Raw genomic sequence first — 57671 nt, forward strand, 5'->3', positions numbered from 1 at the left:
GATCAACCACTTGCAACCGATTCCTCGTGTTGCGTCTAAGACGTTTCGTCCTAGGTGAGCCGCCCATTCTATATCGTTTTTTGTGGCCGTCAACACCTTCATTTCACTTTTTCGAAGATGCCGCGACTCGTCAAAAACTGCGTGGACGACTCCGGGCCGCGCATCATACGAGCTACAGAAAAAAGCACAAGCACTAATTTGAAAATCGGCGCGCCATCGTCATTCGCCGGCCGATTTTCAAGCTACGATGAGCCGCACGCGGGCGAAGTTGCGCTTGCCGACCTGCAGCACGCCTTCGAACCCCGCGCTGAAAACGCGCTGCGCATCCTCGACAACTTCGGTATCGATGCGGACGGCCCGCTCCTTCAACTTGCGGCTTGCCTCTGAATTGCTGGCAGTGATGCCCGCGGCGGTAAGCAAGGCGGCGAGCCGGATGCCTTCGGCGGGAACGGCGATGTCGCTCAACGGAAGCAAGGACGTATCTCCTTCACCGCGCACCACGGCATGCCAGCCGGCAATGGCCTGGTCGGCGGCGGCCGCATCGTGGAAGCGCGTGACCAGTTCGCGCGCCAGGCGCAGCTTGGTATCGCGAGGATTGAGCGAACCGTCCGCGATCGCGCGTTTCATCTGCGCCAGTTCGTCCATGGATACGTCAAAGCTCAGCAGCTCGAACCAGCGCCACATCAGTTCGTCGCCGATCTTCATGGTCTTGGTGACCATATCGATCGCCGGCTCGTTGATGCCAATGTAATTGCCGAGCGACTTGGACATCTTGTTGACGCCGTCCAGCCCCTCCAGCAGCGGCATAGTCAGCACGATCTGCGGCGGCTGGCCGTGATGCTCCTGCAGCGCACGCCCCATCAGCAGATTGAATTTCTGATCCGTACCACCGAGTTCGACGTCGCACTTCAATGCCACCGAGTCGTAACCCTGTACCAGCGGATAGAGGAACTCGTGAATAGCTATCGGCTGCTGCGCCGCATAGCGCTTGGCGAAGTCGTCGCGCTCCAGCATGCGCGCCACCGTGTGCTGCGCCGCAAGCTTGATCAGATCGGCCGCCGACATCTGACCGAACCACTCAGAATTGAAGCGCAGTTCGGTGCGCTCCTTGTCCAATACCTTGTAGACCTGGCTGGCATAGGTCTCGGCATTGGCCAGCACATCCTCGCGGGTGAGCGGCTTGCGGGTAACGTTCTTGCCGGTGGGATCACCGATCATGCCGGTGAAGTCGCCGATCAGGAAAATCACCTGATGCCCCAGATCCTGAAACTGGCGCATCTTGTTGAGCAATACAGTGTGACCCAAGTGCAGATCGGGCGCGGTCGGGTCGAAGCCCGCCTTGATACGCAGCGGCCGGCCGCTTTTCAGGCGCTCGATCAGCTCCTCGCGCTTGATGATTTCGTCGGCGCCTCGGGTGATCGTGGCCAACGCCTGCTCAAGCTCGTTCATTCGTGTTTCCCTCAGATCGCAAGTGGAGGACTGACGGTCGACGTAAACCGACTGCGCCAAAACGTTAATTGTGCGTTAATCGAAAATATCGCGCAAACCCTTGATGCAAAAGGACGTTGACGCTGTTTAGACGCGGCCGCTATGGTACGACCTGTTTGTGAACGTATTTGCGGGGCGTGTCGAAATGGCGGAAGAGAAGCAGGGAGCGCGCAAAGCGCGCAAACAGGCCATTTGCCGCAAAGCGCAGCAGCAACACTCGCATTTTTACGAGCGTTTCGCCCACTGGTCGTTTCACCAGTCGGATATCGTTGAACCTATCCACTGGCATCGCGAGCGCTGGGTGCTTGCCGGTATGGCGATGCTGATTACGCTGCTGTCCGGTTTCATCATGCCGGCATGGGCGAGCGCGATGCGACCCGCGGCGGTGCCCGAAGCGCATACGGTTCTGAAGCTGGCTTTGCCCAAAGTCGCCGAGGTCAGCGCACCGGCGCCTGCCGTGGACGACTGGCAGGTTGTGCGCGTGCAGCCGGGGCAGACCCTTTCGGACATCTTTACCGGCCGCGGCCTGAGCATGACCGATCTACAGAAGGTCGTGGATGCGTCCGGCCCGGCCAAGACGGCACTGCACCACATCCATCCGGGCGAAGAATTCGATTTTCTATTGGGTAGCAATCACGTCCTCAAAGGCCTGCGCTTCGATCAGGACGACGCCAACCGCGCCACGATCCGTCTCGACGGCGACCAGCCGACGGTCAGTATCCAGCCTCGCGACATGGACATGCGCGAACAGGTGGCCCATGGCGTCATTCACAGCAGTCTTTACGCCGCCGGCGATCAGGCCGGCCTCGACGCCGCCATGGTCGGCAAGCTGGCCGACCTGTTCAAGTACGACGTCGATTTCGTACAGGACCTGCGCGAGGGCGACAGCTTCACGGTGATTTACGATGACGTCTATCGCGACGGTGTCCGTTATGGCGAAGGCAATATCGTCGCGGCGGAATTCATCAATCAGGGCCAGCGCTATACCGCCTACCGCTTCAAGAAGGCTGGTGGCGACTATGGCTGGTTCAGCGAAGACGGCCGGCCGATCCAGAAATCGTTTCTGCGTATCCCGGTGGATTTCACCCGCATCTCGTCGACGTTCAGCTCGGCGCGGCTGCATCCCGTGCTCGGCCTGATGCGCGCGCACAAGGGCGTGGATTACGCGGCACCGACCGGTACGCCGATCCACGCCGCCGGCGATGGCGTGATCAAGTTCAAAGGATGGATGAACGGCTACGGCAATTTCGTCATCATCCAGCACAGCGGCACCATCAGCACCGCCTATGGCCACATGTCGCGCTTCGGCAGCGAGCGCCTCGGCCAGCACGTCACCCAGGGGCAGGTCATCGGCTTTGTCGGCATGACCGGTCTGGCTACCGGGCCGCACCTGCATTACGAGTTCCGGGTCAATGGCACGCAACGCAATCCGCAGACCGTGACCTTGCCGAAGCCGGAGCTTTTGCCGGCCGCGCAATTGGCAAAATTCAAATCGCAGGTGGTGCAGCCGCAGTTGGCGCGTCTGACCGAGCTTGACGCACGCATCAAGCTTGCCAAGACCAACGCTCCTGCCAACAACGACAACTGATTGCGGCGGCGGCGTGACTGACGATTCGGCGCTCTATCTCGGGATGATTTCCGGCACCAGCGCGGACAGCATCGATGCGGCGCTGGTCAGCTTTGCAGACGGCGCGCCGCAAGTTAAGGCCACGTACGCTTACCCCTGGCCACCCGTGCTTCGGGAACGAATGCTCGCCCTCATGCAGGACGAGGTCGCGCTCGATCTCGATGCATTTGGACGTCTGGACGTCGAAATCGGGCGCTGCTTTGCCGAAGCCGCACTGCGGCTGTTGGAACAAAGCGGCACGCCGGCAACATCGGTGCGCGCCATCGGCTCTCACGGCCAGACCGTGCGCCATCGGCCGACCGGCGACCATCCATTCACTCTGCAACTGGGCGATGCCAGCGTGATTGCGGAGCGTTGCCGCATCGATGTGGTTGCGGATTTTCGCCGTGCCGATGTTGCGGCCGGCGGGCAGGGCGCACCGCTGTTGCCGGCGCTGCACGCCATGCTGCTGGCGCACGACGGTCACAGCCGCGTGGTACTGAATCTGGGCGGGATTGCCAACATCACCGTACTGAACGCCGACGGCACCGTACTGGGTTTCGATACCGGGCCGGCGAACGGACTGCTCGACGCATGGTGCCTACGTCATCGCGGCGAATCCTTTGACCGCGACGGTGCGTTCGCTGCCAGCGGCACCGTCGATAACTCGCTGCTCGATGCACTACTGGCCGACCCTTATTTCGCGCTGGCGCCGCCCAAGAGCACGGGGCGCGAACATTTCCATCTCGGCTGGCTGGCGGCGCATCCACACCTCGCCAACCTCAGCCCTGCCGACGTGCAGGCCACCTTGCTGGAGCTGACGGCGCGCAGCGTCTCCGAAGCCATCGCGCAGCAAACACCACCGATGGCAGATGTCCTAGTCTGCGGTGGCGGCACGCACAATCAACGGCTGATGCAGAGGCTGGCCGAACGGCTCGCGCCGCGCATGGTCAGCAGCACGGCAACACACGGCATCGACCCGGATTTTCTGGAAGCCACCGCTTTTGCGTGGCTGGCGCGTCAGCGGTTGCTGAGGCGGCCAGGCAATCTGCCGGCCGCCACCGGTGCGCGCGGACCTCGCGTACTCGGCGCGATTTACTCGGCCCCTGCCGCCGATGCGTCGGCATGACGAAACCACGGCCATAGATAGAAGAACAACAGCGTGGCCGGAATGATCGACAGCACGGTGATCACGAAATATTCGCCGTAGCCGGTCGCCGCCGCGATCCCGCCGGCAAAGAAGCCGAGAACCTTGCCCGGCAGATTCACCATCGAACTGAGCAGCGCGTACTGGGTAGCTGTGTGTTCGCGATTGACCAGTGACGAAAGAAACGCCACCGTCGGCGGGCCCAGCATGCCGAGCGTGAGGTTCTCGCCGGAAATCACCATCGTCAGCACGAGCAGGTTGCCCGGGTGCGCGATCAGCGCCAGATAAAGCAGATTGCTGCAGCCACACAGCACAACGGTGACGCCCAGCGATCGCCAAGCGCCCCAGCGCGCTACCGCGGCACCGCCAAGAAAGACGCCGACGATGCCAATCCAGATACCGTAAATCTTGGTGATGCTGCCGATCTCGGTCTTGGAGAATCCCATGTCACGATAGAAAGGGCTCATCACGCCGCCGATCGTGGCCTGCTCGGGAATCTTGAACAGCAGGATAAACAGCAGCGTCACGCCGGCTATATGCCAGCCATAACGACGAAAGAAATCCGCAAAGGGATCGACCACGCTCTCGCGCATCGCAACGCGCCAACCACGTGGAGCGATGAAGTGCACGTCGGGCTCCCGTGCCGCCAGAGTGGCAGCGATCGGCACGCCCATGGCAATAGCCATCACCAGATATACCCAGCTCCACGCTATATGGTCGGCAAGAATCAATGCGAGCGCCCCGGCCAAGATCAACGCAATGCGATAGCCCAGCGAATACGTGGCGACCAGCGCACCCTGTGCATCGACCGGTGCAATCTCGATACGATAGGCGTCGACCGCAATGTCCTGCGTGGCGCCAAAGAACGCCACGATCAACGTCGCCGCGACAAAGGGCACCAACTGCACGGGTGTCAGCACGGCCATCGCCAGCAAACCGGCCACCACGCCGAGCTGCGCAAACAGCAGCCAACCGCGCCGCCGACCGAGGCGCGAAAAACCGGGGATGCGCCAGTGGTCGAGCAGCGGCGCCCAAAGAAATTTCAGCGCATAGGTCATGCCTGCGCTCGCGATCATCGTGATGTCTTTCAGCAAAATGCCGTTTTCTTTCAGCCAGTACGCCAAGGTTCCGGCCACGAGCAGAAATGGCAAGCCCGACGAAAACCCGAACAACAGCATGGTCCATGCCGCCGGCTGCGCAAAGGATTTCCAGAGCGATGGCCTGGCGCTCCTTGCGGCCTGTACCGACCGATTTGGGCCGACCGCCTCAGTCGGCATAGTCGACGATATAAGGCGCGTGATCGGAGAAGCGCTGATCGCGATAGACCGAACAGTCCCTCAGTCGATCCTTTAACGAGGGCGTGATTACTTGATAGTCGATGCGCCAACCCACGTTGTTGGCGCGCGCCTGACCGCGGTTGGACCACCAGGTGTACTCCACCGCATCGGGCTTGAGCGCGCGGAAGCTGTCGACCCAGCCGCGCTGCTGGAAGAGCAGATCCAGCCATGCGCGCTCTTCCGGCAGGCAGCCTGAGTTCTTCTGATTCGAACTCCAGTTTTTGATATCGTTTTTCGTGTGCACGATGTTCCAGTCGCCACAGATCACGTAGTCGCGGCCACTCTTCAGCCAGCCGTCGAGAATCGGCGTAAACCAGTCCATGGCCTTGAACTTGAACTGCTGGCGCTCATCGCCGGACGATCCAGAAGGGAAGTACAACGACACCACCGAGAGGTTGCCGAAGCGCGCCTCGATGTAGCGGCCTTCATTGTCGAATTCGTCCCAGCCGAGCTCGGTGAGCACCTGATCGGGCTCGCGCTTGGCATAGATGGCGACGCCGCTATAGCCCTTTTTGCTCGTCGCATCGCGATAAAAACAGTGGTGTCCATCGGGACGAAACATCGGGTCGCCGAGCTGATCCTCCTGCGCCTTGGTCTCCTGCAGGCAGACCACGTCCGCATCCTGCGTACGCAGCCAGTCGAATACGCCCTTGGTCGCGGCCGAACGGATGCCATTGGCATTGAGGCTGATGATGCGCATGAAGTTTTCCAGCAAGTGATGCGCGATCATAACAACCTCGGCGGGCGTCACGGACTGTGAGCGGCGTTACCATGGTCGACGTCGCGCCGCGTAGCGTCGAGTAACCGCCGACACGGCCGAATCTTTTCTCTTTCACGTCATTGCAAGCGAGGCGACCTGTGCACGATTACCAGCGCGACTTCATCGAACTCACCCTCGGCCGCGACGTGCTGCGCTTCGGCGAGTTCACCCTGAAATCGGGGCGTCTGAGCCCCTACTTTTTCAACATGGGCCGGATCGATTCCGGTGCCGCGCTGGCGCAGCTCGGTCGCGCCTATGCCGCCGCCGTGGTGGATTCCGGCATCCAGGTCGACATGCTGTTCGGCCCTGCATACAAGGGCATCGCGCTGGCGGCGTCCACGGCCATCGCGCTGGCCGACCAGCATCAGCGCGACCTGCCCTGGGCCTACAACCGCAAAGAGGCAAAGGATCACGGTGAAGGCGGCACGCTGGTTGGCGCGCCGCTGAAAGGCCGCGTACTGATTGTCGACGATGTCATGACCGCGGGCACCGCCGTGCGCGAATCGCTGGCCTTGATTCAGGCGCAAGGCGCCACCGCGGCGGGTGTGCTGATCGCACTGGATCGGCAGGAGCGCGGGCAGGGCGAACGTTCCGCCGCGCAGGAAGTGGCGGCGGATTACGGCATACCCGTCATCGCCATCACCAGCCTCGACGACGTGCTGGCCTATGCCGGCGAGCGACCACAGCTCGCCGACGACCACCGTCGCCTGCTGGCCTACCGCGAACGCTACGGCGTTCAGCGCTGAACACCCTGAGGCAACCGACGATTTTGCCGACGTGGAGAGCTGGTATCGCGATAGCGACGGTTATACTGACGCCAACAGGGGAGAGTCCATGCACAAGCGCTTATTGATCTTCACCGCCGTCACGCTGTTTACCAGCACGGCGATCGTCGCTCAGACGCCCTCGACCGGCAGCGGCCTGCGCTACAAGTGGCACGATGCCCAGGGTAAGGTCCACTTCAGCGACAGCCTCAATGCTGAAGCGATGAAATATGGCTACGACGCGGTGAACGATCAGGGCCTGGTGATTCAGCACGTCACCCGCCAGCTCACGCCGGAAGAGCGTGCCGCCGCCAGCCAACTGGCCATCGAGCAGGCGAAAAAGCAGCGTATCGAGCAGGACCGCATTAACGCCGATGCGCAGATGCTGGAGGCGTACCCGGACGAGAACATGTACAAGATCTCGCAACAGCAGGCGCTCGATACGCTGGACCAGCAGATCCACACCACCCAGCTCAACCTGAAGACGCAGGAAAAAGCGCTGACCGATCTGCTCGGCCGCGCGGCGGAAATCGAACGCACGCAGAAGACGGTGCCGAAGTTCATGAATGACAGCATCGCCAGCCAGCGGGCGGTGGTTACCGGTCAGCAGAACACCCTGCAGCGCCAGCAGGCTGCGCGTGCACAGATGCTGCAGAACCAAGCCGCGCAACTGGCTCACTACCGCGAGATCAAGGCGGCGCAGGCAAAGCCGGCGCAGTGAGCTGGTGCCCCGGACAACTCGCCGGATCGATCACCTCATACATAAAAAAGGCCAGCGATGCTGGCCTTTTTTCTTGGTTCGGCGTAGCAAAGGCTCCTCGCTCAGAACGGCATATTCAGCGTGAAGTCGACCGCCAGCAGTTGCTTGCGGAAAACCTGCTGGATGCGCTTTAGCGCCAGCGCATCGTCGGCTTCGAAGCGCAATACCAGCACCGGCGTGGTGTTGGACGCGCGTACCAGCCCCCACCCATCGGGCCAGTCCGCCCGCAGACCGTCGATGGTGATCAGCGTGGCGTCGCCAAAGCTGGCCTGCTGACGAAACTTATCCATGAAGGTGTAGTGCTCGCCCTCGGCCAGCTCGATCTTCAACTCGGGCGTGGAGACGCTCTTGGGCAGCGTGGCGAAAATCTCTTCCGGCGAGCGCCCCTGCATGTCGCCACCAAGAATTTCCATCAGCCGCGCGGCGGCGTATATGCCGTCGTCGAAACCGTACCAGCGCTCTTTGAAGAAAAAGTGGCCGCTCATCTCACCGGCCAGCTCCGCCCCGGTTTCGCGCATCTTCGACTTGATCAGCGAGTGACCGGTGCGCCACATCAGCGGGCTGCCGCCGGCGTCGAGAATCTGACCTTTCAGATGGCCCGTGCATTTGACGTCGTAGATGACGGTGGCGCCGGGCTGACGCGACAGCACATCGCGCGCGAACAGCATCAGCAGGCGGTCGGGAAAGATGATTTCGCCCGAGCGCGTGACTACACCCAGGCGATCGCCATCGCCGTCGAAGGCGATACCCAGATCCGCACCGGTGCTTTTGACCGAGACGATCAGGTCTTCCAGATTGTGCGGATCGGACGGGTCGGGATGATGGTTGGGGAAGGTGCCGTCGACCTCGCAGTACAGCGGAATCACCTCGCAGCCGACGCCCTCCAGCACCTGCGGCGCCAGCGCTCCGGGAATCCCGTTGCCGCAGTCGACTACGATCTTGAGCAGACGCTCGGCCTGCACGTCGCCGACGATTTTCTCGATGTAATCGGAGGCGACGTCGACCTGGCGCAGCGCGCCCTGGCCATCGCTTTTCAGCGCGCCGGTGGCGATGCGCTGGTAAAGATTCTGGATAGCGTCCTCCGCCAGGGTTTCGCCACCGACCACGATCTTGAAACCGTTGTAGTCTGGCGGATTGTGACTACCGGTCACCGCAACGCCGCAGCCGGTGTTGTAGCGGAAGGCCGCGAAATAGACCACCGGCGTCGGCACCGCCCCGAGGTCGATCACATCGATGCCGGCCGCGCGCAGACCGTCGCACAGCGCACCTGCCAGCTCCGGCCCCGACAAGCGACCGTCGCGGCCAACCACGATTTCGCGCAGGCCTTGCTCGCTCATCAGCGTGCCGATCGACTGGCCGAGCGCATGGGCGACTTCCGCGTTCAAGGTTTTTCCCACCACGCCGCGTACGTCGTAAGCGCGAAAAATACTCGGGTCAAGCTTGACCGTCGGCACGCTGGGCAATGCAGGAGAAGAAGCCGCTGCTGCGTCGCTCGGCGGACTGATTCGCCGGATTCTTTCAGGCACAGGGACATCCTCGGGTTCATCAACGATCAATGGTGCCGTTGGCCGCAGGCGCAGGCGCAACAGGAAAAACGCACCGCCGACGCCGAGCAGGGTGAGTAGCGCGGCCAATGGCCAGACGTGCGGAAGAACAATAAAGGCGTCCGGCAACGCCGCGTTGACGCTGAACGCGCTGCCGGGCACCGGCTTGGCCGACACTTCCGCCACTGCCGAAGCCGCACCGTGTGAAGAAAGGCTCATCTCGCCGTGCTCGTCGTCCTGGCGCAGCTCGAGCCTACCGCCGGCCGGCGATACCGAATCGAACAGCTGCTGCAGCGGCGCAAACGGCAGCTCGACCCACACCCAGGCGAGCGGATCCTGCGGCGCTCCCAGCGGCGTGATCAGGGTGAGATGCCGGTCGCCGTTGCCGGCAGCCACGCTTTGCACCGGCACAGTGCCATCGGCGCCTTTCGCGGCCATCAGCTGCGCCGCCTTGGCATAGCCGAAGTCGTGGTAATTCGCGTGCAGCACCTCGCTGAGATCGCCGCGGTAAAGCTCGACCTTCTTCGCCTGTGGCAACTGCAATTTCAGCGCATCCAGAGTCTTTGCCGGATCGGCCACTGCGGTAGCGGGATCGACGGAATGGACGGCCCTTTGCACCTTGCCACGCTGCGCGGCTATCTCGGCGGCCAGCACCCGCAGCGCCCGATCCTGCGCCGCGTGGACATGGTCGATCGAAGTGGATTCGTCGGCAATCAGATAGGTCTGCCACGCGCAAAACAGGCCCAGCAAAAGCAGCAACGTACCGCCGGCCAGCGGCAGCTGGCGCCGCCAGTCGACCGGCGACTGTCGCGCGCGAACCTTTGCCATGCTTAACGCCATAGTCCATCCCCGGGAGTTCTGGATGCGCGGCCTACCGGCACCGCGTCCAGCCCCATCCTAACGGATACCGGTCGAGCCGAAGCCACCGGCGCCGCGCTCGCTGGCGACAAATTCCGTCACGACGTTCAAGCGCGCCTGCGCTACCGGCACCAGCAGCAGCTGCGCGATGCGGTCGCCGACCTCAATGGTGTACGGCTGCGTGCCGCGGTTCCAGCAGGAAATCATCAGCGGGCCCTGATAGTCCGCATCGATCACGCCGACCAGATTGCCCATCACCAGCCCGTGCTTGTGACCCAGTCCCGAGCGCGGAACGATCAGCGCACACCAGCCCGGATCGCCGATATGGATCGCGATGCCGCTGGGCACCAGCACGCTGTCGCCGGGCGCCAGGGTCTGCGGTTGATCAAGCGCCGCGCGCAAATCCATACCGGCACTGCCGATGGTGGCCGTCTCCGGCAAGGGAATACTTTTGCCAAGACGCGCGTCCAGAATCTTCATCGCGACGTCGATCACCGGGCGACTCATCCGGCGCGGCTCGCGCGATAACGCTGCGCCACCTGGGCAATCAGCTGACGGGCCAGTTCCGGCTTGGCGACCCGCGGCAGATCGATCGATCCGTCGGCCCAATACACGCTCAACGCATTGTCGGCCGCCTCGAAACCCAGGCCTTCACCGACCTGATTGGCGGCAATCATGTCCAGCCCCTTGCGGCTGAGCTTCTGCTGCGCGTAGCTCGCCACATCGTGGGTTTCGGCGGCAAAGCCGACCAGAAACGGATGCGTCGGTTGCGCCGACAGGGTCGCAAGAATGTCCGGGTTTTCGCTGAGCTGCAGCGACAGGCCAGTGCCATCGCATTTCTTCAATTTGTGCACGGAAACCTCGTTCGGACGAAAGTCGCCAACGGCTGCTGCACCGATGTAGATATCCGACTGCTCCGCCGCCGAAAGCACTGCGGCATGCATCTGCGTCGCGCTGCGCACGTCGATGCGGCGCGCCACGCCGGCCGGTGTCGCCAGGCTCACCGGACCGGCGACCAGGGTCACCTGCGCACCGGCCAGCGCGGCCGCCTGCGCCACCGCAAAGCCCATGCGGCCGGAGCTACGGTTGCCGATGAAACGCACCGGATCGATATCTTCGTACGTGGGGCCGGCACTGACAACGACATGCAAACCGGCCAGCGAGCCGTCGCCAAACGACGCAGCCAGGGCGTCCCGCAATTCGTGCGCTTCGAGCATCCGCCCGTTGCCGACGTCGCCGCAGGCCTGGTCGCCCGAGGCGGGGCCGAGCACGTGTACGCCGCGCTGGCGCAATGTGTCGACATTCACCTGCACCGAAGCATGCGCCCACATCTGCTGATTCATCGCCGGCGCGACATACAGCGGCGCGGCGCTGGCCAGGCACAGGGTCGTGAGCAAATCGTCGGCCAGACCGTGCGCCAGCCGCGCGAGGATATCGGCGCTGGCCGGTGCAATCAGAATGCGCTCCGCCCAGCGCGCCAGCTCGATATGGCCCATCGCCGCTTCGGCCTGCGCATCCCACAGGCTCACGCGCACGCTTTGACCCGACAGCGCCTGGAAGGTGGTGGCGCTGACGAAATGCGTGGCGCTTTCGGTCATCACGACGCGCACGTCGGCGTCCAGGTCGCGCAGGCGGCGGACCAGTTCGCAGGACTTGTAAGCGGCGATGCCGCCTGACACTCCCAGCAAGATGCGGCGTTGGGCAAGACTCATGTAAGGCGGGCCTGACAATCGGGCAGACGCGTAGCTTACCGGATTCGTTTGTTTCAGCTGCTGTATCCGCCAGTCACCAGCCGGCATTGTCTTCGCATGAGCATACGAGACTGGCCCGAAGGCGAACGTCCCCGCGAAAAACTACTGGCCCGCGGCAGCGCGGCGCTGTCCGATGCCGAGCTGTTGGCCGTGCTTTTGGGCAGCGGCAGCCGCGGCAAGGACGCTATCGCGCTGGGTCGCGAACTGCTCGACAACGCCGGCAGTCTCGGCGCACTGCTGAGCCGCCCCGAGCGGCAGATCCGCGCGGGAGGACTGGGGCCAGTCAAGCGGGCGCGGATCGTCGCGGCTCTCGAACTGGCGCGGCGCAGTCTGGCCGAGGAATTGCTGCAGCGTCGGAGTCTGGGCAATCCGCGCGACAGCGGAGACTACCTGCGGGCCAAGCTGCGCCATCTGCCTTACGAGGTATTCGGCTGCCTATATCTGGACAACCGCCATCGCGTGCTGGCCTTCGAGGAGCTGTTCCGCGGCACAGTCGATAGCGCCAGCGTGCATCCGCGTGAGGTGGTACGCGCCTGCCTGCAGCACAACGCCTGCGCGGTGATTTTTGCGCACAACCACCCGTCGGGCGAGGCTGAGCCCAGCGCGGCCGATCATGCGATTACACACGAATTGCGTGACGCCCTGCGACTGGTGGGCGTGCGCGTGCTCGATCATCTGGTGATCGGCAGCGGTGATCCGATATCCATGGCGGCGCGCGGCCTACTCTAAGAGCCTGCCGACCCGGCTGCTGCGACCGTCTTTCAGCCCACAAAAAAGCGGCGTGGATCAACCACGCCGCGGCGCCGATTTGACTGTGGGAGAGAGCGGCGTCTCCGATGCCATGTCATGGAGGGGAGTCATGCCAGGCACCGTTGCATCTTGGCTATGCTGCATGACAACCGAATGACTTGCGCGTTTCGAAAGGAGTGCCGCATGTCGCCGAAACTTATACACAAAACGGTGAGAACAGTGCTTGCGAGACGGGTCATGCCGCATCATCGAGATAGATAATTTAAATATTTGAATTTATTGTTTTTTTTATCCAAATATGGCGCCAATGGCTGCCGAACTCCCAACATACCCAGCAGGCTCCAGGTTTTCCCCACAGACTTATCCACAGGCCCTATCGCGGCGGCGCATCACGCGGCTTGCTTGGTCCAACCCCAGGCGCCGCCCTGACTCAGCGGTATTTACTGCCTCCGGCGCAAACCGGTCTGTTAAGATCGGCGGTTCCATCCGCATTCGATCTCACCCGTGAAAGCACAGCTGCGCGAACTGGTTCTGCAGGCGATCAAGTCTTTGCAAAACGACACCATCCTGCCCGCGGACTTGGCCTTGCCCGGTTTTGTGATCGAGCGTGCGCGCAGCCGCGAGCACGGCGATTTCGCCTGCAATATCGCCATGCTGCTGGCCAAGCCGGCGCGGGCCAAGCCGCGTGAGCTGGCCGAAAAGCTGGTCGCCGCACTGCCCCCCAGCGCGCTGGTAGAGAAAGTCGAGATCGCCGGTCCCGGCTTCATCAATTTTTACCTGTCGCCCGGCGCTTATCACGCCGAGGTACGGCAGATCTTCGACCGCGGCGATGCCTACGGCCGCAGCGAAAGCGGCGTCGGCAAGACGGTCGGCGTGGAATTCGTGTCGGCCAACCCGACCGGCCCGCTGCACGTGGGTCACGGCCGCAATGCCGTTATCGGCGACTGCCTGAGCCGGCTGTTCGATGCCACCGGCTGGAACGTGAAGCGCGAGTTTTACTACAACGACGCCGGCGTGCAGATCGCCAACCTGGCTATTTCGGTGCAGGCGCGCGCGCGCGGCATCCTGCCGGACGACAGCGGCTGGCCGGAGAACGGCTACCGCGGCGACTACATCGCCGACGTGGCGCGCGCCTATCTGGATCGCGAGTCGGTCGTTGCCGATGGCGAAACCGTGGTGGGCGAGGGCGATGTCGACAATCTCGATGCGATCCGTCGTTTCGCCGTGGCCAGCCTGCGCCGCGAGCAGGATCTCGACCTGAAGGCGTTCGGCGTCGGCTTCGACGTGTATTTCCTGGAGTCGTCGCTCTACAGCGACGGCAAGGTCGAGGAAACCGTGAAGGGGCTGGTCGACCACGGCCACACCTACGAGAGCGAGGGCGCGCTGTGGCTGCGTACGACCGACTACGGTGACGACAAGGACCGCGTGATGCGCAAGTCCGACGGCACCTACACCTATTTCGTGCCGGACGTGGCTTACCACCTGAGCAAATGGCAGCGAGGCTACGAGAACGCCGTCACCGTGCTCGGCTCGGATCATCACGGCACGCTGGCACGGGTGAAAGCCGGCTTGCAGGCACTCGATGTCGGTATCCCCAAGGATTGGCCGCATTACGTGCTGTACCAGATGATCACCGTGATGCGCGGCGGCGAAGAAGTGAAAATTTCCAAACGTGCCGGCAGCTATCTCACCCTGCGCGACTTGATCGACGAAGCCGGGCGGGACGCCACTCGCTATTTTCTGATCGCACGCAAGACCGACTCGCAGCTGATTTTCGATATCGATCTGGCGCGTTCGCAGAGCAACGACAACCCGGTCTATTACATCCAGTACGCGCACGCCCGCGTGTGCAGCGTGCTGCGCCAGGCGCCTGAAAAGGGTTTCACTGTCGATCTGCAGCAGGGCCTCGCCCATCTGAAACGGCTCGACACCGAGCACGAGCAGATCCTGCTGACCGAGCTGTCGAAGTATCCGGAGCTGGTCGAGGCCGCGGCGGCGAATCTGGAACCGCATATTCTCGCCGCGTGGCTGCGCGAGCTGGCCAACGCGTTTCATACTTACTACAACTCGCACCAGTTCCTGGTCGACGACGACGCGCTGCGTAATGCGCGACTTGCGCTGGTGGTAGCCACCCGGCAAGTCCTGAAGAATGGTCTGGGTTTGTTGGGCCTGAGCGCCCCGGAGAGCATGTAATGGCACCACGCAAGGGCAAAGGCCGGCAGGCCGTGCGTAACAACAGCGGCGGTTTTCCCGGCTGGGGTTACGCCGTCATCGGCATTCTGGTCGGCGCGATCATGATGGCGGTGGTCATGCGCGGCTCGCTGTTCGACAGTCTGCATAAACCCGACGGCCCGCAGGCCAACCCGCAGGCCACCGCCGAAAGCGGCAGCGATCCGGGCGTAGCGCAGCCACCGCCGGCCGAATCGGCGCCGAAGAAACCGCAGTTCGATTTCTATTCCGTACTGTCGGAAAAAGAAGTGCGCATTCCCGATGCGGTGATCAGCGCACAGGCGCGCGCCGAACAGCAGAAGCAGGCGGCCGCCCAGCCGGTGGCAGCGCCGCCAACCGCTTCCACGCCGTCGACGCCGACCAACACTGCACCGCCGGCAGTCAAGGAGAGCATTACCGCGGCGCCGGCTGCGGCACCCGCGAGTCCTGCCGCTGGTAGCGGCTATCTGCTGCAGGTCGGCGCGTTCCCGAATCCGTCCGATGCGGAAACGCTGAAGGCGAAACTGGCGATGCAAGGATTCATAGCCTCGGTGCAATCCGTCAACGTGGGTGGGCAGGCCTATCACCGCGTGCGCCTGGGGCCGTTCCGCTCGGCGACCGACCTGGAGTCGACCAAGCAGCGGCTGGCCAGCGCCGGCATCAATGCGATTGCCTTGAAAGAAGGCAAGTAAGGCGCTTCGAACTAGGCGTGGCTTATGCCCAAACGGCATAAGCCACGCCTTTTTTATTTGGACGGCCAAAAGCACACAAAGCACGCAAACGGTTATGCTCGGCGTTCGTACCCGTCACGGATCGCGTCCATGAAACGTCTGCTATTGCTGCTTACCCTGCTGGTCGGTGCCCAGGTCGCTGCCGCCGAACTTCCTTACAACACCTCGGCCGATGCCAACGCGGATATCGCCCATGCGCTGGCGCAAGCCAAAGCCAAGCGCACGCCGGTGCTGTTGATCTTCGGCGCCAACTGGTGTGAAGACTGCCGCTCGCTGAACCGTGCGCTCAATACCGAAAAAAATGCGGCGCTGATCCATCAGCAGTTCCAGGTCGTGAAGATCGACGTGGGCAACTTCGACCACAACCTCGATATCACCAAGCGCTACGACGATCCGACCAAGAACGGCATTCCGGCGGCGGTGATCGTGTCGCCGGACGACAAGATTCTTTACTCGACCAAGGCCGGCGAGCTGTCCAACGCCCGCCGCATGAATGACGATGGCGTCTACGGTTTCTTCAAGCAGGCGATCGCCTCGTCGCAATCCAAGGCGAAATAAAGCCGCCGAAGATCGGCCAACGCAAAAGCCGGGCGGCGCGAACCGCTCAGCTTTTGCGCTTCAGGCGGATCAAGGCTGAAATGTCGTCATCGCCATAACCCTGGCTCATCAGCTCCGCGTAATCGGCAAGCGATTGCTTGATGACCCGCGTGTCGGTACCGGCCTGCTCGGCGATACCGCGCACGATGACCAAGTCCTTGTGCAGCAACGCCAACTTGAAGCCCACGCTGAATTCGTCGCGCAACATGGTCGCGCCGCGCTTTTCCAGAAACCAGTTGCCCGCCGCACCCGCGCCGAGCGTGGGGATCAGGCGCTCCGGATCGAGGCCCAGCGCCTCGCCCAAGGCAAGTCCGGAACACACGGCCTGCGCGATGCCGGCCACCAGTACCTGATTGACCGCCTTGGTCGCCTGACCCGCGCCGACCGCGCCGAGATGGGTCACCTTCAAGGCATAGGCCTCCAGCACGGCGCGCGCGCGCTCCAGCACGTCCGCTTCGCCGCCCACCATCACCGACAGCTTGCCGTTCTTCGCACCTTCCACCCCGCCAGACACCGGCGCATCGAGAAAGTGCGCGCCTACCTCGCCGAGCCGCAGCGCGGCGCGGCGCGCCGTGTCCGGCGCCACGGTGGAATGATCAATGACGATGGCACCGGGCTTCAGGTGCGGCGCCAACGCCTCGACCGTGGAAAGCACGTCGGCATCCGCCGTGACACACAGCGCGATCACGTCACACTGCGCCGCCAGTTCAGCCAGTGTCTCCGGTGCGCTCACGCCGAGTTTTTCCGCCAGTGCCGCTGCCTTCGCTTGCGTGCGATTGGCTACCGCGACCAGCAGGCCGCGTTCGTGAAGGTGGGTCGCCATTGGCGCACCCATTGCGCCCAAACCGATGAAACCTGTCTTGATACTCATATGTATTCCTTGCGGATAGTCGATTCTTGCCGCGGCAACACCGGTACAGCACTGGCGCACTCGCAAGAGTGCACCGAGTCGAGCGCAGCGGCTATTGCATATGCCAGCCGTGGGTCACCACGATGGATTGTCCGGTCAACGCCGCCGACGGAAACGTCGCCAAATAGAGCGCCGTCTGCGCGATGTCTTCAACGGTGGTGAATTCGCCGTCCACCGTATCCTTCAGCATCACGTCCTTGACCACGGCGTCCTCGCTGATGCCCAGCGCACGGGACTGCTCCGGAATCTGCCGCTCCACCAGCGGCGTGCGCACAAAGCCCGGGCAGATGACGTGCGAGCGCACGCCATGCGCGGCACCTTCCTTGGCCAACGTGCGTGCCAGTCCGAGCAGGCCGTGCTTGGCGGTGACGTAAGCCGACTTCAGCTTCGACGCTTCGTGCGAATGGACCGATCCCATGTAGATGACGATCCCGCCATGGCTACGCCCTTCGGCATTTTCCCGATACATGTACTGCAACGCGGCCTTGGTGGTGAGAAAGGCGCCGTCGAGATGAATGGCCAGCATCTTCTTCCAGTCGGCAAACGCGAACTGGTCGATCGGATTGACGATCTGCACGCCTGCGTTGGATATAAGGACGTCGAGACGTCCAAACGCGTTGATCACAGCTTCGGTGCCTGCGTTGACAGCCGCCTCGTCACTAACGTCCATCGCGACACCCATCGCCCGACCGCCGCTGGCATTGATCGCAGCGGCCACCGCGTCCGCTGCGCGCTGATCGATATCGGCGATCGCCACGCTGGCGCCGTGCTGGGCATACAGCTCGGCGATGGCCTTGCCGATACCGCTGGCGGCACCGGTGATCAACGCGACCTTGCCATCCAGACGTGCCATCAGTGATTCCTCGATTGATGTCGTAAAGCCATGATCGGGCGGAAAGGCTTCAGCGCCCTTCTTCGGCCAGATAGGTATACGCCGTAAGACCGCCGTCGAGCGTGGTGTAAAGCTGGTCGGCCAGTGTGCCGGTGACGCCAGCGGCAGCGATGCGATCACGATAGCTCTGCCGCAGCGCGGCCAGGTCGTAGCCGACGTAGTCGAGCATCAGATCAGTCGTATCACCGCTGCGCTTGTGCGCAAACACGTAGCCGTCGCCATCGACGCGCACGTTGACGGCATCGGTGTCGCCGAACAAGTTGTGGATGTCGCCCAACGTTTCCTGATAGGCACCCACCATGAAAATGCCGAGCCGGTAGCTCTCGCCTTCGTTCAGCGCATGCAGCGGCAGACTCACGTCGACGCCCTCGGCATCGACGTAATGATCGATGCGGCCGTCCGAATCGCAAGTCAGGTCGACGATCACGCCGCGGCGCGTGGGCCGTTCGTCGAGCCGGGCGATCGGTGCGATCGGAAAGATTTGTCCGATCGCCCAGATGTCCGGCACCGATTCGAACACCGAGAAATTGACGAAGTACTTGTCGACCAGCTTCTCGTCCAGCTCGTCCAGCGCCTGCCGGTGCGATCGCTCGGCGGGCAGCAGCCGCGTGCGCACAGCATTGGCGATGGCGTAGTACATCTCGTCCAGCCGCGCGCGATCGGTCAGCGTGAGCTGGCCCAGCGCATACAAGGTCTGGCCCTCGGCGAGGTGATGCTGGGCCTCGTGGAACAGCTCCAGCGGCGGACGGCGGTCGATCTCCTCGTGGGTTTCGCGCAAGCGCCGCAGCACCGCCGCCTCGGCCGCGTCCGGTGGCGGAATCGCGCCGGTCGGCACTTCTTCCACTTCGGTGACATTGACCACCATCACGGCATGGTGCGCAGTCATGGCGCGGCCCGCTTCGGTGAGGATGTGCGGCGCGCTCAGCCCTTCGGCTTCCACCGCCTCGGCCAGCGACTGCACGATCGTCGACGCGTACTGCTCGATCGAATAGTTGATCGAGTTGTGGCTGCGCGAGCGCGTGCCTTCGTAGTCCACACCGAGGCCGCCGCCGACGTCGACGATCTCCAGCGGCACACCCATGCGGGTCAGCTCGACGAAGTAACGCGTCGCCTCGCGCATGCCGTTGGCGATGTCGCGCACATTGGAAATCTGCGAACCCATGTGAAAGTGCTGCAGCTTCAGCGTGTGCTTAAGGCCGGCGGCATCGAGCCGCCGGGTCAGCGTGAGCACCTGATCGGGCGACAGGCCGAACTTGCCCTTGTCGCCACCGGTGTTCTGCCATTTACCGGCGCCGATGGAGGCCAGCCGCACGCGCACGCCGAGCAGGGGCTCGACGTCTAGCGCGCTGGCTTCGGCAAACACGTGCTCGAGCTCGGACAGCTTCTCGATCACGATGTGCACGCGCAGCCCCAGCTTCAGCCCGATCAACGCCAGACGCACATATTCGCGGTCCTTGTAGCCGTTGCAGATCACGATGGAACCGGGGCGCGCCATCGCCAGCACGGCCATCAGCTCGGGCTTGGAACCGGCCTCCAGGCCGAAACCATGCGTGCCCGCGGCCACCAGCTCGCCGGCCACACCGCGCTGCTGGTTGACCTTGATCGGGTAGATAGCCGTATAGCCGCCCGAATAATTCCATTCGCCGATCGCCTTGGCGAAGGCGTCCTGCAACTTGGACAGGCGATCGGCGAGAATGTCGGGAAAACGCACCAGCAGCGGCAGGCGCAGACCTTCGTCGCGCGCACGCGCCACGATGCCGGGCAAGGACAGGGCGGGACCCGTCGGGCCTCGCGGGCGAATGACGATGTCGCCGCCGGCATCCGCATCGACATAGCCATCACCCCAGTGCGCCATCGCGTAGGTGTCGCGGGCGACGTCGGTGCTCCAATCGGGTGTATTCCAATCGGATGTGTTCCACTGCTTCGCCATCGGCGAATCTCCTCAAGTGACCAGATCTGGACGGCCGCAGGCCCTGCATCAACGGCATGTAGCCCACGAATGCGTCGCAGCGGCGAGCCTTGACGGTATCGCCCGTTGGCCGGCCGCCGGCTCGCGGCGGCACGTCAGCGGGCACGAAGTTCGACCGGCCGGAAGCCTCGCACGCCGCGGGGCCGGTCGAACTTGCCGGCCGCGCGACGCGCTGCGCCGCCGACCGAACCGCTATTGTAATGGTCGCCTGTGACGATATGCGTATGGCCGTTGAACTGCGCCTTTGCGCCGCGCTTCTTTAGGATGCCGTTTCAGCAGTTACAATGGCCGGCCCCATTCTCCCTTGCACGTCAGGAACTCCCGCCATGTCGCAGCAGCACACGCCGAATGAAGTCCGCTGGTTCACCGAAGCCCACCAGGCCTCCGGCTCCTCCATCGGTTTTCGCACCGAGCAGCAGCTGCACGCCGAGAAAACGCCGTTCCAGACCATCGAGATCTACAAGACCACCGACTGGGGCAACCTGATGGTGATCGACGGCTGCGTCATGCTGACCACGCGCGACAATTTTCTCTACCACGAGATGATGACCCACCCGGCGCTGTTCACCCATGCGCGCGCCAAGCGCGTGGTGATCATCGGGGGCGGCGACTGCGGCACGCTACGCGAGGTGCTCAAGCACGAGGAAGTGGAAAAAGCCACGCAGGTGGAAATCGACGAGCGCGTGACGCGGCTGGCCGAGGAATATTTCCCTGAGCTGTGCGACAGCAACCACGATCCGCGCGCCGAGCTGCTGTTTATCGACGGCATCAAGTATATGGCCGACGCCGAGCCGGAATCGCTGGACCTGATCATCGTCGATTCGACCGATCCGGTCGGACCGGCCGAAGGCCTGTTCAATGCCGCTTTCTACACCAGCTGCTACAAGGCGCTGCGCCACGGCGGCATCCTGGTACAGCAGAGCGAATCGCCGCTGGTCCATCTGGACCTGATCAAATCGATGCGCTCGGCCATGCGCGCCTCGGGTTTCTCTGCCGTGCGCACGCTGCCGTTTCCGCAGCCGTGCTACCCCACCGGTTGGTGGAGCTGCACGATGGTGCGCAAGGGCGGCGACCTGTCCGGTTTCCGCGAACGCGGCGCGCTGAGCAAAAATTTCCCCACCCGCTACTACAACGCCGACATTCACAAGGCCGCGCTGGCGCAGCCGGAATTCATGCGCGAGGCGCTGGGCGAGTAATCCGGCCGGAGCCCTGTCTGCGGCGGAGCACGCCGCGCGTCGGGGGGTGGCCCGAGCGTCGGCTAGAACAGCTTGCTGCGTACCTTGGGCAGCAGCACCAGCAGCAGCGTAGCGATCGGCCCGAACAACAGCGACAGCAAGAACCACAGCAGGCCGCTGCGGTTCTTGCCCTGCGCCAGCGCCGCGTTGACCAGCGCCAGCGTGCCCCAGCCCGCAAACCACGGTGCGCCTGTAGCGAAGGTTAAATAATGATCCAATGCGTTCTCCCAACCAGTTCGGGCCCGTCGCGGTGGCGCGCCAGCTGCCCATGAGTTCCACAAGCCATGCATATGGAGAGTCCTATCCTAACAAGCATCGCGGCGGCTGCCCGTCCGCCGGGGTGATTGGATCAGCCCGGCTTAATCGGCGCAGGGTATGCTGACCGCTTTAATCTGTAGACGGAAACCGATGATGCGTGGACTGCACCGCCTTGCCCTGACCTGCGCCCTGTCGCTCGCCTTCGCGCCTGCATTTGCCGCCGACGCCGCCAAGCCCGCGGATCCCGCGGTCGCCGCACCCTCGCGCGACAAGGCGTTGCTGGCCTACCAGCATGATCTGGTCAGCGTACTGGCGCCACGCGCCGACGCCATGCCGCTGCTGGCCGCCGCCATCCTGTCGCGGCCCTTGACCGACCTGCCCAAGTTCAACAATTTCCACGGGCTGATCGACCGCGCGGCGCAGGCCGATGGCGCCGCCGATATCGCGGCGGCCATCAGCTGGACGCGGCTGGCCGATTGCGACAGCAAGGCAGATGCCTGCCCCAATACATCGGCGCTCGAACAGCTCACCACGCAGGCGCCGGACAACGCCGCCGTGTGGCTGCTCAAGATCGGCGAAGACACCCGCAATATGAAGCAGGACGCGGCGCGCGCCGATCTGGCCAAGGCGGCCAACGCCAAGCTGTATGAGGATTACGCCGGCACCAGCCTGAAGGCGCTGGCCAACTCGGTGGGCATACTGCCGCCGCCGGCCGATACGTACGACAGCGCCAACGCCAGCGGTGCGGCCGGGGTGCAGGTCGTGCTCGTCTACGGCCTGGCCAACGCGCAGCCGCAGCCCGTGCTGCAGGTGACCGCCAAGCTGTGCGAGAGCGCCGCCGGCGATGCATCCATCAAGGCCGACTGTCTGAAACTGGGCAAGGTGCTCGAGTGGGGTTCCAGCCCGCTGGGTCGTTCGCTCGGGCTGCATCTGCGCGAAGTGCTGGCCGACGATCCGGCGCAGCAGGAAGATGCCAAGCACGCGCGCCTGAGCCTGATCTGGCAGGTGCAGAGCTTCAGCCGTCTGCTCGGTCGCGCGCAGAATGACGCCGCTGTCGCGCAGCATCTGGTGACCATCGCCCGCCGCGGCGGCACCGAAATGAGCTTGCTGCTGACCGCCCTGCGCGACAACAACATCCCGACCGAAGCGCCGGCCGACTGGAAGCCGCCGTCCGCGTCACAGCCGCAGGGCTGATCTCGTCGCAGCGCAGCTTTGCGCCGCATCCGCAGCCGTGTAGGCTTGGGCCACCTTCCGCGGCAGGGGTGAGTCGATGCTTACGACGCTGGTGGCAAGCAGCAAAGGTGGATGCGGCAAGAGCACGCTGGTAACCCAGCTGGCCTCGCACTGGGCGCAGGCGGGTCAGCATACCGCCATCATCGATGCCGACCGCCAGGGCTCCAGCTTTCGTTGGGCGGCCCTGCGGCCGGACAATGTACCCGGCGTACTGGCGCTCGAAGGCGGCAAGAAAGCCCTGCAGAAGGTGCCTGCCGACACGCAGCAGCTGTTGATCGACACACCGGCCGGCGTGGGTGAACGCGAGCTTGAGCCCTACATCGAATCGGCCGACGTGCTGCTGGTGCCGGTACTGCCGTCCTCGTTCGATCTGCACGCCACGCTCGGTTTCATCGAAGAGCTGCAGAAGATCAACCGCATTCGCCGCGGCAAACTGCCAGTCGCGCTGGTCGCCAACCGGCTCAAGCCATGGACCCATGCCAGCCAAGACGCGGTCGCCCAGCTCGCCGAGCAATCTCCCTTTCCGATCGCCGCACAGCTGCGCGACAGTCAGGCCTATGTGCTGCTGAGCGCGCTGGGCAAGGGCATCTTCGATTACCAGTCCGAGCAGGTGCGCAACCACCAGCAGGATTGGAAAGCCCTGCTGCGCTGGATCAAGCGCCAGCAGTGAAAGTCCATCCAGCAATCTCGCCTTCCGCTGCCTGCATCGATACTCGGGGCAGCTCGCGCGCTATCACCTGACGGAGTCCACCATGCAAGAACTCATTCTGCTGCGACATGCCGAGGCCGTACCCATAGACAAGGCCGGTGACGACCAGCAACGCTCGCTCAGCGCGCGCGGCGAACAGGAAGCCCAGGCCGCCGGGCGCTGGCTGGCTGGACACGGCGCCCACCCCGACCGCGTGCTGTGTTCGCCCAGCCGCCGCACCGACGAAACCGCCCGGCTTGCACTGGCCGCCATCAATAACGCGCCCGCACCGCAGCTGGCCAGCGAAATCTATGACGCCTCTCCCGGCGAACTGCTGGCCCTGCTGGACCAGCACGGCGACGCCGACACCGTGATGCTGGTGGGCCACAACCCAGGCATCGAACGGCTGGTGGCGCTGCTGGTCGAGGGCCGCTCCGACGAATACCGCGGCATGCCGCCGGGCGCTCTGGCCGTGCTGCATCTGAATGGCGCGCTGGAGCCGGGCAACGCCAGGCTGGATGCTTTCTGGTCGCCGTGACTCAGCCTGTTGCCACCGCGTCGCTGCTGGCGTCGCTGCTTTTCGCCGCGCTGGTGCTGGCAGCGCCGACGGCGCGCGCGATGGATTACCGCATCAACTCAGCCCGCTCGGACGCTGAGTTCGGCGTCCGACTGCTGTGGCTGAAAACCATCACCGGACGCTTCACCCAGATCGCCGGTGAGGTAAAGCTCGACGATCACGGCCTGGCCACGGTCGATGCCCGCATCACCGCCAGCAGCATCCAGATGGCCTCCGACCGGCTGCGCCGCTGGGTGATGGCGCCGGATTTTTTCGACGCCCTGCAGTACCCCACGATCCGTTTTCTGTCGCAGCCGATCACCTTCAGCATGCTTACCACTGGCGGCGTGCTGCAGGGCCAGCTGACCCTGCGCGGCGTCACCCAGCCGATGCGCTTTGAACTGCTGCCCGCCCATTGCACGCCAAGCGTACGGCAGACCTGCCTGATCGAAGCGCGTGGTTCGCTGTCGCGCACCGCCTTCGGCATGGCCTCGCATCGAACCGCGCTCTCTGACCAGGTGCAGTTGGGCCTGCTGATCGCGCTGGAACATACGCCGAACTGACACCGACAACCCGTATCATGCGGGCACATGTCTCCGCGCTCGATCTTTCTCCCGGCTCTGTTCGCTGCAGCCCTGCTGCAGGGCTGTGTCGCGTCGAAAACGCAGATCCGCCGTGCCGATGCGGTCGTCGCCGCCACCGTCGACACGCGCACGAGCTGCGATCGTCCGGACCATTGCGCCGCGGCGTCGCCGCTGCTGGACGCCGCGACCGATGCCGTCGCCGCATCCACACTGCAGCGGCCCGTGCATATCGTCAGCCTGCTCAACGACAGCGAGGCCGCCATGGTGGCGCGGCTCAGCCTGATCCGCGGCGCCCGCCACTCGATCGACGTGCAGACGTATATCTGGGAGCAGGACGATGTCGGCCAGCTGGTGCTCGACGAGCTGGTACAGGCGGCGCGGCGCGGCGTGCAGGTGCGCATACTGGCCGATCAGCTTTCCTCGTTCGACGACATGGCCGTGCTCAACCGGCTGGCGCGGGTCAGCCCCCATTTGCAGGTGCGGCTGTACAACCCGACATTCCACGACGCGCATACCTCGCCGCTGCAATGGGCTGCGGGTATCGCCTGCTGCTTCTTCAAGTTCAACCAGCGCATGCACAACAAGGTGCTGCTGGTCGACGACAGCGCCGGCATTACCGGCGGGCGCAATTACGAAAATCGCTACTTCGACTGGGACGACGACTTCGACTACGTCGACCGCGACGTACTGGTCGGTGGACCGGCCGCCAAGGCCATGGCCGACAGTTTCTTGCTGTTCTGGAACCATCGCCGCTCGGTGCCGTTGACCCATCTGCGCGACGTCAATCGCTATATCGTGGCGCATCCGGCTGCGCCGGAGTGGCCCGCGCCGACCTTCGCGCATCCGCAACGCGCCTATCGAGCCCAGCAGGAAGCCAGTGATCCCGACTGGCTGCGTGCGCACGTGCTGGCCGACAGTATCCGCACCGGCAACGTGGAATTCTTCAGCGATATGCCGGCCAAGACCGACAAGCCGAACAAGAAGAGCGCGCGCGAGTTCACCCGCCACGTGATGCAAATGGTGGCCAGCGCCAAAAGCGAAGTGGTTCTGCAGACGCCGTACTTGGTGATGAGCCGCCGCGCGCGCAAGATTTTCGACAAACTGCACCAGCAGACGCCGCCTCCACGCATTATTGTCGCGACCAACTCACTGGCCTCGACCGACGCCTTCGCGGTGTATGCGCTCTCCTACAAACACCGCAAACGCTATCTGAAAGACTACGGTTTCGAGATCTACGAGCTGAAGCCGCACGCGCCGGGGCCGGCCGAAGCCAATGCCTATGCCAGCATGGAATCGACCAGTGAAAGTGCGCCGCCGATGGACAGCGGCGAAACGACCGGCGGCACCGGCACCGCCAATGCCGATGGCCAGACCGGCAGCGAAGGCGCTCCCAGAGACGGCGGCGGCAAAAGCAAAAGCAACGAAGCCTCGCGCCATTTTGTGGACACTGAGAACCGCGGACTGCTGGGCAGCCATGGCAGCAGCCGGCGTCCGGCCCCGCTGATCAGCGGCGGCCGCCGCTTTGGCCTGCATGCCAAGTCGATCGTGATCGACGACGGCATCGCCATGGTCGGCTCGCACAATTTCGACCCGCGCTCGGATCACTACAATACCGAGGCCGGCGTGATCATCTACGACCAGCGTTTCGCCACGCAGCTGCGCCAGAGCATTCTGCGCGACACGCAGCCGGAGAACGCATGGGTCATCGGGCCGCGGCGCACGGGCGTACCGGTACTGACAGATATCAACAACGCCATCGGCAGCGTCTCCGAACAGCTGCCGCTGTTCGACCTGTGGCCGTTCCGCTACGCGACCAGCTATCAGCTCAAGCCTGGCTGCCAGCCGATGCGCGTCAGCGACCCGGGCTTCTTCGCCTGCTACGAGCCGGTGGGCGATTTCCCCGACGTGGCGGTCTCGCCGAAGATGTTCTTCACCCTGATCATTACCGCGTTCGGCGCCGGCGTGTCGGGCATCCTCTAGGCGCCTGTTCACGATCTGCCCGTGCCTCGCGTCCGCGCGGTTCAACGCAGGTGCGAGGAAAAGCGCATCGGCAAGTCTGCACTCAGACCATCGGGATGATCCGGCGGCACGGCAAAACGCCAGCCGCGGACGCTGCGCAGGGCGTGCGCATCGAGCACTGTATCCCCGCTCGACTCGATCACGCTGGCCGCCGTGACGCGGCCGCTGCCATCGATGCTGATGTGCATGATCACACGGCCGTCCAGATGACCACGCAGCCTGTCGTAGGCCACATCGCGATTCACCGGCATGTCCAGCGGCACCAGCTCCGGCGGCAGCGCGGCAGGCGCTTCGGTGCTTTGGCCGGCGATATGGCTATCGATCGGCGGCTGCCGCGGCCGATGGCTTCGTATCGATAGCGGTGCCGGCGGGTGTGAGGTCGCTGGCCGTGCAGCGGCGAAATGATTGGAGGAGCCATGCCGCTTCAGCGGCATGGCCAGCGGTTCGTCGGCGCTGCGCTGACTGAGCCAGTGCGTGCCGGCCACACCGACCGCCAGTGCCAGCAGGCTAAGGACGACAGTGGTGCGCAGGCGCAACATGGGGTGGGCCGCTTACGGCCGTTCGAGTATCGCCGTGACGCCCATGCCGCCGGCGGTGCAGATCGAAATCAAACCGCGGCCGCTGCCTTTGCGTTCGAGCAGCTTGGCCAACGTCGCCACCACGCGCGCGCCCGTCGCGGCGAATGGATGACCGACGGCGAGGCTGGAACCGTGCACATTGAGCTTGGCCGGATCGATGCTGCCCAACGGCGCGTCGAGCCCGAGTCGATTCTTGCAGTAGTCGGCGCTTTCCCACGCGCGCAGCGTACACAGCACCTGCGCGGCGAAGGCCTCGTGGATTTCGTAGTAATCGAAATCCTGCAGAGTCAGGCCGTGGCGCGCCAGCATGCGCGGTACCGCGACGGTCGGCGCCATCAGCAGGCCTTCGCCGTGGACGAAATCCACCGCGGAAACTTCCGCGTCCAGTAAATAGGCCTGAATGCTGAGGCCGCGTTTGGCCGCCCACTCGTCGCTGCCCAACAGCACGACCGCGGCGCCGTCGGAGAGGCCGGTGGAATTGGCCGCGGTCAGTGTGCCCTGGCCCGAGGTCTTGTCGAACGCCGGCTTGAGCGACGCCAGCTTCTCCATGGTCGAGTCGGGGCGCAGGAAACCGTCGCGCTTGAGCCCGCGGAACGGCACCAGCAGATCGTCGAAGAAGCCCGACTCGTACGCGGCGGCCAGCTTGCGGTGGCTGTCCAGCGCCAGCTGATCCTGCTCGACCCGGCCGATATGCCATTCCTTGGCCATCAGCTCGCAGTGATCGCCCATCGATTTACCGGTCCGCGGCTCGGCCACGCCGGGGAAGGAAGGCTTCAATTCGCTCAGCGAGAATCCACGGGTCGCCGCCTTGAACTTGTCCATCGGCGTCTTGGCGCGATTGACGGCCAGCAGCCGCTTGCGCAGCCGCGCGCCATACACGATGGGAACGTCGCTGGTGGTATCCGAACCGCCGGCGATGCCGGCTTCGATCTGGCCGGCGGCGATCTTGTTGGCGATGATGATGGCATTGTCCAACGAGGTGCCGCAGGCCCGCGCCGTGGTAATGCCAGGCGTAGTCGGCGCCAGGCCGGAGCTCAGCAGCGCCTCGCGCGCCAGGTTCCATTCGGACGAATGCTTGATCACCGCGCCCATCGCCACTTCGCCGAGCTCCACACCGTGCAGCCCGAACCGTTCAACCAGGGCTCCGAGCACCTTCACCGACATGCCGAAGTTGCCGACGTCGGCGTAGGCGGTGTTGTTGCGGCAGAACGGGATGCGGACACCGCCGATCACCCCCACGCGTTTTTGCGTTTTTTCCATGGTCAGAACAGTCCGGAACTCAAGTCCTCCAAGGCTAACCCGCGATGCCGTGCGGCGAAAGCCCAAAACGCTGAATGGTACGATTCGCCTCTTGTTCGTACGTTTTGGAGCTGCTTTCGTGGAAGCGCAAACGCTGCTCGCCCTGCCGGTGGTACTGGCACTGGAACTGGCCGAAGGCCAGCCGGTGCCGCGCCTGACCTTTAACCGCGACGAAGCGGCGGAGCTGGCGCAGTTCGTGGCGGCCGATCTGCACGCGCTGGTGCCGCCGGTTAACCGGGCGCGGCTGGCACTGGCCGGCGCGCTATTCGATCAGGTCGAACTGCTGCGGCCGGGCTTTCCGGTGTGGGCGACGCTGGACGAACTGGCCCGGCGCGTGCCGCGCGGACATATCGAGAATGTGGTCGCCTTCGGCAGCCACGATGGCCATATGCCGGCGCAGCCGCTGGAACCATCACCGACGTTTGCCGACGGCCCGATGCGCCTGCTGCCACTGAGCCTGCTGGCGCCCGAGACGCTGGCCGAGGAGCTGTCGGAACAGCTGGAAGTGCAGCTGGTCGGCCGCGGCGAAGCCGGAATGCTGACCGCCGACTGGTTGATGCGTACGCTCGGCATCCGGCTGGAGCACGTGCGCTATCTCAGCCGCAACGACCTCCTGGCGCTGACCTGCGTGCAGTACGAACACGTCAACCTTGCAGCGCTGTGGTCCTTGCTGGAAGCCGCGCTGCTGACGCCGTACCGCGAAGAGTCCGCGATAACCGCGCGTGGCCTGGCGCTGCAGTATGCCGAAGGCAAGGTGTTCGCTCAGTCGCCGTCGCAGTGGCTGATCGAGCAGCCGACCAAGGACAACGACGACCACGCTGCGCGCCGCCACGCGCTCGCCGGCATCGTCTTCGAGTTGCGCCAATACGCCGCGCTGCTCGACGCCCATCGGCTGCCGCTGCGGCTGCGCCCAAGCGCCGACCGCACTGTCGAAGCCGGTGCCGGTTATCTGCTCGAAACGCTGGCGGCGGTGGACGATACAAGCGAACCGCCGACACTGTTCGCGCACGAGGCGCCCGGCCTGGGCGTGGTCGCCCTCACCGTGGTGCAGCGCGGTGAGGGCGGCCGCGCCCGCGCACTGGCGCACGCTTATCCGCTGCAGCCGCAGGCGCTGAACCCGTTGTTGAACCTACTGGCCGAGCGCTACGGCACCACGGCGGAGCAGCGCGCCCACGGGCCGATCACGCTCGATCCGCGGGGCGCCCTGAGCGCGCCGGCCACGACCCTCCACTGAGGCGACAGGCCACTGTGAAACGGCAGCTGGCCGGCGCATGATGGCGGCAAACCGGGGGACGGAACGACCATGCAGCCGAAAGAGCCTGCCGAGGTGTCGCCATCACTTGAAACCCAGGCGCAGGAATGGTCCGCGCGGATGCTGCGTGGCGCGCCCGCACTGCTCTCTTACATCGACACGTCGCGGTGCTTTGTCTACGCCAACGAAACCCATCGCACCTGGCTGGGCGTCGACCCCGCACAGCTGATCGGCCGCACCCTGATCGAGGTCGGTGGCCGGCGCAATTATCTGAATATGGGTCCGCCCCTGGAGCGTGCGTTTGCCGGGCAGATGGCCAGCTACGAGGGCGAGGCGTTCGGCGGAAACCAGAGTCGCTATGTGCACGGCAATTTTCAGCCGGACGTCGATGAGAGCGGCGCCGTGCGTGGCGTGTTCACGGCGTTCGTCGACATCACCGAGCGGCGCACGCTGGAGCTCAAGCTGCAAGAGAGCGAGCAGCGCTTCTTCGGCGCGTTTCAGCACGCCGCGATCGGCATGGCCCTGATCCATCCGGACGGCCGCTTCCTGCGCGTCAATACCGCGGTGTGCCAGATGCTCGGCTATCGCGAGGACGAGCTGCTGGCGCTGGACATCACCGCCATCACCCATCCGGACGATCTCGACACCGACGTGGAACTGCTCGGCCAGCTGCTGTCCGGCCAGCGCGACTCCTATCAACTGGAGAAGCGCAACTTCCACAAGGACGGCCACGCAGTGCACCTGCAGCTGAGCGTGTCGGTAGTACGCGACGAGCATCGGCAGCCGCGCTATTTCGTGTCGCAGGCGCAGGACATCAGCCAGCGCAAGGCGTTCGAGGAGGCGCTCCACCGCGAGCGCGAGCTGGCCGAAGTGACGCTGCGCTCGATCGGCGATGCGGTAATCACCACCGATACCGAACTGCGCGTGACCTCGCTCAACCCGATCGCCGAAGCGATGACCGGCTGGACCAGTGCCGAGGCGCAAGGCCGTTCGATCGAGGAAATTTTCCAGCTGTTCGACGCGCAGACCGGCCAGGCCGTGGCCAATCCGCTGCGCGCTGCCATGGAACGCAACATCATCGCCGATCTGGTCGGCAGGATCCTGCTGCGCCACCGACACGGTTTCGACACCCCGGTCGAAGATTCCTCCGCGCCCATCCACGATCATGCCGGCAACGTGATCGGCGGCGTGCTGGTGTTCCACGACGTCAGCGAGAACCGCGCGCTGGCGCTGAAGATGATCCATTTGACCCAGCACGACACGCTCACCGGCCTACCCAATCGCAGCCAGCTGCATGCGCATATCGCGCACGCGCTGGTCACGGCGACGCGGCGCCAGCAGCGCGCCGCGGTGCTGTATCTGGATGTCGATCGCTTCAAGCAGATCAACGAGCTGTATGGCCACGCCGACGGCGATCGCGCGCTGCGCGCGCTCAGCGCCCAACTGCGCAAGGGCCTGCCCAACGGCGAGCTGATCAGCCGCTTCGGCGACGACGAATTCGTGGTGATGCTGCCGCATCTTGGCAGCGCGGGCGAGGTGGCCAGCCGCTGCCAGATTTTGATTGCCTACTGCCAGGAAACCCGCGTGCCGGACATCCCCGAACTGGCGCTGCGCGTGAGCATGGGCATCAGCCTTTTTCCGGACGACGCGACCGAGGCCGAAACCCTGGTGCAGCAGGCGGAAACCGCGATGTATGCGGCCAAGGCGCAGGGCCAGCACGGCTACCGTTTTTTCACCGCGTCGATGAGCGAGCGCACCCAGGCAAGGCGCAAGATCGAAACCGCGCTGCGCCACATGCTGGCGCGACAGGAACTGGCGCTGCACTACCAGCCCAAGGTCGATGCCCAGAGCGGGCGCATCGTCGGTGCCGAAGCGCTGCTGCGGCTGCTGGTCGACGGCCGCCAGCTGTACGCGCCGGACCAGTTCATTCCGGTCGCCGAGGACACCGGCCTGATCATGCCGATCGGCGCCTGGGTACTGCGCGAAGCCTGCCAGCAGGCCAAGCGCTGGCGCGACATCGGGATCGATCTGCCGGTGTCCGTCAACGTCTCGCCGCTGCAGTTTCAGCACGCCGATTTTTACGCCTGGCTGGACGCCGTACTGGACGAAAGCGGGCTGGAGCCCGGTCAGCTCGAGCTCGAGCTGACCGAGCGCATGGTGATGTCCGGCGGCGACGTCACCACCGAACTGCTGCAGCGGATCAAGCAGCGCGGCGTCCGCCTGTCGCTGGACGATTTCGGCACCGGCTATTGCAGCCTGTCCTACCTGAAACATTTTCCGATCGACGCGCTGAAGATCGATCGCACTTTCGTACGCGACATCACCACCGACGCCGACACCGCGACCATCACGCAGGCGATCATCGCGATGGCGCGCAGCCTGCACAAGGACGTGATCGCCGAAGGCGTGGAAACGCTGGAGCAGGGCGACCTGCTGCGCCGCGCCGGCTGTTCGCAGCTGCAGGGCTTTCTTTACGGGGTGCCGATGCCGGCATCGGCGCTGGAAGCGCTGCTGGTTTAGCTTTTGTCAGCGCTGGCTAGCTCGCTTTCATACATAAAGTAATGACAGCGCTGCATGCCGAGGCCGGCATAGGTCGCCTGCGCATTGGCGTTCTCGGTTTCCACATACAGCCGCAGACCGACCGCGCCGGCCGCCGCCGCACGCTGCTCCACGGCCGCGTACAACGCGCGGAATACGCCGCCGCGGCGCGCTTCGGGGGCGACGTAGACGCTCTGAATCCACCAGAAGTCGCCGCAGCGCCAGTCGCTCCATTCGTAGGTGACCATCAGGCTACCGACCGCCACGCCATCGCGTTCGGCGACCAGATAGAAACCGCGCTGAGGTCGTTCGAAGATGCCGGCGATACCGCGTTCGAGCACGGCCGGGTCGAGCCGCTTGTGTTCGGTTTCCCACGCCATCGCCGCATTCCAGGCGAGCAGCGAAGACGTGTCGTCCGGCGTGGCGGCGCGAATCAGCAACGAAGGCACAAGACAACTCCGGCAAGGTGCTAGTTGGACTATCGTAGCGTGCGTGATCTTCACGCGGTGGCGCGTACCTTCCCCGACCGAGTGCCGGGGATGCTTTCATCAGTCATCACTCGCCACGGGGTGGTGAGGGTGCATGAAGGCACAACGCTGGCTGTGTCACTCTGAACCCCCGGAAGGAAAGCTGGAATTGGACATCGTCCGCACACTCGATTTGCTCAAACTGCGCCGACTGCGCGCTTTCCGTCGTCAACGCGCAGCCGCCCGCACCAAGCCCGAGCAGGAGCCGGCGCTACGCTCGGAGCTGTTCAGCGCTGACCAGATGGAACGGCACGGCCAGGTACTCGCCGGCCAACATCGCCTGAGCCCGGACGAAACCAGCAACCTGCTGCTGGCCCGCCTGGATGACAACGAAGCGGTGCTCGCACATACCTGCGAACGTCTCACGGCGGCCACGCGCCACCGCCGGCGCATCACGCCGGCCGGCGAATGGCTGCTCGACAATTTTTATTTGATCGAAGAGCAGATCCGCATCGCCCGGCGGCATTTGCCCAAGGGCTACAGCAAGGAGCTGCCGCGACTGGAGAGCGGCCCCTCGGCCGAACTGCCGCGCGTGTACGACATCGCGCTGGAAATCATTTCGCACGGCGACGGCCGCGTCGATACGGCCAGCCTGTCGCGTTTCGTCAACGCCTATCAGACGGTGACGCCGCTCAAGCTCGGCGAACTGTGGGCCATTCCGATCATGCTGCGGCTGGCGCTGATCGAAAACCTGCGCCGCGTCGCCGCGCGCGTGATCGCCGACTGGCAGTACCGCGGCAAGGCCGCACGCTGGGCCGACAACCTCACCGCCACCGCCGAGAGCGATCCGAAAAGCGTGGTGCTGGTGGTCGCCGACATGGCGCGCTCCAAGCCTCCGATGACCGGCCCATTCGTCGCCGAAATGGCACGCCGCCTGCAAGGTCAGAGCCCCGCGCTGGCGCTGCCGCTGAGTTGGATCGAGCAGCGCCTGTCGGAATCGGGCCAGACCATCGAGCATCTGGTGCAGCTCGAGGCGCAGCAGCAGGCCGCGGATCAGGTGTCGATCGGCAACAGCATCGGCAGCCTGCGTGCGTTGTCGGCGATCGACTGGCGCGACTTCGTCGAACACACCAGCATCGTCGACCAGTTCCTGCGTCAGGACCCGGCCGGAATCTATAGCTCGATGGATTTCACCACGCGCGACGACTATCGCCACGTGATCGAGTCGATCTCGCGCAGGCACAAGTTGAACGAACCGGACGTGGCCGAGGCCGCGCTGACGCTCAGTCGAGAGGGTGCCGGCGCGGACGCCGGCGCGGTCGCGCGACACGTCGGCTTCTATCTGATCGACAAGGGGCGAAACACCCTGGAACAGCGGCTCGGCGTGAAGCTGACCGTGGCCGAGACGCTGCGCCGGGTGCTCGACCGCGCGCCGCTGCCGATCTATCTGGGGCTGCTGGCGCTGCTGACCTTCGCGCTGGCGCGCGCGCTGGTGGTATCCGCCTCGCACAACGACCTGCCGACGTGGGGCCTGATCGCCATCGCGATCCCGTCTGTCATCCTGGCCAGCCAGCTGGCGATGAGCCTGCTCAACTGGATCGCCACGCTGACCGTGGCGCCGCGGCAGCTGCCGCGCATGGACTACTCGGCCGGCATCCCCGAAAGCGCGCGAACCATGGTCGTGGTGCCCAGCCTGTTCGGCAGCGCGCAGGACATCGAGGAACTGGTCGAAGCGCTGGAGGTTCGCTTCCTCGGCAACCGCGATCCGCAGCTGCATTTCGCCCTGCTTACCGACTTTCCCGACGCAGCCAGCGAAACGCTGCCCGGCGACGACGCGCTGCTGCGGCTGGCCCGACGCCGCGTCGAGGCGCTCAACGACAAATACGCCACCGCTGAAATGGACCGGTTTTTCCTGTTCCACCGGCCGCGAAAGTGGAATGCCGCCGAGCAGAGCTGGATGGGGCAGGAACGCAAGCGCGGCAAGCTGGGCGATCTGAATGCGCTGCTTCGTGGCGGCGCGCGCGATCGCTACCTGCTGATCGTCGGCGACATCGATACGCTGCCGCCGGTGCAATACATCATCACGCTGGACACCGACACGCAGCTGCCGCGCGAATCGGCATACGAGTTCGTCGGCGCGATCGACCATCCGCTCAACCGCGCGGTGTACGACCCCGCACTGCGTCGCGTGGTGTCCGGTTACGGCGTGCTGCAACCGCGCGTGGGCATCAGTTTGCCCAGCACGGCGCGCTCGCGCTATGCGCAGCTGTACGCCAGCGACGCGGGTATCGATCCCTATACACAGATGGTCTCGGACGTCTATCAGGACGTGTTCCACGAAGGCTCGTTCATCGGCAAGGGCATCTACGCGATCGATGCATTCGAACTCAGCCTCGAGGGCCGCTTCCCCGACAACGCCATCCTCAGCCACGATCTGGTCGAGGGCTGCCACGCCCGCTCGGGCCTGCTCAGCGACGTGCAGCTGTACGAGGAATACCCGGCGCGCTACAGCGCCGACGTCAAGCGCCGGCATCGCTGGATCCGCGGCGACTGGCAGCTGCTGCCGTGGCTGCTGCCGTGGGCGCCGACCGCGCACGACGGCTGGCGCAAGAATGCGCTGACCGCGCTGTCGCGCTGGAAGATTCTCGACAACCTGCGCCGCAGCCTGGTGCCGGTATCGCTGCTGGCCCTGCTGTTGACCGGCTGGTTGCTGCTGTCGCCGGCGTTTTCCTGGATGCTCGCCGTACTGGCGATGGTGCTAATTCCGCCGGTACTGTCGGCAATGCTCGATCTGGTGCAGAAGCAGGCCGAAGTGCAGATGGATCAGCACCTGCGCGCGGCCATGCATTCCACCGGCCAGCACTTGGCGCGCATGGCGCTGGGCCTGGCGTGGCTGCCGCACGAGGTGCTGTACAGCGTCGATGCGATCCTGCGCACGCTGTGGCGCATGACGGTCAGTCGTCGGCTGCTGCTGCAGTGGCAAACCTCCAGCGATGTCGAGAAGCGCAGCAGCAACGCGCCGGCCGCACTGTGGCGGCTTATGTGGATCGGCCCGGCACTGGCCGTGGTGCTGGCCGCCGTACTGGCCTGGCATCGACCTTCGGCCCTGCTGGTCGCCGCACCGCTGCTCCTGTTGTGGCTGTGTTCGCCATCGATCGCCTGGTGGATCAGCAAGCCGAACCTGCCGCCGGTTTTTTCGCCGACCGCCGCGCAGATGCAGTTTCTACGCACCCTGGCGCGCAAGACCTGGGCGTTTTTCGACACGCATGTGGGCCCGGCCGATCACTGGCTGCCGCCGGACAATGTGCAGATCCAGCCCGCCCCGGCGATCGCGCACCGCACCTCGCCGACGAATATCGGACTGGCCCTGCTGGCCAATCTGGCTGCCTACGATTTCGGCTTTCTCAGCGCCGGCCGCCTGCTCGACCGCACCGTACAGACGCTGGCAACGATGCGCCTGCTGCCGCGCCATCGCGGGCATTTCTACAACTGGTACGACACGCTGACCTTGCAGCCACTGGCGCCGCTGTACATCTCGGCGGTGGACAGCGGCAACCTCGCTGGGCACCTGCTGACCCTGCGCCCGGGCCTGTTGGCGCTGGCCGACGAACCGGTATTCCAGCCGCGCGCGCTGCAGGGGCTGCTCGATACGCTGACCGTGCTGCAGAACGCGCTGCCCGGCGCCAGCGCCCCTTCGCTGAGTCCGCTGCAGCGTCCGTTGGAGGCCGCGCTGGTGTCGCCGCCGGCGACCACCGGCGCGGCCGTGGCACTGCTGCAGACCTTGCTGGATCAAGCGCATGCCCTGGCGCGTTCGCTGCCGGTCGAGCCCGACAGCGACGCCGAGTTCTGGCTCGACGCCCTGTTGCAGCAGTGCAGCGACCTGCTCGATGAAACCAGCCACTTCCATCTCAACCCGCCGCCCGATGACGACGCCAACTTCAAGGGCATTCCGACCTTGCGCCAGCTGTCGCGCATCGAGCCGCTGATCTGGCCCGACGAGGCCGATGCGGAAACCCTGCGCGAACGGGCGCGCGAACGCATCGCCACGCTCGAACAGGTGGCGCTGGAAACCGGCGAACTGGCGCTGATGGATTACCGGTTCCTGTACGACAGCGCGCGCGACCTGCTGGCGATCGGCTACAACGTCGACGAGCGCCGCCTCGACGCCGGGTTCTACGATCTGCTGGCCTCCGAAGCGCGCCTGGCCAGCTTCGTCGCCATCGCGCAGGGCCAGCTGCCGCAGGACAACTGGTTCTCGCTGGGCCGCTTGCTGACCACCAGCGGCGGCCAGCCAGTGCTGCTGTCGTGGACCGGCTCGATGTTCGAATACCTGATGCCGATGCTGGTGATGCCCAGCTACGAAGGCACCCTGCTCGACCAGACCTGCCGCGCCGCGGTGGCGCGCCAGATCGAATACGGCACCCAGCTCAACATTCCGTGGGGCGTTTCCGAATCGGGCTACAACACGCTCGATGCGCACTTCACCTATCAGTACCGCGCCTTCGGCGTGCCCGGCCTGGGCCTGAAACGCGGGCTCGGCGACGACGTGGTGATCGCACCGTATGCCACCGTGATGGCGATGATGGTGGCGCCCACGGCCTCCACCCGCAACATGCAGCGCCTGGTCGATGCGGGCGCGGAAGGGCGGCTGGGTTTCTACGAAGCGATCGATTACACGCCCGCGCGCCTGCCGCTGGGCCAGTCCTCGGCGCTGGTGCAGTCGTACATGGTCCACCACCAGGGCATGAGCCTGCTGGCGCTGGACTATGCGCTGCTGGACAAGCCGATGCAGCGACGTTTCGAATCCGATCCGCAGTTTCAGGCCACCAGCCTGCTGCTGCAGGAGCGCGTACCGAAGACCGCCGCGGAATATCTGCACGCCTCGGGTTTCCCCGAAATGGACGGCCAGTCGCGCGCCGCCGAAGCGCGCCTGCGCGTGTTCACCGAGCCCGATCGCGCCCGCCCCGCCGTGCAGCTGCTGTCCAACGGCCGCTATCACGTGATGGTCAGCAGCGCCGGCGGCGGCTACAGCCGCTGCCGCGATATGGCCCTGACGCGCTGGCGCGAGGACATCACCAGCGACAACTGGGGCATGTTCTGCTACCTGCGCGATGTGGCCAGCGGCGCCTACTGGTCGACCGCGCACCAGCCGACGCTGAAGAAAACCGAGCTGTTCGAAGCGATCTTCTCCGACGCCCGCGCCGAGTTCCGCGTGCGCGAGCGCGAGTTCGACGCGCATACCGAAATCGTGGTGTCGCCCGAAGACGACATCGAACTGCGCCGCACGCGCATTACCAACCGCAGCCGCACGCGCCGCACGATCGAGCTGACCAGCTTTGCCGAAGTAGTGCTGGCGCCGCCGATCGCCGACGCGATGCACCCGGCTTTCAGCAAGCTGTTCGTGCAGACCGAGCTGATGCCCGAGCTGCAGGCGATCGTCTGCACCCGCCGCCCGCGCGCGCACGACGAAGCCGTGCCGTGGATGTGCCACCTGCTGGCCGTGCACAACGGGCATATCGACGAAATCTCCTACGAGACCGACCGCGCGCGGTTTATCGGTCGCGGCCGCAGCGCCGCGGCGCCGCTGGCGATGGGCACGGCAGCTGACCCGCATCCGAAGCTCTCCAACAGCGAGGGCTCGGTGCTCGATCCAATCGTGTCGATTCGCTGCCGCATCACGCTGGAGCCGGAGCAATCGGTCACGGTGGATTTCGTCACCGGCATGGGCGACACCCGCGACGCTTGCGTGCAGCTGATCGGCAAGTACCGCGACCGCCATCTGGCCGACCGCGTGTTCGACCTGGCCTGGACGCACAGCCAGGTGCTGCTGCGCCAGCTCAACGCCTCGCTGGCCGATGCGCAGCTGTACGAGCACATGGCCACCTCGATCATCTATCCCAGCTCCAATATGCGCGCCGAACCGAGCATGATCGCGGCCAACCGCCGCGGCCAGTCGGGCCTGTGGGGGCAGTCGATTTCCGGCGATCTACCCATCGTGCTGCTGCAGATCGCCGACCCGGCGCGGATCGAACTGGTTCGTCAGCTGGTGCAGGCGCACGCGTATTGGCGCCTGAAAGGTCTGGCGGTGGATCTGGTGATCTGGAACGAGGATCGCGCCGGCTACCGGCAGGAGCTGCAGGACCAGATCATGGGCCTGATCGCTTCGGGCAGCGAAGCGAGCCTGCTCGATCGTCCCGGCGGCATCTTCGTGCGCCCGGCGCAGCAGCTGTCCAGCGAGGACCGCATTCTGGTCCAGGCCAGCGCGCGCATTATCCTCGCCGACACCCGCGGCACGCTGGCCGAGCAGGTCAGCCGGCGCTGGGTCGAAACGCACATGCCGCGCTTCGAACCGAGCAAGCCGCGGCACAGCGCGCCGGCCATCGTGCCGGCGCTGCTGGCGCCGCCGGTCACGGACGTTGATCGACACGCCGCGCGCGGCCTGCAGCTGAGCAACCCGTACGGCGGCTTCAGCGCCGACGGCCGCGAGTACGTCATCGTGCTGGGCCCGAATGACGCCACGCCGGCACCGTGGGCGAACGTGCTGGCCAACCCGCATTTCGGCACGGTGATTTCCGAGAGCGGCGGCGCCTACACCTGGGCCGAAAATGCGCACGAGTTCCGCCTGTCGCCCTGGCACAACGACCCGGTCGGCGACACCAGCGGCGAGGCGATCTATCTGCGCGACGAGGAAACCGGCCAGGTCTGGTCGCCGACGCCGCTGCCCGCGCGCGGCACCGGCGAATACGTGACCCGGCACGGCTTCGGCTACAGCGTGTTCGAACACACCGAGGACGGCATTTATTCCGAGCTGTGGGTGTATGTGGCGCTGGATGCGTCGGTGAAATTCTCGCTATTGAAGCTGCGCAACGATTCCGGCCGCGCGCGCCGGATCAGCGCCACCGGCTACGTCGAGTGGATACTGGGCGACTTGCGCGAGAAGACCGTCATGCACGTGGTCACCGAATCGGATCCGGCCAGCGGCGCGCTGTTCGCCCGCAACGCCTATAACACCGAGTTCCCCGGCCGCGTGGCGTTCTTCGACGTCGACGATCCGAGCCGCTCGATCGGCGGCGATCGCAGCGAGTTCCTCGGCCGCAACGGCAGCACGCGCGCGCCGGCCGCGCTCGGCCGCACGCATCTGTCCGGTCGCCTCGGCGCCGGCCTCGATCCCTGCGGTGCGCTGCAGATGACGATCGAGCTGGGCGAGGGTGAAAAGCGTGACGTGGTGTTCCGACTCGGGCTGGGCCGCGACACCGCCGACGCGGGCGCGCTGGTGCAGCGCTTCCGCGGCGCCGTTGCCGCGAGCGAGGCACTGAACAAAGTGCGCGGCCACTGGCAGCGGACGCTGGGCGCGGTGCAGGTGAAAACGCCTGATCCGGCCGTCGATGTGCTGGCCAACGGCTGGCTGCTGTACCAGACCATTGCCTGCCGGTTCTGGGCGCGTAGCGGCTATTACCAGTCCGGCGGCGCGTTTGGTTTCCGCGACCAGCTGCAGGATTCGATGGCGATGATTCACGCCGCGCCGGACAGCGCGCGGCGGCAGATCCTGCTGTGCGCCGCGCACCAGTTCCCGGACGGCGACGTACAGCATTGGTGGCATCCACCGCTCGATCGCGGCGTACGCACGGCCTGCTCCGACGATTATCTGTGGCTGCCTCTTGCCACCGCACGCTATGTGCTGGCCACGGACGATCGGCAGGTGCTCGACGAAACCGTCGGCTATATCGAGGGCCGGGCGCTGCATCCGGGCGAAGAGTCGTATTACGACCTGCCGCAGCACTCGAGCCTGCGCGAAACGCTCTACCGCCACTGCGTGCGGGCGATCGAACATAGTTTGGTGCGCGGCGTGCACGGCCTGCCGCTGATCGGCTGCGGCGACTGGAACGACGGCATGAACCGGGTCGGCGAAGCAGGCCGCGGCGAAAGCATCTGGCTGGGCTGGTTCTCGTGCGAAGTAATGAACCGCTTCGCCCACGTCGCGCGCCTGCACGACGATGAAGCGTTCGCCCTGCGCTGCGAAAGCGAAGTGGCCAAGCTAAAGATCGCGCTGGAGCAGAACGGCTGGGATGGCGCCTGGTACCGCCGCGCCTACTACGACGACGGCACCCCGCTGGGCTCGGCGCCGAACGATGAGTGCCGCATCGACTCGATCGCGCAGAGCTGGTCGGTGATCTCTGGCGTCGCCGATCCGGCGCGCCAGCAGCAGGCGATGAATTCGCTCGATCAGCATCTGGTCAAGCGCGAAGCCCGGCTGGTGCAGCTGCTCGATCCCCCGTTCGACAAATCGCCGCTCGACCCGGGTTACATCAAGGGCTACGTGCCGGGCGTGCGCGAGAACGGCGGTCAGTACACGCATGCGGCGATCTGGGCGACGATGGCGTTCGCCGAGCTGGGAGACAGCGCTCGCGCGTGGGAACTGCTGCGCATGATCAACCCGCTCAGCCACACGCGTGACGCAGCCGAGATTGACGTTTACAAGGTCGAGCCCTATGTGGTCAGCGCGGACGTCTACGCGGTGAAGCCACACGTCGGCCGCGGCGGCTGGAGCTGGTACACCGGTTCGGCCGGCTGGATGTATCGACTGGTGGTGGAATCCCTGCTCGGCCTACACATGGACGCCGGCCATCTGACTTTTGCGCCAGTGCTGCCCGCCGACTGGGAAGGTTTTTCGATGCGCTATCGCTATCGCCAGACCTGGTATCAGATCGAGGTGACGCAAGTTGCTGCGGATGCGCCGCGCACGCTGCGGCTGGACGGCGAGCCGATGGCCGACGGCCGCGTGCTGCTGATCAACGACGGCCAGGAGCATCGGGTGCAACTGCAGCATCCGCGCTCGCACTGAACATGCCTTGAAACCGCTTGGCGGTGACGACAGGAAGCTACGATCCGGCTCCTGTCGTCACCGCCAAGCTGGCGATCTTAGCGAAGACTTCACTCATCGGCGCGCAAGCTACACTGCCGATTCGAAGCGCCGCCGGCATCGAAGCCCCCGACGCGGCAAAATGTTTCCCCCGGTGTCGCCGCGATGGCCGCCGTACAATCCAAGCCACATGGAGAGAGTTACCGCTATGCCGACACCTCGTTCGGATGCCCTGGTCTTTTTCGGCGCCACTGGCGACCTGGCTTACAAGAAAATCTTCCCCGCACTGCAAGCGATGATTCTCAATGACGGGCTGGACTTGCCCATCATCGGCGTCGCCCACTCCGATTGGACCATCAAGGATCTGCGCGCTCGTGCTCGCGATAGCCTGACCAAGGCAGCCAAGGACAAGGGCGCCAAATTCGACAAAGAAGGTTTCGACAAACTCTCGGCGCTGCTGCACTACGTCGACGGCGACTACAACGATCCGGCCACCTTCGACGCGATCAAGAAGGCGCTGGGCAAGGCCAAGCGGCCGCTGCACTATCTGGCGATTCCACCGAGCCTGTTCGCCGTCGTGGCGCAGGGCCTTCAGAAGGTGGGCTGCGCCGAAAACGCCCGGGTGGTGGTGGAGAAACCGTTCGGCCGTGACCTGGCCTCGGCCAAGGCGCTCAACGCCACGCTGCACGAGGTGTTTCCCGAGCAGTCGATCTTTCGCATCGACCACTACCTGGGCAAGGAGCCGGTTCAGAACCTGCTGTATTTCCGCTTCGCCAACACCTTGTTCGAGCCGGTCTGGAACCGCAACTACGTCGAAAGCGTGCAGATCACCATGGCCGAGGACTTCGGCGTACAGGGCCGCGGCGCGTTCTACGACGACATCGGCGCGATCCGCGACGTGGTGCAGAACCACTTGCTGCAGGTGATCGCCATGCTGGCGATGGATGCGCCGGTGGGCAGCGACGCCGACTCGCTGCGCGCCGAAAAGCTGCGCATCTTCCGCGCGATGAAGCCGGTCGATCCGAAAGACGTGGTGCGCGGCCAGTACAAGGGGTATCGCGACGTCGAAGGCGTCAAGCCCGACTCGAATGTGGAAACCTTCGTGGCGCTGCGTCTGCATATCGACAACTGGCGTTGGAACGGCGTGCCGTTCTATATCCGCGCCGGCAAAAACCTGCCGATCACCGCCACCGAGGTGATCGTCGATATGAAGACGCCGCCGCTGTCGCTGTTCGATGAGATCGGCCAGAAAGAGTCCAATTACTTCCGCTTCCGCTTCAATCCCGAGGTGATCATCGCCGAAGGCGCGCGGGTCAAGAAACCGGGCGAAAAGATGCGTGGTGAGCCGGTCGAGCTGGTGGCACGGCACCACCCGCAGCGGGAAAAATTGCCGTACGAGCGCCTGCTCGGCGATGCCATCCGCGGCGACAATTCGCAGTTCACCAGCGATGAAAGCGTGGAAGCAGCCTGGGCCGTGGTCGATAAGGTGCTGACGCACGAGAAGCCGGTCGTGCTGTACAAGCCCGGCAGCTGGGGCCCGACCGAGGCCGCGAAAATATTCCAAGGCGAGGAAGGCTGGCACGACCCGACGCCCGAGGAATCCTTTCCATGCTGAGTGCGGTTGCCAGCAGCGACGCGCCGGCGGAGGTGTTCATCCTGGTCGATGTCGACAACACCTTGTTCGACAACGACCGTTTCGCGATCGAGCTGTCCGCGCACCTGGAAACATCGTTCAACGTGACCGAGCGCGAGCGCTATTGGTCGTTGCACAAAAAGCGTTGGGCCGAGACCGGCATATCGGATTATCTCGGCACCATGCAGGAATTTCGCGTCGGCCTGCAGAACGATCCGGCGCTGCTGCAGATGTCACCGTTCCTGCTCGATTTTCCGTTTGCCGATCTGCTCTATCCGCACGCGCTGGAAGTCGTGGCGTACCTGCGTACGCTGGCGCCCGCCTCGGCATTGTCCGACGGCGACATGGTGTTCCAGCCGCGCAAGGTCGCCCATAGCGGCGTGTTCGACGCCTTCGGCGGCAACGTGCTGATCTACGAGCACAAGCAGCACGAGCTCGACCTGATGCAGCGGCGCTATCCGGCCAAACACTACGTGATGATCGACGACAAGCCGAACATCCTCGCCGACATGAAGAACGTGCTCGGCGATCGACTCACCACGGTGTTCGTGCGCCAGGGCCAATACGCGGCCAACGCCTCGGCCGAGCTGCGCAACGCACCGGACATCAAGATCGATCGCATCGGCGATCTGCTCGGGTACACGCTGGCGGACTTTGCGCTCACGTCATCCGCCCGTCATAGCGCCGTGCATTAGTCACTAGCGCCCCGCTATTTCGTCCCCATCTTCAAAAACACGACCTATCCGCAACACCGCCATCTTCCATACGTAGTCAGGAGCCACCATGAAAGCGACCCAGCAACTGCATGATCTCGGCCAGAGCCTCTGGCTCGACAACATCACCCGTACCCTGCTCGACGACGGCACGCTGGCGCGCTATATCGCGGAGGATTCGGTCACCGGCCTCACCTCCAACCCCAGCATCTTCGACGCAGCCATCGGCGGCGGCGACGCCTACGATGCCGGCATTCGCGAAAAGGCCAAGGCCGGCCTGTCCGGCGAGAAGCTGTTCAACGAGCTGGCGCTGGAAGACCTACGCCGCGCCGCCGACCTGTTCGCGCCGATCTTCAAGTCCACCCACAAGGTGGACGGCTGGGTCTCGATGGAAGTGTCGCCACTGCTGTCGGCGGATACCGACGGCACCATCGCGGCAGCCAAGGAAATTCACTCGCTGGCGCAGCGCGAGAACCTGTTCGTGAAGATTCCCGGCACGCCTGAGGGTATTCCGGCGATCGAGGAAGCGATCTTCCTCGGCATTCCGATCAACGTGACCCTGCTGTTTTCGCGCGAGCACTACCTGGCCTCGGCCGAGGCGTATCTCCGCGGCCTGGAGCGTCGTCATGCGGCCGGTCAGCATCTGGACGTCGGCTCGGTGGCGTCGGTATTCGTCAGCCGCTGGGATGTCGCCAGCAACAAGCAGCTGCCCGACGAACTGCACAACAAGCTCGGCATCGCCGTGTGCCAGCAGACCTACTGCGCCTATCGCGAACTGCTGGAATCGCCGCGCTGGAAGAAGCTCGCCGCCGCCGGCGCCAAACCGCAGCGCCTGCTGCTGGCCAGCACCGGCACCAAGGATCCGGCTGCCTCCGACACGTTGTACGTCAGCGCGCTGGCCGCACCGGACACCATCGACACGATGCCGGAAAAAACCCTGCTGGCCTTTGCCGAACACGGCCAGCTGCACGGCGTGATGCCGACCGACGGCAAGGAGGCGGAAGAAACGCTGGCGAAGATCATCAAGGCCGGCGTCGATATCGATGCGCTGGCGGCCCAGTTGCAGACCGAAGGCGCGGCGTCGTTCGTCAAGTCGTGGGGAGAACTGCTCAAGCGCATCGTCGACAAGACCGGCAAGCTCGAGGACGACTCGAAAGGATCGGCCCAGAAATGAGCTCACCCCTGGTTTCCCGGCCGCAGTGGCAGGCGCTGCAGAAGCACTTTGCGCAGATCGGCGACAAGCATCTGCGCGAGCTGTTCGCTGCCGATGCCAATCGCGGCACCACGCTGACCGCCGAAGCGGTCGGCCTGTACCTCGACTACTCCAAGCAGCGCGTCAACGCCGACACCCTGCGCCTGCTGCGCGAGCTGGCCGAAGCGTGCGACCTGCCCAAGCGCATCGAGGCGATGTTCCGCGGCGACAAGATCAACATCACCGAAAAGCGCGCGGTCGAGCACGTAGCACTGCGCGCACCGGTCGGCGAGAAGATCCTGGTCGACGGCAAGGACGTCGTGCCCGACGTGCACGCGGTGCTCGACCGCATGACCACCTTCGCCGAAAAGGTACGCAGCGGCGCGTGGCTGGGCCACAGCGGCAAGCGCATTCGCAACGTCATCAGTATCGGCATCGGCGGTTCGGATCTCGGCCCGGTGATGGCCTACGAGGCGCTGCGCGATTACAGCCAGCGCGACATCAGCTTCCGCTTCGTCTCCAACGTCGACGGCACCGATTTCGCCGAAGCCACGCGCGATCTGGACGCGGCCGAAACGCTGTTCATCGTCTGCTCGAAAACCTTCACCACGCTGGAAACGCTGACCAATGCGCACGCCGCCCGCGCCTGGGCGCTGAAAGCGCTCGGCGTCAGCGGCGCCGACGAGGGCGCGGCCGTCGCCAAGCATTTCGTCGCCGTGTCCACCAACGCCGAAGAAGTGACCAAGTTCGGCATCGACACCGCCAACATGTTTGGCTTCTGGGACTGGGTCGGCGGACGCTACTCGATGGATTCGGCGATCGGCCTGTCGACCATGATCGCCATCGGCCCGGATCATTTCCGCGAAATGCTGGCCGGCTTTCACGCGATGGACGAGCACTTCCGGCATGCGCCGCTGGAAAAGAACCTGCCCGCGCTGATGGGCCTGCTGGCGATCTGGAACAACAACTTCCTCGATGCCGCCACCGTGGCGGTGCTGCCGTACGAGCAGTATCTGAAGCGCTTTCCGGCCTACCTGCAGCAGCTGACGATGGAGAGCAACGGCAAGCACGTCACGCTCGACGGCAGCACGGTCGATTACGCCACCGGCCCGATCTACTGGGGCGAGCCGGGCACCAACGGCCAGCATTCGTTCTACCAGCTGATCCACCAGGGCACGCGCATCGTGCCGTGCGATTTCATCGGCTTCGGCCAGACCCTGAATCCGCTGTCCGTGCACGACGGCAGCGATCATCCGGCCGGCGATCAACACGACCTGCTGATGGCCAACCTGATCGCTCAGGGTGAAGCCCTGGCCTTCGGCAAGACCGCCGACGAAGTGCTGACCGAAGGTACGGCCGAGGCACTGGTGCCGCACCGCACGTTCGAGGGCAATCGGCCGAGCAACACGATTCTCGCATCGCGCCTCACGCCGCACATCCTCGGCACGCTGATCGCACTGTACGAGCACAGCGTGTTCGTGCAGGGCACGATCTGGAATATCGATTCGTTCGACCAGTGGGGCGTGGAGCTGGGCAAGCAGCTGGCCAAAACCACCATCGCCGAACTGACCGCGAAAGACGAACCCGAGCTCAAGCACGACAGCTCGACCAACGCGTTGATCCACCGCTATCGCCAGCTGCGCGATGGCCGCCTGAAAGACGCACGCACACCACCGGCGGCACCGAAATGAGCCAGAAGATCAGCCCGCTCGCCGGCAAGCCGGCACCGCAGTCGATCCTGATCGACATCGCCAAGCTCCTCGCCGCGTATGCCGATCTGAAGCCCGATCCGGCCGAGGCGTCGCAGCGCGTGGCGTTCGGTACCTCCGGCCATCGCGGCAGTTCGTTTACGCGCAGCTTCAACGAATGGCACATCCTGGCGATCAGTCAGGCGATCTGCGAATACCGCAAGAGCAAAGGCATCGACGGTCCGCTGTTCATCGGCTTCGATACGCATGCGCTGTCGCAGCCCGCGTTCGAGAGCGCGCTGGAAGTGCTGGCGGCGAACGGCGTCGAAACCATGATCTCGGCCAAGGGCGAGTTCACGCCCACGCCGACGATTTCGCACGCCATACTCACCTACAACAAGGGCCGCAAGACGGGATTAGCCGACGGCATCGTAATTACGCCGTCGCACAACCCGCCGGACAACGGCGGCTTCAAGTACAACCCGCCCAACGGCGGCCCGGCCGATACCGACATCACCAACTGGGTGCAGGACCGCGCCAACAAGCTGATCGAAGGCGGCCTGAAAGAGGTCAAGCGCATGCCGTTCGCGCAGGCGAGCAAGGCCTCGACCACGCACACGCACGATTACCTCGACGCGTATGTGGCCGACCTCGGCAATATGATCGACTTCGACATCATCCGCAGCGCCGGCGTGCACATGGGCGTCGATCCGCTGGGCGGCGCGGGCGTGCATTTCTGGGCACCGATCGCCGAACGCTACAAGCTCGACCTCACCGTGGTCAGCGATACGGTCGATCCGCAGTTCGCCTTTATGACGGTGGACTGGGACGGCCAGATCCGCATGGACCCGTCGTCGAAATACGCGATGCAGCGGCTGATCGTGCTGAAGGACAAGTACGACGTCGCGTTCGCCTGCGATACCGACCACGATCGCCACGGCATCGTGACGCGCAGCAACGGGCTGATGGAGCCGAATCATTACCTGTCGGTGCTGATCGATTACCTGTTCCAGAACCGCCCGCACTGGAGCGACAAGGCAGCCATCGGCAAGACCGTGGTCAGCACCGCGATGATCGATCGCGTGGCCAAGCGCCTGGGCCGCAAGCTGTATGAAGTGCCGGTCGGCTTCAAGTGGTTTTCCGAAGGCCTGTTCGACGGCTCGCTCGGTTTCGGCGGCGAAGAAAGCGCCGGCGCCTCGCTGCTGCGCCGCGACGGTTCGGTGTGGACCACCGACAAGGACGGCCTGGTGCCGGCGCTGCTGTCGGCCGAGATCACCGCACGTCACGGCAAGGACCCGGGCGAAATCTACGCGCAGATGACCAAGGATCTCGGCGAACCGTTCGCCGACCGCGTCGAGGCCGCCGCCACACCGGCGCAGAAGGCCAAGCTGGCCAAGCTGTCGCCGGATCAGCTGCACAGCGATCAGCTGGCCGGCGAGAAGATCACCCAAGTGCTCGACAAGGCCCCTGGCAACGGCGCCGCGATCGGCGGCATCAAGGCCATCGCGCCTAGCGGCTGGTTCGCCGCGCGGCCGTCCGGCACCGAGGCGATCTACAAGATCTACGCCGAGAGCTTCAAGAGTCAGGATCATCTGAAAGCGATCCTGGAAGAAGCGCAGAAAATCGTCGACGCCTCGCTCGGTGGTGCATGATGGAGCGCGCCTCTTGAGCACGCAGACGCGCACCACAGCGGTGCGCGTCTGATAAACATCCAGGGCACGCGTACCGTATCCCGCGGGTGATTCCGTTGAAAGGCTGACCCTTTGTCCCGTTCCCGAAAGCACTCCGAACGCCACGTCACAGCCCGCATCAACTGGCTGCGGGCCGCGGTACTGGGCGCTAATGACGGCATCGTTTCCACCGCCAGTCTGGTGCTGGGCGTCGCTGCAGCGCACGCCAGCCACGCCAGCATTCTGGTCGCCGGTACGGCAGGCCTTGTCGCCGGCGCGATGTCCATGGCCGCAGGAGAGTACGTGTCGGTGCACTCCCAGGCCGATATCGAAAATGCCGAGCTGGCCAAGGAGCAGCTCGAGCTGCACACCGACAGCGAAGGCGAGCACAAAGAGTTGGCTGCGATCTACGTCGGCCGTGGGCTCGATCCGGCGCTGGCTGCGCAGGTGGCTGTGCAGCTGATGGCGCACGACGCGCTGGATGCGCACGCGCGCGACGAGCTTGGCATCACCGACACGCAGCGGGCGCGACCGCTGCAGGCCGCCATAGCCTCGGCGCTGAGTTTTTCGATCGGCGCCGCGCTGCCGCTGCTGGTGGCCGCTGTGACGCCGGAACCGATTCTGATCCCAAGCATCTTTCTTAGCGCGCTGCTGTTTCTTGTGCTGCTGGGCGCGCTCGCTGCGCGCGTGGGCGGCGCCCGTGTCTTGGCAGGTGCTTTGCGCATCGGTTTCTGGGGCGCGCTGGCCATGGCCATGACCGCCGGCATTGGCGCGCTGATCGGACATGCGGCCTGACTGTTTTGACGCGTGTGCGCACCGGCGTGCGCAGCCTGTCTGAAAACTTGACGGTAGCTTTACCCGGCAACCGTCATGCTAAGTGTTCTAGATATGCATCCCCGCAGTGAATACCTGCCTCCCCAAGGACTCCCCATGACTGTCTCCTCGCTCGATCAGCAATGCATCGATACGCTCCGTTTTCTTTCGGTCGATATGGTGCAGAAAGCCAACAGCGGCCACCCTGGGCTGCCCCTCGGCGCCGCGCCCATGGCCTATGTGCTCTGGACGAAGCATCTCAAGCATTATCCGAGCAACCCCGAGTGGGTGGATCGCGATCGCTTCGTGCTGTCGGCCGGCCACGGTTCGGCGCTGCTGTACAGCCTGCTGCACGTGACCGGTTATGACCTGTCGCTGGACGACATCAAACAGTTTCGCCAGTGGGGCAGCAAGGCGCCGGGGCATCCCGAGCGCGGCCACACCGCCGGCGTCGAAGTCACCACCGGCCCGCTCGGTCAGGGCATCGCCAACGCGGTCGGCATGGCCATCGGCGAAGCGCACCTCGCGGCGCGCTACAACCGCGATGACCACACTGTTATCGATCACCGCACCTGGGCGTTGGTGGGCGACGGCGACCTGATGGAGGGCGTGGCTTCCGAGGCCGCCTCGCTGGCCGGCCATCTCAAGCTGGGCAAGCTGATCTGCCTGTACGACGACAACTACGTCAGCCTAGCGGCCGGCACGGACATCTCATTTACCGAAGATCGCGCCAAGCGCTTCGAAGCCTATGGCTGGCAGACCATCATGGTGCCCGATGGCAACGATATCGCCGCCATTGATGCCGCCATCGAAAAGGCCAAGGCGGACACCACACGCCCGTCGCTTATTCTGGTGCGCACGCAGATCGGCTTCGGCTCGCCCAAGCAGGGATCGTTCAAGGCGCACGGCTCGCCGCTGGGCGTCGAAGAGGTCAAGGAAACCAAGCAGAAGCTGGGCTGGCCGGTCGAGCCCGATTTCCTGATACCGCAGCCCGCGCTGGAGCACTTCCGCGAAGCGCAGCAGCGCGGCGAGGAGCAGAAGAGCGAGTGGAATGGCCGTATGGACGCCTATTCGAAAGCCTTCCCCGAGCTGGCGACCGAACTGCGCGATCGCCTGGACGGCAAACTCCCCGCCGGTTGGGATGCCGACATTCCGACATTCCCGGCGGACGCCAAGGGCATCGCGACGCGCGCGGCCGGCGGCAAGATCATGAATGCGTTTGCGGAGAAGCTGCCGGCGCTGTTCGGCGGCTCGGCCGATCTGGATTCGTCGACCAATACCAACCTCAAAGGCTTCGGCGATTTCAATTCGGCCGCCACCGCCGGCGAAGACACCCAGGGCTCGGACAGCGCCGGCTGGAGCCATGCCGGACGCAACCTGCACTTCGGCGTGCGCGAGCATGCGATGGGCGCGGTGGTCAACGGGCTGGCCGCGCACGGCGGGTTTATTCCGTACGGCTCGACCTTTCTGATTTTCTCCGATTACATGCGTCCGACGATCCGCTTGGCCGCGCTGTCCAAGCTGCACGTGGTGCACGTGTTCACCCACGACAGCATCGCGGTCGGCGAAGACGGTCCGACCCACCAGCCGGTCGAACAGATCGCCAGCCTGCGGGCGATTCCGCATGTCACGGTGATCCGTCCGGCCGATGCGAACGAAACGGCGGTCGCGTGGAAGGTCGCCGTGGAAACACGCGAGCGTCCGGTGCTGCTGGCGCTGACCCGGCAGGAGCTGCCGGTGCTGGATCGCACCAAGTTCGCCGGCGCCGATGGCCTGCGCAAGGGCGCCTATGTGCTCAGCGATGCGAAAGAGGGCAAGCCTGAGCTCGTGCTGATCGCCACCGGTTCGGAAGTCGGCCTGATCGTGGAGGCCGCCGAGAAGCTGCAGGCCGACGGCGTAGCCGTTCGCTGCGTGTCGATGCCGAGCTGGGATCTATTCGAAGCCCAGCCGCAGAGCTATCGCGATGAAATTTTGCCGCCGGACGTCACTGCCAAGCTCGCGGTGGAAATGGGCGTATCGATGGGCTGGGATCGCTACGTCGGCCCGCACGGCGCCGTGCTGGGCGTAGATCGCTACGGCGCCTCGGCCCCGGCCAAGGTACTGTTGCCCGAGTACGGCTTTACCGTCGACAACGTGATCGCGCATGCCAAGGCGCTGCTGAAGAAAGCGTAAAATGCCGATAGACGAAGCGGGAGCCCGGCCCACCGCCGGGCTCCCGCTCTGGTCGATGTACACGCCCAGCGTCAGTTACGCGACTGCATCTTCGACAGCAGCCGCAGCAGCTCCAGATAAAGCCAGACCAGGGTAACCACCAGCGCGAACGCGCCGTACCACTCCATGTATTTCGGCGCGCCGCCGTTGACCCCGGTTTCGATCATGTCGAAATCCAGAATCAGGTTCAGTGCGGCAATCACCACCACCACGCCGCTGAACACGATGCCGACGGTGCTGTGGCCGTTGATGAAGCCGATCGGATGGCCGAAGAAGCTCATCGCCATATTGGCCAGATAAAGCAGCATGACGCCGCCGGTGGCGGCCACGATGCCGAGCTTGAATTTTTCCGTGGCGCGAATGAGCCCGCTGCGATAGGCCAGCAGCAGCGCCGCCATGGTGCCGAAGGTAAGCCCGACCGCCTGCACCACGATGCCTGGATAACGCATCTCGAAAATCGCCGACAGCGCGCCGATGAACACGCCTTCCACCAGCGCGTACAGCGGTGCGGTGACCGGTGCCCAGGTTTTCTTGAACGAGGTGACCAGGCCAAGCACCAGGCCGCCGATCGCGCCACCCAACGCCAGCGGCCACATCGCCGGAATGCTGGCAGGTCCGCTGAAGTGGCTCCAGCTGAACATGGCGCCGATCAGTACCAGGATCAGCAGCAGGCCGGTCTTGTTGACCGTGCCGTTGAGCGTCATCGCCTCGCCGTTGCGCGATACGACCAAGCCGCTGGCCGCGTCGAGGAAGGTATTCTTATTCAGTGCCGGGTTGCCGCTTTGCATGAAGTGCTCCGATGAGTTCGTCGCCATCGTATCTGGCCCGCCGCAGCCGCGCACGCTGACCGCATTGCGCGCATAGCTGCATAACTACGCGACAATGAGACCTTGCCGAACGTCGCGGAGTTCCGATGAGCCCTTCCATCCTGCGTATCGCCACCCGCAAGAGCCCGCTCGCACTGTGGCAGGCAGAGCACGTGGCGGCCGCCCTGAGCGCGGCGCATCCGGCGCTATCGGTGCAGCTGGTGCCGATGTCCACGCGCGGCGATGAGATCCTCGACCGGCCGCTGGCCGAGGTCGGTGGCAAGGGCCTGTTTCTGAAGGAGCTCGAGGTCGCGATGATGGAAGGTCGCGCCGATCTGGCCGTGCATTCGCTCAAGGACGTACCCGTGACGCTGGAACCCGGCTTTACGCTGCCGGCGATCCTGCCGCGCGCCGATGCAGCCGATGCGTTTGTCAGCAACGAATACGCCAACCTCGCCGCGCTGCCGCAGGGCGCGCGGGTGGGCACCTCGTCGCTGCGACGGCAGGCGCTGCTGCGCGCGCTGCGGCCGGATCTACAGCTGCTCGATTTGCGCGGCAACGTTGGCACACGACTGACCAAGCTCGATGCCGGCGGCTACGACGCGATCGTGCTGGCCTGCGCGGGGCTGGAGCGGCTGGGCTTCGCCGCGCGCATCCGCTCGCGTCTCACCCCGCCGGACTGGCTGCCGGCGCCTGGCCAGGCCGCCATTGCGATCGAGGCCTGCTCGGATCATTCGGCCGCACTGACCCTGCTGGCCGCGCTCGACGATGCCGATACGCGCCTGACCGTCGACGCCGAGCGGGCGATGAACCAGGCGCTCGGTGGCAGCTGCACCGTACCGGTTGCCGCGTGGTGCGTATTGGGCGAGCGCGGCCTGCATCTGCGCGGCATGGTCGGCGATGCAGCATCCGGTCGGCTCCTGCATGCCGAAGCGATGAGGGCCGATGACGACGCGGTAGCGCTGGGGCGGGAGGTGGCCGCCGCATTGATCGACCAGGGCGCGGGCGAAATACTGGGCCTCTGACTGAGCCTGCGTCGCTGCAGGTGCGGCACAGAAAAGCCCCGCAGCGAACCGCGGGGCTTTTTGATTTTATGGCCATGGATGGCCGGTAAACCGGAAATGCAGGAGCAATTTCCGGTTATGTCCATGGATACCCCGCCAAACCGGAAATGCAAAAGCCATTTCCGGCTCCTCGACCGAACAAACGCGTCAGAGGTTGTAGACGATATTGGTGGTGGTGAGCGTGTCGTTCTTGCGGATACCCGGCAGCACGTTGGTGTTGTGGCGCACCTGGAAACCGACCTTCACCGCCAGCTTCTTGGTCATGCTGACCGAGACACCGGCGTCATTCTGAAGATACGTGTTCTTGGAACCCGCTTCCGTCAGGAATGTATCTTCGAACGAGGTGTTGTCGGTGAGCTTGTGCTTGTAATTGACCAGGCCACGGGCGATCGCCTCGCTCTGCGTGCCGTTCGCTTCCTGCGGCACTTCAACACCATTGATCAGCGTGTCCTGAACCGCCGGGCGGTAGCGCTTGTAACCGGGACCGAGTTCAAACGACAGCTCGTTGGTGTCGTCCTTCAGCGCGATATAGCCGTAACCGACCGACACCACGCCCTGCCAGATATTGGCGCCGAAGTCGTCATGCTCGTAGCGCGCGGCCGTCACGATATAGCTGCGCGGATCGAGCTTGTAGCCGACCGAGGCGCCGCCGTCGTAGCGATTGGCGGTCTCGTTGAACTGCTCCACCGTGACGCCCGACGCGTTGGTCACCGCCTGCTGGCTTTTCGCGCGCAAGAAATCGACGTAGAAGTTGTTCTTCCACTGCTCGTTTTCCTGATTCAGGTTGAGCTTGCCGTTGACGTTCTGCGAGCGCGTGTTGCCCGTAGCGGAGGCAAAACCGAACTCGCCCGATCCGCTCCAGCCGCCGTTGTTGGCCGCATTGCTGGTGCTGTTGGCATCAGCCCCGGAAGCCGGTGCGGCATTGTCGGCCTGAGCGGCGAAACTTGCCATGGAAGCCAGCAAAACGCAGGCGATCAAGGTCTTTTTCATGGGTGATGATCCATTTGTTAAAGAATAGTGATTGGCTACCTTAACGGCCCGGATTGAACTTGAAATGAACAATCTGCTGCGCCGCAGCGGAGAACTTCATGATCCTGCGGCAATCGAGGCGGCGAATCAACGCCTTGAAGCGGCCGCGCGCGGCTGCAACCATGCTACAAACGCTGTCACTCCCGATACTTTCGATCAGGCACATGGACCGCTACGAACGCATATCCACCTTGCACCGACTGCTCAAGTCGGCGCATTACCCGATTCCCCTGGCCCGGCTGCGCGAGGAGCTCGAATGCTCGCGCGCTACGCTTTATCGCGATGTGGCGTTTCTGCGTGACGCGCTGGGCGCGCCGGTCGAAAGCGCCGGCGGCGACCAGGCCGCGTTTCGCTATGAAGTGGGCGAGGGCGAACGCTTCGAGTTGCCCGGCCTGTGGCTGACCTCGGACGAACTGTCCGCGCTGCTGGCGTTGAACGAACTGATCGATCGCTCCGGCACCGGCGTGCTGGCCGGCGCACTGACGCCGCTGCGCAAGCGCATCGAAGGCCTGCTGTCCAATCGCGAAGGCAACGACGAGCCACTGCCGATCGAGCGCATCCGGGTGATTCCGTGGGGCGAACGCAAGCTCAGCCAGCAGGTTTTCCGCATTGTCGCCGGCTCGGTGCTGAAGCGGCATCAGCTGCGCTTTCGCTATCGCGCGCGCACCACCAATACCGACAGCCGCCGCACCGTGTCGCCGCAGCGGCTGACCCACTATCGCGACAACTGGTATCTCGACGTGTGGGATCACGACCGCGAGGCACTGCGCAGTTTCGCCGTGGATCGCATCGTCGAACCGCAAGCGCTGGATGCTGCGGCTATCGACGTGGCCGAGAACGACCTCAACGAACTGCTGGCCTCCAGTTATGGCATCTTCGCGGGCAAGCCCAAGGCATGGGCCACGATCCGTTTTTCGCAGCATGCCGCGCGCTGGGTCGCCGACGAGCACTGGCATTCGCAGCAGCGCGGCGAGTGGCTGCCGGACGGTCGCTACGAGCTGCAGGTGCCCTACTCTAATTCGCGCGAGCTGCTGATGGACGTACTCAAGTACGGCCCCGACGCCGAGATCGTCTCTCCGCTGCCTCTGCGCGAAGAAATGAAGATCCTGCTGCAGCTGGCGATGAGCGGCTATCAGCCTAGCCTCTGATCGCAACACGCGGGAAAACCTAGATTCCCGCAGCGACTCTTGCGGCATGAATAGGTTGAAAGGCCACGGCAGCTTGCCGAGAATTTGTGGCGCGTCCATGCTTGTCAGACGCCGCATGCCGTCAGCGGGTGGCGGCCGCTCCGACCACAATTGAAAGCTGCGCATGACACACACCGATATCGCCGACCCTACCGCGCTGCCCGCGGCGCTTTCCGAATCACGCCGGCCCACCGTGGCGCTGGCCCTTGGTGCGGGAGGCGCAAAGGGGCTGGCGCACATCGGCGCGATTGAGGAAATCGAGGCGCAGGGTTTTGAGATCGTCGCCATCGCCGGCTGCTCGATGGGCGCACTGATCGGCGGCATCTACGCGATGGGCAAGCTCAACGTTTACCGCGACTGGGTCTCGACGCTGGCCAAGTTCGACGTGCTGAAGCTGCTCGACTGGACGTTTTCTGGCGGTGGTTTCATCAAGGGCGAGCGCATCATGGGCACGCTGCTAGAACTGATCGGCGACACCTGCATCGAGGAATTGCCGTTCCCCTTTACCGCCGTGGCCACCGACCTGGAGCGCGAGCGGGAGGTGTGGTTGACCCGTGGCTCGCTGTTCGATGCGATCCGCGCGTCGATTGCCATTCCCACCGTTTTTCGCCCCTATCACCTCAACGGGCGCGTGTTGGTCGACGGTGCGCTGCTGAATCCCGTACCGGTATCGCCGCTGATTCGCGAAACCGCGGACTATTTGATAGCGGTCAGCGTGGACGGCCCGGCCGAATTCACGCCGGTGGAAACGCCTGAGCTTGACGAGGCCACGACACCGGGCGCACGTCATCGTATCGGCGATTTCTTCAGTCGCCTCGTTCCCCACGGCGAAACCAAACCGCGCGAGCCCGGCGCGTTCGAATTGCTCAACCAGTCGATGGACCTGATGCAGGCCAATCTGTCTCGTCTGCGTATCGCCGCCTATGCACCCGACCTGCTGATCCAGATGCCGCGCAATGCGTCGACGGCTTACGAGTTTTACCGCGCCCGCGAGCTGATCGAACTGGGCCGCCAACGCGCCCGCGCCGCACTATCGATCTGGAAACCCGCTTCGCATCAGCCTCGCTGAGTGATTTCGGGCACTCAGAGCTCTTCGATATGGGTGACCTTGCCACGACGCATCAGCCAGGCCACACCGCGCAAATCGGCCAGACCCACCCATAGACGATCGAGCATGCCGTACTTGGATACACCGGCGGTGCGCGGGCGATGGCCCACCGGCACGCTTTGGCAGGCGAAGCCGGCACGCTTGACCAGCGCGGGCAGGTAGCGATGCATATGATCGAAGTAGGGCAGACGCAGAAAGACTTCGCGATCGAACAACTTCAGTCCGCAGCCGGTGTCCGGCGTGGCGTCCTTCAACATGCGCGAGCGCACCGCATTGGCGATCTTGGAGGAGATGCGCTTGTTGAAACTGTCGCGGCGCGTAGTGCGCCAGCCGGCGAACAGGCGCAAATCCGCCGACGCCTTGTCGCGCGCCGCCAGCAGCTTGGGAATGTCGGCCGGATCGTTCTGGCCGTCGCCATCGAGCGTGGCGATCCACGGCGACTTCGCCGCACGCACGCCGTTCCATACGGCGGTGCTCTGACCGCTGCGGATCACGTGATGCAACACGCGCAGCTCCGGATGAAGCGCCTTCTGCGCGGCCAGCACGGCGCGGCTGTCATCGGCGGAATCGTCGTCGACGTAGATCACTTCGTAATCGATCTGCCCGCGCAGGGCGGCAGCGATTTCGGCGAGCAGCGGCGGAATATTGTCGCGCTCGTTGAAGACGGGAACGACGACGGACAGTTGCGGCATGGGGAAGCCTTGTTGCGGGGACGGGGCGCGCAGGCGCTGGGCGGATTCTAGTGGGTGGGGGCGTTTGGAGAAAGAAAGGGGCGAGAAGCGAGAGGCGAGAAGCGAGGGCGCATCGGTGGCGTTCGTCGAATCGGTCAGTTGGCGATACGTTAGAAAACAGTTGCAAGAACCGCGATTTCTGCGTCTGCGATAGCTGCGATGGGGAAGGCTGGTCGCTTGTGCCGCC

General features: G+C 64.6%; 44 protein-coding genes. 27 read left to right on the forward strand and 17 right to left on the reverse strand.

Translation table 11 applies throughout. The features are described 5' to 3' along the window. Positions 1 to 237 precede the first annotated feature (237 nt). Positions 238 to 1449 carry a tyrosine--tRNA ligase gene (gene tyrS, locus HDE78_RS17785; RefSeq protein WP_179481982.1) on the reverse strand — a complete coding sequence of 404 codons (1212 nt, stop codon included), beginning with the start codon at positions 1447 to 1449 and terminating at the stop codon, positions 238 to 240. 184 nt (positions 1450 to 1633) lie between these two features. On the opposite strand from tyrS, the gene HDE78_RS17790 reads away from it, so the two are divergent. Together HDE78_RS17790 and HDE78_RS17795 are read left to right on the forward strand one after the other, a co-directional pair. Next, positions 1634 to 3076: a M23 family metallopeptidase gene (locus tag HDE78_RS17790; protein WP_179482140.1), complete on the forward strand. Its 1443-nt coding sequence runs from the start codon at positions 1634 to 1636 to the stop codon at positions 3074 to 3076. A gap of 13 nt (positions 3077 to 3089) precedes the next feature. Beyond that, positions 3090 to 4223 carry an anhydro-N-acetylmuramic acid kinase gene (locus HDE78_RS17795; protein WP_179481984.1) on the forward strand — a complete coding sequence of 378 codons (1134 nt, stop codon included), beginning with the start codon at positions 3090 to 3092 and terminating at the stop codon, positions 4221 to 4223. On the opposite strand, the gene HDE78_RS17800 is transcribed toward HDE78_RS17795, so the two are convergent. Both HDE78_RS17800 and HDE78_RS17805 read right to left on the reverse strand, forming a co-directional pair. Next, positions 4190 to 5419 carry an MFS transporter gene (locus HDE78_RS17800; protein ID WP_179481986.1) on the reverse strand — a complete coding sequence of 410 codons (1230 nt, stop codon included), beginning with the start codon at positions 5417 to 5419 and terminating at the stop codon, positions 4190 to 4192. The genes HDE78_RS17795 and HDE78_RS17800 overlap by 34 nt on opposite strands. 88 nt (positions 5420 to 5507) lie before the next feature. Beyond that, a complete protein-coding gene (locus HDE78_RS17805; RefSeq protein WP_179482142.1) occupies positions 5508 to 6278 on the reverse strand; it encodes an exodeoxyribonuclease III in 771 nt (256 codons plus the stop codon). 158 nt (positions 6279 to 6436) lie between these two features. Between HDE78_RS17805 and pyrE the strand changes: the two genes are divergently transcribed. Together pyrE and HDE78_RS17815 are read left to right on the forward strand one after the other, a co-directional pair. Further along, entirely contained in the window at positions 6437 to 7084 is a 648-nt protein-coding gene (pyrE, locus tag HDE78_RS17810) for an orotate phosphoribosyltransferase (RefSeq protein ID WP_179481988.1), read from the forward strand. Positions 7085 to 7172: 88 nt separating this feature from the next. Further along, the gene (locus HDE78_RS17815; protein WP_179481989.1) at positions 7173 to 7823 is read left to right on the forward strand and encodes a DUF4124 domain-containing protein; all 651 of its coding nucleotides are present in this window, start codon (positions 7173 to 7175) and stop codon (positions 7821 to 7823) included. Between the two features lie 101 nt (positions 7824 to 7924). On the opposite strand, the gene HDE78_RS17820 is transcribed toward HDE78_RS17815, so the two are convergent. Genes HDE78_RS17820 through coaBC form a run of 3 tightly spaced genes read right to left on the reverse strand, consistent with a single transcriptional unit; the run spans position 7925 to position 11976 of the window. After that, entirely contained in the window at positions 7925 to 10246 is a 2322-nt protein-coding gene (locus HDE78_RS17820) for a phosphomannomutase/phosphoglucomutase (protein WP_179481991.1), read from the reverse strand. Between the two features lie 57 nt (positions 10247 to 10303). Beyond that, complete coding sequence (gene dut, locus HDE78_RS17825; protein WP_179482144.1) at positions 10304 to 10759, reverse strand: dUTP diphosphatase; 456 nt, start codon at positions 10757 to 10759, stop codon at positions 10304 to 10306. An 8-nt stretch (positions 10760 to 10767) separates the two neighbouring features. Next, complete coding sequence (gene coaBC / locus HDE78_RS17830) at positions 10768 to 11976, reverse strand: bifunctional phosphopantothenoylcysteine decarboxylase/phosphopantothenate--cysteine ligase CoaBC (protein ID WP_179481993.1); 1209 nt, start codon at positions 11974 to 11976, stop codon at positions 10768 to 10770. Between the two features lie 96 nt (positions 11977 to 12072). Here coaBC and radC point away from each other — a divergent pair, with 96 nt between their 5' ends. The 4 genes from radC to HDE78_RS17850 all read left to right on the forward strand — a co-directional run bounded on the left by radC (position 12073) and on the right by HDE78_RS17850 (position 16262). Further along, positions 12073 to 12744 (forward strand): DNA repair protein RadC, encoded by a 672-nt coding sequence (radC, locus tag HDE78_RS17835; protein ID WP_179481995.1) that lies wholly within the window; start codon positions 12073 to 12075, stop codon positions 12742 to 12744. 525 nt (positions 12745 to 13269) lie between these two features. Continuing rightward, positions 13270 to 14958 (forward strand): arginine--tRNA ligase, encoded by a 1689-nt coding sequence (gene argS / locus HDE78_RS17840; protein WP_179481997.1) that lies wholly within the window; start codon positions 13270 to 13272, stop codon positions 14956 to 14958. Next, positions 14958 to 15665 (forward strand): SPOR domain-containing protein, encoded by a 708-nt coding sequence (locus HDE78_RS17845; protein ID WP_179481998.1) that lies wholly within the window; start codon positions 14958 to 14960, stop codon positions 15663 to 15665. Before argS ends, HDE78_RS17845 begins: the two co-directional genes overlap by 1 nt. A gap of 129 nt (positions 15666 to 15794) precedes the next feature. Further along, a complete protein-coding gene (locus tag HDE78_RS17850; protein ID WP_179482000.1) occupies positions 15795 to 16262 on the forward strand; it encodes a thioredoxin family protein in 468 nt (155 codons plus the stop codon). A gap of 46 nt (positions 16263 to 16308) precedes the next feature. Here the strand turns inward: HDE78_RS17850 and HDE78_RS17855 are convergent, their stop codons facing one another. The 3 genes from HDE78_RS17855 to speA form a co-directional block, all read right to left on the reverse strand. Continuing rightward, entirely contained in the window at positions 16309 to 17172 is an 864-nt protein-coding gene (locus HDE78_RS17855; protein WP_179482002.1) for an NAD(P)-dependent oxidoreductase, read from the reverse strand. Positions 17173 to 17263: 91 nt separating this feature from the next. Further along, positions 17264 to 18064, reverse strand: coding sequence for a 3-hydroxybutyrate dehydrogenase (locus HDE78_RS17860; RefSeq protein ID WP_179482004.1), 801 nt, complete (start codon positions 18062 to 18064; stop codon positions 17264 to 17266). A 49-nt stretch (positions 18065 to 18113) separates the two neighbouring features. Beyond that, positions 18114 to 20033 carry an arginine decarboxylase gene (gene speA / locus HDE78_RS17865; protein WP_179482006.1) on the reverse strand — a complete coding sequence of 640 codons (1920 nt, stop codon included), beginning with the start codon at positions 20031 to 20033 and terminating at the stop codon, positions 18114 to 18116. Positions 20034 to 20398: 365 nt separating this feature from the next. On the opposite strand from speA, the gene speE reads away from it, so the two are divergent. After that, positions 20399 to 21268 carry a polyamine aminopropyltransferase gene (gene speE, locus HDE78_RS17870; protein ID WP_179482008.1) on the forward strand — a complete coding sequence of 290 codons (870 nt, stop codon included), beginning with the start codon at positions 20399 to 20401 and terminating at the stop codon, positions 21266 to 21268. 62 nt (positions 21269 to 21330) lie between these two features. Here speE and HDE78_RS17875 read toward each other — a convergent pair whose 3' ends face one another. After that, the gene (locus tag HDE78_RS17875; protein ID WP_179482010.1) at positions 21331 to 21525 is read right to left on the reverse strand and encodes an antitermination protein NusB; all 195 of its coding nucleotides are present in this window, start codon (positions 21523 to 21525) and stop codon (positions 21331 to 21333) included. Between the two features lie 193 nt (positions 21526 to 21718). Between HDE78_RS17875 and HDE78_RS17880 the strand changes: the two genes are divergently transcribed. The 5 genes from HDE78_RS17880 to HDE78_RS17900 all read left to right on the forward strand — a co-directional run bounded on the left by HDE78_RS17880 (position 21719) and on the right by HDE78_RS17900 (position 26606). Further along, entirely contained in the window at positions 21719 to 22759 is a 1041-nt protein-coding gene (locus HDE78_RS17880; RefSeq protein WP_345776082.1) for a hypothetical protein, read from the forward strand. A gap of 76 nt (positions 22760 to 22835) precedes the next feature. Beyond that, on the forward strand, positions 22836 to 23468 hold the full coding sequence (locus tag HDE78_RS17885) for a ParA family protein (protein WP_179482014.1): 633 nt from the start codon (positions 22836 to 22838) through the stop codon (positions 23466 to 23468). An 82-nt stretch (positions 23469 to 23550) separates the two neighbouring features. Next, on the forward strand, positions 23551 to 24024 hold the full coding sequence (locus HDE78_RS17890; RefSeq protein WP_179482016.1) for a histidine phosphatase family protein: 474 nt from the start codon (positions 23551 to 23553) through the stop codon (positions 24022 to 24024). Next, positions 24021 to 24605 (forward strand): YceI family protein, encoded by a 585-nt coding sequence (locus tag HDE78_RS17895; protein ID WP_179482018.1) that lies wholly within the window; start codon positions 24021 to 24023, stop codon positions 24603 to 24605. Before HDE78_RS17890 ends, HDE78_RS17895 begins: the two co-directional genes overlap by 4 nt. Positions 24606 to 24632: 27 nt before the next feature. After that, a complete protein-coding gene (locus HDE78_RS17900; RefSeq protein WP_179482020.1) occupies positions 24633 to 26606 on the forward strand; it encodes a phospholipase D family protein in 1974 nt (657 codons plus the stop codon). 41 nt (positions 26607 to 26647) lie between these two features. On the opposite strand, the gene HDE78_RS17905 is transcribed toward HDE78_RS17900, so the two are convergent. Both HDE78_RS17905 and HDE78_RS17910 read right to left on the reverse strand, forming a co-directional pair. Beyond that, positions 26648 to 27184 (reverse strand): energy transducer TonB, encoded by a 537-nt coding sequence (locus HDE78_RS17905; protein ID WP_179482022.1) that lies wholly within the window; start codon positions 27182 to 27184, stop codon positions 26648 to 26650. 12 nt (positions 27185 to 27196) lie between these two features. Next, a complete protein-coding gene (locus HDE78_RS17910; protein WP_179482023.1) occupies positions 27197 to 28483 on the reverse strand; it encodes an acetyl-CoA C-acetyltransferase in 1287 nt (428 codons plus the stop codon). 118 nt (positions 28484 to 28601) lie between these two features. Here HDE78_RS17910 and HDE78_RS17915 point away from each other — a divergent pair, with 118 nt between their 5' ends. Both HDE78_RS17915 and HDE78_RS17920 read left to right on the forward strand, forming a co-directional pair. Beyond that, positions 28602 to 29756 carry a hypothetical protein gene (locus tag HDE78_RS17915; protein ID WP_179482025.1) on the forward strand — a complete coding sequence of 385 codons (1155 nt, stop codon included), beginning with the start codon at positions 28602 to 28604 and terminating at the stop codon, positions 29754 to 29756. Positions 29757 to 29825: 69 nt separating this feature from the next. After that, positions 29826 to 32294: an EAL domain-containing protein gene (locus HDE78_RS17920; protein ID WP_179482027.1), complete on the forward strand. Its 2469-nt coding sequence runs from the start codon at positions 29826 to 29828 to the stop codon at positions 32292 to 32294. Here HDE78_RS17920 and HDE78_RS17925 read toward each other — a convergent pair. After that, positions 32291 to 32752, reverse strand: a complete 462-nt coding sequence (locus HDE78_RS17925; protein ID WP_179482146.1) for a GNAT family N-acetyltransferase — start codon at positions 32750 to 32752, stop codon at positions 32291 to 32293. The genes HDE78_RS17920 and HDE78_RS17925 overlap by 4 nt on opposite strands. A gap of 196 nt (positions 32753 to 32948) precedes the next feature. Here HDE78_RS17925 and HDE78_RS17930 point away from each other — a divergent pair, with 196 nt between their 5' ends. The 8 genes from HDE78_RS17930 (at position 32949) to tkt (ending at position 51520) form a co-directional block, all read left to right on the forward strand. Continuing rightward, a complete protein-coding gene (locus HDE78_RS17930) occupies positions 32949 to 41621 on the forward strand; it encodes a glucoamylase family protein (RefSeq protein WP_218862517.1) in 8673 nt (2890 codons plus the stop codon). A 226-nt stretch (positions 41622 to 41847) separates the two neighbouring features. Further along, entirely contained in the window at positions 41848 to 43254 is a 1407-nt protein-coding gene (zwf, locus tag HDE78_RS17935; protein ID WP_179482031.1) for a glucose-6-phosphate dehydrogenase, read from the forward strand. Then, positions 43248 to 43967 carry an HAD family hydrolase gene (locus tag HDE78_RS17940; protein ID WP_179482033.1) on the forward strand — a complete coding sequence of 240 codons (720 nt, stop codon included), beginning with the start codon at positions 43248 to 43250 and terminating at the stop codon, positions 43965 to 43967. Before zwf ends, HDE78_RS17940 begins: the two co-directional genes overlap by 7 nt. 88 nt (positions 43968 to 44055) lie before the next feature. After that, positions 44056 to 45159 carry a transaldolase gene (gene tal / locus HDE78_RS17945; RefSeq protein WP_179482035.1) on the forward strand — a complete coding sequence of 368 codons (1104 nt, stop codon included), beginning with the start codon at positions 44056 to 44058 and terminating at the stop codon, positions 45157 to 45159. Next, on the forward strand, positions 45156 to 46868 hold the full coding sequence (gene pgi / locus HDE78_RS17950; RefSeq protein ID WP_179482037.1) for a glucose-6-phosphate isomerase: 1713 nt from the start codon (positions 45156 to 45158) through the stop codon (positions 46866 to 46868). The genes tal and pgi overlap by 4 nt, the downstream gene beginning before the upstream one ends. After that, on the forward strand, positions 46865 to 48517 hold the full coding sequence (pgm, locus tag HDE78_RS17955; protein WP_179482039.1) for a phosphoglucomutase (alpha-D-glucose-1,6-bisphosphate-dependent): 1653 nt from the start codon (positions 46865 to 46867) through the stop codon (positions 48515 to 48517). Before pgi ends, pgm begins: the two co-directional genes overlap by 4 nt. 111 nt (positions 48518 to 48628) lie before the next feature. Continuing rightward, complete coding sequence (locus HDE78_RS17960; protein ID WP_218862519.1) at positions 48629 to 49330, forward strand: VIT family protein; 702 nt, start codon at positions 48629 to 48631, stop codon at positions 49328 to 49330. Between the two features lie 135 nt (positions 49331 to 49465). After that, entirely contained in the window at positions 49466 to 51520 is a 2055-nt protein-coding gene (gene tkt, locus HDE78_RS17965) for a transketolase (RefSeq protein ID WP_179482041.1), read from the forward strand. Positions 51521 to 51591: 71 nt separating this feature from the next. Here tkt and HDE78_RS17970 read toward each other — a convergent pair whose 3' ends face one another. After that, positions 51592 to 52347 carry a Bax inhibitor-1/YccA family protein gene (locus HDE78_RS17970; RefSeq protein ID WP_179482043.1) on the reverse strand — a complete coding sequence of 252 codons (756 nt, stop codon included), beginning with the start codon at positions 52345 to 52347 and terminating at the stop codon, positions 51592 to 51594. 125 nt (positions 52348 to 52472) lie between these two features. On the opposite strand from HDE78_RS17970, the gene hemC reads away from it, so the two are divergent. After that, positions 52473 to 53390: a hydroxymethylbilane synthase gene (gene hemC, locus HDE78_RS17975; RefSeq protein WP_179482045.1), complete on the forward strand. Its 918-nt coding sequence runs from the start codon at positions 52473 to 52475 to the stop codon at positions 53388 to 53390. A gap of 186 nt (positions 53391 to 53576) precedes the next feature. Here hemC and HDE78_RS17980 read toward each other — a convergent pair whose 3' ends face one another. Continuing rightward, positions 53577 to 54419: a DUF481 domain-containing protein gene (locus HDE78_RS17980; protein ID WP_179482047.1), complete on the reverse strand. Its 843-nt coding sequence runs from the start codon at positions 54417 to 54419 to the stop codon at positions 53577 to 53579. A 40-nt stretch (positions 54420 to 54459) separates the two neighbouring features. Beyond that, the gene (locus HDE78_RS21140) at positions 54460 to 54582 is read right to left on the reverse strand and encodes a hypothetical protein (RefSeq protein WP_255457886.1); all 123 of its coding nucleotides are present in this window, start codon (positions 54580 to 54582) and stop codon (positions 54460 to 54462) included. A 40-nt stretch (positions 54583 to 54622) separates the two neighbouring features. Here HDE78_RS21140 and HDE78_RS17985 point away from each other — a divergent pair, with 40 nt between their 5' ends. Together HDE78_RS17985 and HDE78_RS17990 are read left to right on the forward strand one after the other, a co-directional pair. Beyond that, entirely contained in the window at positions 54623 to 55606 is a 984-nt protein-coding gene (locus HDE78_RS17985; protein ID WP_179482049.1) for a YafY family protein, read from the forward strand. 163 nt (positions 55607 to 55769) lie between these two features. After that, a complete protein-coding gene (locus HDE78_RS17990) occupies positions 55770 to 56714 on the forward strand; it encodes a patatin-like phospholipase family protein (protein WP_179482051.1) in 945 nt (314 codons plus the stop codon). 14 nt (positions 56715 to 56728) lie between these two features. Here the strand turns inward: HDE78_RS17990 and HDE78_RS17995 are convergent, their stop codons facing one another. Then, the gene (locus HDE78_RS17995; protein WP_179482052.1) at positions 56729 to 57445 is read right to left on the reverse strand and encodes a glycosyltransferase; all 717 of its coding nucleotides are present in this window, start codon (positions 57443 to 57445) and stop codon (positions 56729 to 56731) included. Positions 57446 to 57671: the final 226 nt, after the last annotated feature.

The sequence above is a fragment of the Rhodanobacter sp. K2T2 genome (assembly GCF_013408815.1).
In the GTDB taxonomy this organism is placed as follows: domain Bacteria; phylum Pseudomonadota; class Gammaproteobacteria; order Xanthomonadales; family Rhodanobacteraceae; genus Rhodanobacter.

Bases quoted from the DNA above. Each gene is read 5' to 3' on its own strand.
- tyrS (WP_179481982.1), bottom strand. From the start codon at position 1,449: ATGAACGAGCTTGAGCAGGCGTTGGCCACGATCACCCGAGGCGCCGAC.
- HDE78_RS17790 (WP_179482140.1), top strand. From the start codon at position 1,634: ATGGCGGAAGAGAAGCAGGGAGCGCGCAAAGCGCGCAAACAGGCCATT.
- HDE78_RS17800 (WP_179481986.1), bottom strand. From the start codon at position 5,419: ATGCTGTTGTTCGGGTTTTCGTCGGGCTTGCCATTTCTGCTCGTGGCC.
- HDE78_RS17805 (WP_179482142.1), bottom strand. From the start codon at position 6,278: ATGCGCATCATCAGCCTCAATGCCAATGGCATCCGTTCGGCCGCGACC.
- HDE78_RS17815 (WP_179481989.1), top strand. From the start codon at position 7,173: ATGCACAAGCGCTTATTGATCTTCACCGCCGTCACGCTGTTTACCAGC.
- HDE78_RS17820 (WP_179481991.1), bottom strand. From the start codon at position 10,246: ATGGCGTTAAGCATGGCAAAGGTTCGCGCGCGACAGTCGCCGGTCGAC.
- coaBC (WP_179481993.1), bottom strand. From the start codon at position 11,976: ATGAGTCTTGCCCAACGCCGCATCTTGCTGGGAGTGTCAGGCGGCATC.
- radC (WP_179481995.1), top strand. From the start codon at position 12,073: ATGAGCATACGAGACTGGCCCGAAGGCGAACGTCCCCGCGAAAAACTA.
- HDE78_RS17845 (WP_179481998.1), top strand. From the start codon at position 14,958: ATGGCACCACGCAAGGGCAAAGGCCGGCAGGCCGTGCGTAACAACAGC.
- HDE78_RS17850 (WP_179482000.1), top strand. From the start codon at position 15,795: ATGAAACGTCTGCTATTGCTGCTTACCCTGCTGGTCGGTGCCCAGGTC.
- HDE78_RS17855 (WP_179482002.1), bottom strand. From the start codon at position 17,172: ATGAGTATCAAGACAGGTTTCATCGGTTTGGGCGCAATGGGTGCGCCA.
- HDE78_RS17860 (WP_179482004.1), bottom strand. From the start codon at position 18,064: ATGGCACGTCTGGATGGCAAGGTCGCGTTGATCACCGGTGCCGCCAGC.
- speA (WP_179482006.1), bottom strand. From the start codon at position 20,033: ATGGCGAAGCAGTGGAACACATCCGATTGGAATACACCCGATTGGAGC.
- speE (WP_179482008.1), top strand. From the start codon at position 20,399: ATGTCGCAGCAGCACACGCCGAATGAAGTCCGCTGGTTCACCGAAGCC.
- HDE78_RS17880 (WP_345776082.1), top strand. From the start codon at position 21,719: ATGCGTGGACTGCACCGCCTTGCCCTGACCTGCGCCCTGTCGCTCGCC.
- HDE78_RS17885 (WP_179482014.1), top strand. From the start codon at position 22,836: ATGCTTACGACGCTGGTGGCAAGCAGCAAAGGTGGATGCGGCAAGAGC.
- HDE78_RS17890 (WP_179482016.1), top strand. From the start codon at position 23,551: ATGCAAGAACTCATTCTGCTGCGACATGCCGAGGCCGTACCCATAGAC.
- HDE78_RS17900 (WP_179482020.1), top strand. From the start codon at position 24,633: ATGTCTCCGCGCTCGATCTTTCTCCCGGCTCTGTTCGCTGCAGCCCTG.
- HDE78_RS17905 (WP_179482022.1), bottom strand. From the start codon at position 27,184: ATGTTGCGCCTGCGCACCACTGTCGTCCTTAGCCTGCTGGCACTGGCG.
- HDE78_RS17910 (WP_179482023.1), bottom strand. From the start codon at position 28,483: ATGGAAAAAACGCAAAAACGCGTGGGGGTGATCGGCGGTGTCCGCATC.
- HDE78_RS17920 (WP_179482027.1), top strand. From the start codon at position 29,826: ATGCAGCCGAAAGAGCCTGCCGAGGTGTCGCCATCACTTGAAACCCAG.
- zwf (WP_179482031.1), top strand. From the start codon at position 41,848: ATGCCGACACCTCGTTCGGATGCCCTGGTCTTTTTCGGCGCCACTGGC.
- HDE78_RS17940 (WP_179482033.1), top strand. From the start codon at position 43,248: ATGCTGAGTGCGGTTGCCAGCAGCGACGCGCCGGCGGAGGTGTTCATC.
- tal (WP_179482035.1), top strand. From the start codon at position 44,056: ATGAAAGCGACCCAGCAACTGCATGATCTCGGCCAGAGCCTCTGGCTC.
- pgi (WP_179482037.1), top strand. From the start codon at position 45,156: ATGAGCTCACCCCTGGTTTCCCGGCCGCAGTGGCAGGCGCTGCAGAAG.
- pgm (WP_179482039.1), top strand. From the start codon at position 46,865: ATGAGCCAGAAGATCAGCCCGCTCGCCGGCAAGCCGGCACCGCAGTCG.
- tkt (WP_179482041.1), top strand. From the start codon at position 49,466: ATGACTGTCTCCTCGCTCGATCAGCAATGCATCGATACGCTCCGTTTT.
- HDE78_RS17970 (WP_179482043.1), bottom strand. From the start codon at position 52,347: ATGCAAAGCGGCAACCCGGCACTGAATAAGAATACCTTCCTCGACGCG.
- hemC (WP_179482045.1), top strand. From the start codon at position 52,473: ATGAGCCCTTCCATCCTGCGTATCGCCACCCGCAAGAGCCCGCTCGCA.
- HDE78_RS17980 (WP_179482047.1), bottom strand. From the start codon at position 54,419: ATGAAAAAGACCTTGATCGCCTGCGTTTTGCTGGCTTCCATGGCAAGT.
- HDE78_RS21140 (WP_255457886.1), bottom strand. From the start codon at position 54,582: ATGGTTGCAGCCGCGCGCGGCCGCTTCAAGGCGTTGATTCGCCGCCTC.
- HDE78_RS17985 (WP_179482049.1), top strand. From the start codon at position 54,623: ATGGACCGCTACGAACGCATATCCACCTTGCACCGACTGCTCAAGTCG.
- HDE78_RS17990 (WP_179482051.1), top strand. From the start codon at position 55,770: ATGACACACACCGATATCGCCGACCCTACCGCGCTGCCCGCGGCGCTT.
- HDE78_RS17995 (WP_179482052.1), bottom strand. From the start codon at position 57,445: ATGCCGCAACTGTCCGTCGTCGTTCCCGTCTTCAACGAGCGCGACAAT.